This window comes from Pseudomonas sp. NPDC077186, from assembly GCF_044543505.1.
GTDB lineage: Bacteria > Pseudomonadota > Gammaproteobacteria > Pseudomonadales > Pseudomonadaceae > Aquipseudomonas.
In genome coordinates this window covers 460,046-517,334 of the sequence record NZ_JBITWE010000002.1, presented here as the reverse complement: position 1 = coordinate 517,334, position 57,289 = coordinate 460,046, and the positions used below count along the sequence as shown (strand labels likewise).

The window sequence follows — 57,289 nt, the reverse complement described above, 5'->3', positions numbered from 1 at the left end:
CAGGTTGCCCACCAGGTAGGCCAGCGGGTAATTGTCGAAGACGATGCCGCCGGGACCGTCGACGCCGGCGAGCATGCCGACGGCGAGGAAGATCACCAGGATGGGGATGCCGAAACGGGTGCCGAAGGCACTGACCAGGATGCTGGCCGCCACCAGCATGGCGCCGATCAAGAACAGATTGTTGATGGCGCTGGCGTCCAACGGCGTACTCCTGGCCTGGTGGTGAATGCGCCGTCATGCATGGCGCGTGCCAGGGATTCTAACCGCTGCCTTCGCCCCGCTGTCAAAAAGCTTATTACATTTTTCCAGCCCGCCCTGGCCCGCCAGGGCGGGCCGCTGGCGACATCTAGAACCAGGCGTCGTGCATGCCCAGGCAGGTATCGTCGCGCGCCTCGAGGATGGCCAGCTCGTGATGGCAGCCCGGCACTTCCCAGGTCAGGAAGTAGCGCGCGGCCTGCAGCTTGCCGCGATAGAAGTCGGCGTCGCCGCCATCGCCCCTGGCCAGCCCCTGCTCGGCGCGGATCGCCTGCTCCAGCCAGCGCCAGCCGATCACCGTGTGGCCGAACACCTTGAGGTACAGCGCCGAGTTGGCCAGGCCCTGGTTGACCTGGCCGGCCATCAGGTCGCCGAGCAGGGCCAGGGTCACCGCCTGCAGGCGCGCCAGCAGTTGCTCCAGCGGCTGGCGCAGGGCGGTGAGCGACTCGTACTCGGCGGCGCGCTGGCAGGTGCCGTGGATCAGCTTGAGCAACTGCTTGAGTGCGGCGCCGCCGTTCATCGCCACCTTGCGCCCGAGCAGGTCGAGCGACTGGATGCCGTGGGTGCCCTCGTGGATGGGGTTGAGGCGGTTGTCGCGGTAGTACTGCTCCACCGGGTATTCGCGGGTGTAGCCGTGGCCGCCGAGGATCTGGATCGCCAGTTCGTTGGCCTTGAGGCAGAACTCCGAGGGCCAGGACTTGACGATGGGGGTGAGCAGATCGAGCAGCTGCAGCGCCTCGGCGCGCTCCTCGGCGGTTGCCAGGGTGTGGGTGTCGTCGAACAGGCGCGCGGCGTACAGGCCGAGGTCGAAGGCGCCTTCGACGTAGGCCTTCTGCGCCAGCAGCATGCGCCGCACGTCGGTGTGCTCGACGATCGCCACCTGCGGGCTGCTCGGGTCCTTGCCGTCCGGCTGGCGGCCCTGTGGGCGGTTGCGCGCGTAGTCCAGCGAATACAGGTAGCCGGCGTAGCCGAGCATGATCGCGCCCATGCCGACGCCGATGCGCGCCTCGTTCATCATCTGGAACATGTAGGACAGGCCCTGGTGCGGCTGGCCCACCAGATAGCCGACGCACTCGCCGTTATCGCCGAAGTTCAGCGCGGTGGAGGTGGTGCCGCGCCAGCCCATCTTGTGGAACAGGCCGGCCAGGGTGACGTCGTTGCGCGGGCCCAGGCTGCCGTCTTGGTTGACCAGGAACTTCGGCACGATAAACAGGCTGATGCCCTTCACCCCGGGCGGCGCGTCCGGCAGCTTGGCCAGCACCATATGCACGATGTTCTCGGAGATCGGCTGGTCGCCGCCGGAGATGAAGATCTTGTTGCCCTTGATTCGGTAGCTGCCGTCCGCGGCGGGTTCGGCCTTGCTGCGGATATCCGACAGCGACGAGCCGGCATGCGGTTCGGTCAGGCACATGGTGCCGAAGAAGCGGCCGTCGATGATCGGCTGCAGAAAACGGGCCTTCTGATCAAAGCTGCCGAAGGCCTCGATCAGGTTGGCCACGCCCATGGTCAGCATCGAATAGGATGCGGTGGCCGCGTTGGCCGCCTGGAAATGGGCGAAGCAGGCCTGCGACAGCAGGTTGGGCAACTGCATGCCGCCATGCTCGAAGTCGCGGGTGGCGTTGAGGAAACCCGCCTCGTGGAAGGCGCGCAGGGCCGGCTCGACCTCGGGGATCAGCACCGCGGCGCCGTCGACGTACTGCGGCTCGTGCTCGTCGCTCTTGCGGTTGTGCGGGGCGAACAGCTCCTCGGCGATGCTGCGGGCGGTGGCGATGGCGGCGTCGAAGGTCTCGCGGTTGTGCTCGGCGAAGCGTTCGCGCTGGGTCAGGGCTTCGGCGTCGAGCACCTCGTAGAGTTCGAACGCCAGGTTGCGGGAGCTGAGCAGGGTCTCGGACATGGAACGGGCCTCCAGATGATCGACCGAGTCTAGGCAGCCGTCCGCCAAGCTGCCCAGCATCATCATCAACGCTGATAGTGTTCCCGCTATCTCCAGTTAACCGTCGTTCCCGCGCAGGCGGGAACCCAGGAAAGTGGCGGCGCCTGGACTCCCGCCTGCGCGGGAGTGACGGTTCGTCAGATCGAGTGAGCGAAGCCGCGCGCCAGCGCGCGGGTCAGCTCGGCTGCCGGCATGGGCCGGCAGCTGGCGACGTTCTGCCCGGCCCACAGCGGCGAGAAATCGCCGCTGCCCAGGGCTTCGGCCGCCGCGCGCAAGGGCGCGATGGCCGCGGTGGCCAGGGGGAAGGCCGGCGCCCGCGGGCTCAGCGGCCCCTGCTCGCGCATCAGGCGGTTGACGATGCCGCGCGCCGGGCGCCCGCTGAACAGGTTGGTCAGCGCCGTATGGCGCGCCGCCGGGCTCTGCAGCGCGGCGCGGTGCACCGCGCTGGTGCTCGCCTCGGGGCACAGCAGGTAGGCGCTGCCGACCTGCACGCCGGCCGCACCCAGGGCCATGGCCGCGGCCACGCCGCGGGCGTCGCCGATGCCGCCGGCGGCGATCACCGGCACCGACAGCGCATCGACCAGCTGGGGCAGCAGGGCGAAGGTGCCGAGCTGGCGGCTCAGGTCACCGTCGAGAAAGTGGCCGCGATGGCCGCCGGCCTCCAGGCCCTGGGCGATCACCGCATCGACGCCGCGCTCCTGCAGCCACAGCGCCTCGTCCAGGGTGGTGGCGCTGGAGAGGATCTTCGCCCCGCTGCGCCGGACCCGCTGCAGCAGCGCCTCCTCCGGCAGGCCGAAATGAAAGCTGACCACCGCCGGACGGAATTCCTCCACCAGCTCGGCGGTCTCCGCGTTGAACGGCAGACGCCCGGGCCCGCCGACTATGGCGGCCGGGTCCAGGCCCAGCTCGCGGTAATAGGGCGCCAGCGTCTCGCGCCAGGTCGCCTCGCGGGCGGCGTCCGGCGCGGGCGGCAGATGGCTGAAGAAGTTCAGGTTGAACGGGCGCGCGGTCAGGCCGCGCAGCGCCTCCAGCTCCTGGCGTAGGGCGGCGGGCGTGAGCATGGCGCAGGGAAGCGAGCCGAGGCCGCCGGCCTGGCACACGGCCGCGGCCAGGCGATGGTTCTGCGAGCCGGCCATGGGGGCCTGGATCAGGGGCAGCTCGCTGCCAAGCAGGGCGGTGAGAGACATGGGATGGCTCCGTTTCAGCGGGTGGATGGCGCTTCGGCTACGCGCCAGGCCCACAACAGGGCCCAGAGCAGCGCGGCCGCGCCGATGGAAAAGCTGCTGGTGAGGCTATGGCCGGCGGCTGTCCAGTGCTGCACCAGCCAGGGGCCGAGCAGCTGACTGCCGCCATAGAGACTGATCAGCAATGCCGCCAGACGCAAGCCCTGGTCGGGGTTGAGGGCGCGCGCCAGGCGCTGGGTCAGCAGCACGGTGCCGAGGAAGCTGCCGCCCACCAGCAGGGCGCAGGCCAGCACGCCGACGGGGCCGGGCAGCAGGATCGGCATGGCCACGCCGAGCAGTTGCAGCAGGTAGTTGGCCAGCAGGGCGCGGCGGTCGCCCAGCCAGGCACCGGCCTGGTTCCACAGGCTCGCCGAGATCAGGCAGGCGAGCGCCGTCCACCACCAGTTGCCGACCAGCAGCGGATGGCCGGCGGGCAGCTGTTCGCGGGCCAGGGCGGGGAGGAAGGTCAGCGGCAGGATGTAACCCAGGCCGGCGCCCAGGTAAGCCAGCAGCAGCGGCAGGTTGCGGGCATTCAGCAACCGGCTTTCGGGTGTCCCCTGGGAATTGCCCGGCAGGCCGCGGGCCAGGCCGCTCAGCATCGGCGCGCAGAGCAGCGCCAGGGGCAGGGCGCACAGGGCGATCGGCAGCCAGCGCAGCGGCCCTTGCCAGGGCGTGATGGCCACCAGCAGGCCGCACAGCAACATGCCGCCGCCCAGCCCGAGGTAAACCAGGCCGCTGAGCGCCGTGGCCTGGCGCAGGGCCAGCCATTCCAGCACCAGCGCCGGGGCGAGGACGAACACCACGCCGTTGCTGATGCCGTTGCTCAGGCGCAGGGCAGCCAGCAGGGCGATGTCCTGGGTGAAGACCTGGGCCAGGGTCAGGCCGGCATTGATCAGTAGGGCCGCCGGCAGGCCGAGGCGCAAGCCGCGCGGGGTGGCCATGGGCAGCGCGAGCAGGGCGCCGAGCAGGTAGCCGAGGTAATTCCAGGTCGCCAGTTGGGCGCCTTGGCCCAGGTCGAACAGGCCGTCGTCGAGCAGCAGCGGCAGCAGCGGGGTATAGGCGAAGCGGCCGAGCGCGTGCACCACCACCAGCGCCAGGGCGGCGGCGAGTAGGGCGGAGAGGTGGGCGCGGTCGCAGCTGGGCATAGGGCCTCCGGTCGTGCTGCGCACCTTAGTCGTTGTCGCTGACCGATCGTTAGTGAAAAATACTGCTTTCATTTTTCACTTCTGGTGATGTTTATGGGCGCCTGGCAGCGACTCAATCCGCAGTTGTTCCGCTATTTCCTCGCCGTGGCGCGCGAGGGTTCGCTGAGCGCCGCCGGCCTGCGTCTGAGCTGCGTGCCGTCGAACGTCTCGGCGCGCCTGCGCCAGCTGGAGCAGCAACTCGACACCCGGTTGTTCCTGCGTCAGGGCCAGCGCCTGCGTCTGACCCCGGCCGGCGAGCGCCTGCTGCCCCACGCCGAGCATCTGGAACGGCTCTGCCAGACGGCCTGGCGCAGCGTGCAGGAGGATATCTGGAGTGGCGACCTGCGCCTGGGCTCGATGGAAACCACCGCGGCCGTGCGTCTGCCGGAGCTGCTCGCGGCTTTCCACCAGCGGGCGCCGCGGGTCAACCTGCAGCTCAGCACCGGGCCGAGCCGGCGCCTGGTGGAGGGCGTGCTGGCCGGGGAGCTGGACGCCGGATTGATCGGCGGGCCGTTCGAGCATCCGCAGCTCGAGTGCCTGCCGATCTGGCAGGAGGAACTGATGCTGGTGCTGCCGCCGACGCAGGATGCCGACAGTCTGGCGACGCGGCCGCAGACCCTGCTGGGCTTTCCCGAGGGCTGTCACTATCGCGAGCGCCTGGAGCGCTGGGTGGTCGGCCGCGGGTTGCAGGTGGCGGCGCGGCAGAGCTACGGCTCGATCGACGCGATTTTCGCCGGCATCGCCGCCGGCATGGGCATCGGCCTGCTGCCGCGCAGCCTGCTCGAGCGCCACCCGCGTGTGCACCTGGTGCAGTACCAGGCCATCGCCGCGGAGTTCGGCGCGACCACCACGCTGCTGGCGCGCCGCCGCGATGCCGGCGAGCACCCGCCGCTGGCGCTGCTGCTGGAGCTGATGCGCGCGCAAAGCCCGCTCAGCGGGTAAACTTGGCGACCGCTTCGGAGACATCCATGAACTACCGCCACGCCTTCCACGCCGGCAACCACGCCGACGTGCTCAAGCACCTGGTGCTGACCCGCCTGATCGCCCTGCTGTCGCGCAAGGAGGCGCCGTTCGCCTACCTCGACAGCCACGCCGGCATCGGCCTCTACGACCTGCAGGGCGATCAAGCCAGCCGCACCGGCGAATGGCTGGAGGGCGTCGGCCGCCTGTGGCAGGCCGCGCAGCTGCCGGATGCGGTGGAGGCCTACCTGGAAGTGGTGCGGGCGATGAACCCGGACGGCGAGCTGCGCTACTACCCCGGTTCGCCGGAGCTGGCGCGCCTGCTCAGCCGCGAGCAGGATCGCCTGCAGCTGAACGAGAAACACCCGGAAGACGGCCGCCTGCTCAAGGACAACATGCGCGGCGACCGCCGCGTAGCGGTGCACCTGGGCGAGGGCTGGCACGTGCCGCGGGCGCTGCTGCCGACCCGCGAGAAGCGCGTGCTGCTGCTGATCGACCCGCCGTTCGAGCAGGCCGACGAACTGCAGCGCTGCGTCGAGGCCTTGAACGAGGCGCACGGCCGCATGCGCCAGGCCATCGTCGCGATCTGGTATCCGATCAAGGACGAGCGTCAGCTGGCACGTTTCTACCGGGACCTGCAAAAGAGCGCTGCGCCCAAGCTGCTGCGCGCCGAGCTGTACGTGCACGCGCCGGACGATGCCACGCGCCTGACCGGCTCGGGGCTGGTGATCAGCAACCCGCCCTGGGGCCTGGAAGACGAGCTCAGGCAGCTGCTGCCCTGGCTGGCCGATGCGCTCGGCCAGAGCCTGGGCGGCTGGCGCCTGGATTGGCTGATAGAAGAAGCGGCAAGCGGCAAGCCATAAGCTTCAAGCAAGAGCTAAAAGCGGTTGCAACTCCGTAGGGCCGACCGGGACGCCGGCCGCTCGTCGCGCAGCGAACAGTCTGCCGGGCCATGCCCAGCTCGGCACTGCAACGCCCCATCGAAACGCCATTGGCGTACTGCTCCGCGACGACTGCATGGATGCAGGAGGTGGAGCGACGCAGGAAGCCAAAGCCGAGTACGCTCTACCCGCTGGCGTGGCGCGTCGCGTAACCCACGGGGTTCCCGTAGGTTGGCGCTGAGCGCAGCGAAGCCCAACAGGGAGTGCGCAGCACTCCGCCCGACGGCCTACCGCAGCCGTTGGGCTTCGTCGCAGGCTCCTCAACCCAACCTACGGGCTGGCGTGGACGGGATCCCCGTAGGTTGGCGCTGAGCGCAGCGAAGCCCAACAGGGAATGCGCAGCACTCCGCCCGACGGCCTATCGCAGCCGTTGGGCTTCGTCGCAGGCTCCTCAACCCAACCTACGGGCTGGCGTGGACGGGATCCCCGTAGGTTGGCGCTGAGCGCAGCGACGCCCAACAGGGAGTGCGCAGCACTCCGCCCGACCGCCTACCGCACCGTTGGGCTTCGTCGCAGGCTCCTCAACCCAACCTACGGGCTGGTGTGGACGGGATCCCCGTAGGTTGGCGCTGAGCGTAGCGAAGCCCAACAGGGAGTGCGCAGCACTCCGCCCGACGGCCTATCGCAGCCGTTGGGCTTGAAGCTTGTCGCTTGCCGCTGCTTTTAGGGCAGGCATACCCCGGTGCCGCCCAGGCCGCAATAACCGTTCGGGTTCTTCGCCAGGTACTGCTGGTGATAGGCCTCGGCGTAGTAGAACGGCGGCGCCTCGCGGATCTCGGTGGTGATCGCGCCGAGCCCGGCCTTGTCCAGCTCGGCCTGGAAGCGCGCCTGGCTGGCGCGGGCGGCGGCCAGTTGCGCCGCGCCCTGGCAATAGATGGCCGAGCGATACTGGCTGCCGCGGTCGTTGCCCTGGCGCATGCCCTGGGTGGGGTCGTGCGCCTCCCAGAACACCTTGAGCAGGGCCTCGAAGCTGGTCTGCCGCGGGTCGAACACCACCAGCACCGCCTCGGTATGCCCGGTCAGCCCGGAGCAGGTTTCCTCGTAGGTCGGGTTCGGCGTATGGCCGCCGGCGTAGCCCACCGCGGTGCTGTACACCCCGGGCTGTTGCCAGAAACGCCGCTCGGCGCCCCAGAAGCAGCCGAGGCCGAATACCGCCTGCTGCAGGCCGGCGGGGAAGGGCGGCTTGAGCGGGTGGCCGTTGACATGGTGCGCCGCCGGCACCGGCAGGGCCTCGCTGCGGCCGGGCAGGGCCTGCTCGACGCTGGGCAGCTCGAGTTTGTGGGCGAGTATCTGGGAACGCAGAACCATGGCGGTCTCCTGAAAGTGGGCAAGCAGTGGACCAGGCGCGGCGTGGCGCGTTACGTCCGCTGGTCGGATGTGGGTGCCGGCCGGCAGGGGTAGCGGCGCAGGCTGTCGATCAGCTCGCGGCCGGGAATCGGCTTGTCGAACAGGTAGCCCTGGCCGACGTCGCACTGCTGGCGGCGGAGGAAAGCGAGCTGGGCGGCGGTCTCGATGCCTTCGGCGACCACCTTGAGCTTGAGGTTATGGGCCATGGCGATCACCGCCGAGGTGATTTCCATGTCGTCCTGGTTGTCGGGAATGTCCTTGATAAAGCTGCGATCGATCTTGATCACGTCGATGGGGAACTTCTTCAGGTAGCTCAGCGAGGAGTAGCCGGTGCCGAAGTCGTCCATCGCCAGGGTCAGGCCCAGGCTCTTCAGGCGGCCGAGTTGGTGGCGGGTGTCGTCGGTGGCGTCGAGCAGCAGGCTCTCGGTCAGTTCCAGCTCCAGCAGCCGGGGTTCGAGCTGTTCCTCGTGGAGGATGGCGGCGATGGAGCCGACCAGGTCCGGGTCGGAGAACTGCTTGGGCGACAGGTTAATTGCCACCTGCAGCTCGCCCAGGCCGATGGCGCTGAGCTGCTTGCTCATGCGGCAGGCCTGGCGCACCACCCACTTGCCGATGGGGATGATCAGCCCGGTTTCCTCGGCCACGCTGATGAACTGGTCGGGGCGGATCATGCCCTTCTCCGGATGGTGCCAGCGCAGCAGCGCCTCCATGCCCAGCAGCTGGCCGCTCTTGAGGCACAGCTTGGGCTGGTAGAACACCTCCAGCTCGCTCTGGGTCAGGGCGCGGCGCAGGTTGTTCTCGACGAACAGCTTGTAGTTGGCCTCGGCGTTGAGCGCCTCGGTGAACAGCTGCACCTGGTGCTTGCCGTTGGCCTTGGCCTTGTGCAGGGCGAGACCGGCGTGCTTCATCAGGGTCTGCGGGTCGTCGCCGTGCTGCGGCGCCAGGGCCAGGCCGACCGAGCCGGTGATGCTGATCAGCTGGTTGTCGACGAACAGCGGCTTGTCCAGGGTCTGCAGCACCTGCTGGGCGATGCGCTGGGCGGCCTCCTGGTCGCCGCCGTCGAGGAGGATGGCGAACTCGTTGCTGGCGAAGCGCGCCAGGCTGCCCTTGGCGCCGAGGCTGTTGCGCAGGCGCCGGGCCAGGGCCGAGAGCAGCTTGTCGCCGGTCTGGTGGCCGAGGCTGTCGTTGATCCGCTTGAAGTTGTCGATGTCCACCAGCAGCAGCCCCAGCGGCGGCGGCGGGCTGCGCGCGAAGCGCTCCTCGAGGCTGCGGATGAAGGCCAGGCGGTTGCCCAGGTTGGTCAGGTTGTCGGTGTAGGCCAGGCGTTCGATGCGCTGCTGGGCCAGCTTGGCCTCGCTGATGTCCTCGTAGATGCCGATGTAGTGGGTCAGCTCGCCGTCGTCGCCGTACACCTTGGAGATCGAAAGGTGGCCCCAGTAGGGCTCCTGGTTCTTGCGTCGGCTGCGGAACTCGCCCTGCCAGCTGTTGTGCTCGGCCAGGCTGGAGTGGGCGTCGAACAGCAGGTCGCTGAGGTTGGCCAGCGCCGGCAGCTCGGACAGGCGCCGGCCGCAGACCTCGTCGCCGCTGTACAGGGTGATGGCGGTGAAGCTGGGGTTGACGTATTCCACGCGGCCGTCGCGGTCGACCAGCAGGAAGGCGCTGGCGCTCTGTTCCACCGCGCGCTGGAACAGGTGCAGGGCATGGGTGGCGCTGCGCTTCTGCTGGCCGATCAGCACCTGCGCGTACTGGTCGGCCAGCTCGCCGGCGAAGGCGATCTCGTCGGCCTGCCAGGTGCGCGGGCCGCCGCTGTGTTCCAGGCACAGCACGCCGACCACCTCGCCGTCGACGCGCACCCCGGCGTCGAGCATGGCGCCGATGCCCAGCGGCTGCAGGTAGCTGGCGCTCAGCTCGGCGGTGCGCGGGTCGTGCAGGGCGTCGTGGGCGTCGATGGCGCGGCCGCTGTGCAGCGCCTCCAGATAGCGCGGGAAGGCGCGCGCGTCGATATCGGCCAGGCGTTCGTGGCGATCCAGGTCGCGGCGGTACAGGGTCAGCGACTCCAGGCTGTGGCTGCCGAGCTTCCACAGGCCGGCGCGGGCCACGCCGTAGACCTCGCAGGCAGCCTGGGTGATCAGCTCGGCGGCCTCCAGCAGCGGGTCGCTGGAGACGTAGCGCTGGCGCGCCAGGCGCACGATCAGGCGCTGCTGGGTGCGCGAACGCACCAGGTGTTGCAGGTGGTCGTCCTGGGCGCGCTGGTACTGCTGCAGCGAGCTGCGCAGCTGCTGGTTCTGTGCCTGCAGCGCCTGCTCGGGCGGGCTGTACTGGCTCAGGCTCTCGTCCGCCACCAGCAGGTAGCCGCGCAGCAGCTGGCGGTTGCGCTGCTTGAAGGGCTCGCCCACCTCCAGCAGGTTGAGCGCGCCCTGCGGCGTGTGCAGGGTATAGCGCACCAGGTAGTGCGGGCCCTGCAGCAGCTGCTGCTGGATGGCGTCGTGCAGGCGGTAGCGCGCCTCGGGCTCCATCAGGCTGGCGTAGGGGGCATCGACCAGGGCGCACAGGTCGCTGGCGCTGATGCCGAGCTGGCGTTCGCAGGCGGGATCGAGAAACAGCAGGGCCCAGCTCGGCTCGTTCAAGCGCTCGAAACGCAACATGCCGAGCCGCGAGGGCACTGGCAACTGCGTCACAACCTCGGCTGCCGAACGGGTGCCGGCATCGGGATGGCTTTTCATTGGGCGGCGGGCTTCCAGTATGCTGACCAGGCGAGGCATCCGTTCTCGGTACGGGGCCGCCGCTGCCTGGGGCAGTGGCAGTGGCGGTGCGGACGGAGGCTCGGGCTCAGGCCTACTTCACTATAGCGTTCGGCAAGGGTGCATCATGCAATCGATACTGACAAGAAAACTGATGGCCCTGAGCCTGCTGGCCGCGCTGTTCGCTGCCGCGCCGGCGATTGCCGCCGACGCCGAAGCGGCCGCCGGGCTGCAGGGCGCCGAGCAGACGGCCTATCTGGACGGGCTCAAGCGCCTGTACCTGACCACCGACGAGCGCCAGGCACTGCTCGCCCACAGCAATGCGCTGCTCGACACCTATGCGCTGCGCGCCGCCTACCAGGTCGGCCAGGCGCAGCGTCAGGATCTGCTCTACCGCATCGGCATCGGCGCGCCCGGCGAGCTGATCCTGCGCGAGGAGAGTCGCGGCGCCGAGGGCACCGCTATCGCCGTGCGCAACCGGCGCGTGTCGGTGTTCGGCGTCGATCCCTTTATTCGCTACGAATGCCCGGCCGGCGGCATTCGCTGCGTGCTGATCAACCCCGGCGACGGCAGCCCGCTGCTGAGCATCCTGCGCGATCACCAGGGCGCGGCCGAGCTGGCCAAGGCGCTGAGCTTTCTGATTCGCAACGTGCAGAAGGGCTGAACGGCGGCCCGCTCGCCGGTAGGTTGGCGCTGAGCGTAGCGAAGCCCAACCACCCGCGTGCGGCGCGTTGGGCTTCGGCGCTGCGCGCCTCAACCCAACCTACGGTCTGAGCTTTCTGATTCGTAACGTGCAGAGGGGCTGAACGGCAGCGTTGCCGGGCGCGCGCAACGGGAAGCCGCCTGTGTTGCGGCCCTTGTGGCTGGAACATAGTCAAAAAAAACCCCGCCTGAACGGGCGGGGTTGAGGATACGAGCGTGGCGTGCTCGAAAGGTGGTGCGCGGCCTTACAGCAGCATGGTGCGGATATCCGCCAGCAGCTGCGACAGGCGCTGGGTGAAGCGAGCGGCGGCGGCGCCGTTGATCACCCGGTGGTCGTAGGACAGTGACAGCGGCAGCATCAGGCGCGGCTGGAAGGCCTTGCCGTCCCATACCGGCTGCATGCTCGCCTTGCTCACGCCGAGAATCGCCACCTCAGGCGCGTTGACGATCGGCGTGAAGCCGGTGCCGCCGATATGACCGAGGCTGGAGATGGTGAAGCAGGCGCCCTGCATGTCGTCGGCCGACAGCTTCTTGTTGCGCGCCTTCTCCGCCAGGGCGGCGGCTTCGCCAGCAAGCTGCAGCAGGCTCTTCTGGTCGACGTTCTTGATCACCGGCACCAGCAGACCGTCCGGGGTATCCACGGCGAAGCCGATATGCACGTACTTCTTGCGGATGATCGCCTTGCCGCTGGGGGCCAGCGAACTGTTGAAGTCCGGCAGCTCCTTGAGCAGGTGGGCGCAGGCCTTGAGCAGCAGCGGCAGCACGGTGAGCTTGACCCCGGCCTTCTCGGCCACGGCCTTCTGCGCCACGCGGAAGGCTTCCAGCTCGGTGATGTCGGCCGACTCGAACTGGGTCACGTGCGGCACGTTGAGCCAGCTGCGGTGCAGGTTGGCGGCGCCGACCTGCATCAGGCGGGTCATCGCCACTTCCTCGATTTCGCCGAACTTGCTGAAGTCCACCGCCGGGATCGGCGGGATGCCGGCACCGCCGGTGGCGACACCCGCCTCGGGCGCGGCCTTGGCCTTGCTCATCATGGCCTTGACGTAGGCCTGCACGTCTTCCTTGAGGATGCGGCCTTTCGGTCCGGTGCCGGTGATGTCGGCCAGGTCGACGCCGAAGTCGCGCGCGGTCATGCGTACGGCAGGCCCGGCGTGCACCTTGGCGGCGTCGCGCTTGGGTGCATTGGCAACTTCGGCGGCGGCGGCCGACAGCGCGGCGATGGCGCGCACTTCGGCGGCCACTTCCGGTGCGGCGCCTTCCGGCACGCGGTGCACCTCCTGGCTGGCCGGCGCGGCGGCGGGCGCCGCGGCCGGTGCGGCCGGCGCGCTACCGGCCACCTTGAGCTTGATGATCAGGTCGCCGGTGCCGACTTCGGAATCCAGCTTGACCAGCACTTCCTCCACCACGCCGGCGGCCGGCGAGGGGATTTCCATGCTGGCCTTGTCGGACTCGAGGGTGATCAGCGACTGGTCGGCTTCGATGCTGTCGCCGGCCTTGACCAGGACTTCGATGACCTTGACCTTGCCGTCGGTGCCGATGTCCGGCACGTGCACGTCCTGCACGCTGCTGGTGGCAGCGGCGGCCGGCGCCGGAGCAGCGGCCGGAGCGGGTGCGGCGGCAGCCTTGGGGGCCTCGGCCGGGGCGGCTTCGACCTTGGCCGCAGGCGCCGCCTCGGCGCCGCCTTCGACTTCCAGCACCAGCAACTCGTCGCCCTCTTTCAGGCGGTCGCCGAGCTTGACCTTCAGTTCCTTGACCACGCCGGCCTTGGGCGCCGGGATTTCCATGCTGGCCTTGTCCGACTCCAGGGTCAGCAGGCTCTGGTCGGCTTCGATACGGTCGCCGACCTTGACGAACAACTCGATAACTTCACCCTCACCGCTGCCGATGTCGGGTACGCGAATCAATTCACTCATCGCTACGCTCCTTAGCAGTCCAGGGGGTTGGCTTTATCGGGATCGATGCCGAACTTGGCGATGGCGTCGGCCAGCACCTTGGCTTCGATCTCGCCGCGGTCCACCAGGGCTTCCAGGGCGGCCAGGACGACCCAGTGGCGATCCACCTCGAAGAAGTGACGCAGCTTCTTGCGGCTGTCGCTGCGGCCGAAGCCGTCGGTGCCCAGTACCTTGTACTCCTTGCTCGGCACCCACTGGCGCACCTGCTCGGCGAACAGCTTCATGTAGTCGGTGCTGGCCACCACCGGGCCCTTGCGCCCGGACAGGCACTGCTCGATGTAGGCCTGCTTGGGCTTCTGCCCCGGGTGCAGACGGTTGATGCGTTCCACTGCGAGGCCGTCGCGGCGCAGCTCGTTGAAGCTGGTGACGCTCCACACGTCGGCGCCGATGTTGAACTCCTCGCGCAGGATCTTCGCCGCCTCGCGCACTTCGCGCAGGATGGTGCCGCTGCCCAGCAGCTGCACGTGATGGGCGGCCTCCTTCTTGTCTTCCTCGAGCAGGTACATGCCCTTGATGATGCCGGTCTCGACGCCTTCCGGCATGGCCGGCTGCTGGTAGGACTCGTTCATCACGGTGATGTAGTAGAAGACGTTCTGCTGCTCCTCGATCATCTGCCGGGTGCCCTCGCGGATGATCACCGCCAGCTCGTAGCCGTAGGTCGGGTCGTAGGTGCGGCAGTTGGGGATGGTCGCGGCCATCAGGTGGCTGTGGCCGTCCTCGTGCTGCAGGCCCTCGCCGTTGAGCGTGGTACGCCCGGCGGTGCCGCCGATGAGGAAGCCGCGGGTACGGCTGTCGCCGGCCGCCCAGGCCAGGTCGCCGATGCGCTGGAAGCCGAACATCGAGTAGAAGATGTAGAACGGCAGCATCGGCTGGTTGTGGTTGGAGTAGGAGGTACCGGCGGCGATGAAGGAGCTCATGGCGCCGGCCTCGTTGATGCCTTCCTCGAGGATCTGGCCCTTCTTGTCCTCGCGGTAGAACATCACCTGGTCTTTATCCACCGGCTCGTACAGCTGGCCGACCGAGGAGTAGATGCCGAGCTGGCGGAACATGCCTTCCATGCCGAAGGTACGCGCCTCGTCCGGGATGATCGGCACGATGCGCTGACCCAGCTCCTTGTCCTTGACCAACTGCGCGAGGATGCGCACGAAGGCCATGGTGGTGGAGATTTCGCGATCGCCGGAGCCGTCGAGGATGGCCTTGAGGGTATCCAGCGGCGGGGTCGGGATGCTGAAGCTGTTGGGCCGGCGCTGCGGTACGAAACCGCCGAGGGCGGCGCGGCGCTCGTGCAGGTACTTGTACTCGGGGCTGCCCGGCTCCGGCTTGACGAAGGGCAGGTTTTCCAGCTCCTCGTCCTTGACCGGGATGTCGAAGCGGTCGCGGAACTGGCGCAGGCTGTCGACGTCGACCTTCTTGGTGTTGTGCGCGGTGTTCTTCGCTTCACCGGCGCCGGTGCCGTAGCCCTTGATGGTCTTGGCCAGGATCACGGTGGGCTGGCCGCTGTGGTTGACCGCCTGGTGGTAGGCCGCATAGACCTTGTACGGGTCGTGGCCGCCACGGTTGAGCTTCCAGATCTCGTCGTCGGAGAGGTCCTTGACCATCTCCTTGAGTTCCGGGCTGTTGAAGAAGTTGTCGCGCACGTAGGCGCCGTCTTTGGCCTTGTAGTTCTGGTACTCGCCGTCGACCACCTCGTCCATGCGACGCTGCAGGGCGCCGTCCTTGTCCTTGGCGAACAGCGGGTCCCAGAAGCGGCCCCAGACCACCTTGTTGACGTTCCAGCCGCCGCCGCGGAACACGCCTTCGAGTTCCTGGATGATCTTGCCGTTGCCGCGTACCGGGCCGTCGAGGCGCTGCAGGTTGCAGTTGATGACGAAGATCAGGTTGTCCAGCTTCTCGCGGCCGGCCAGGGAGATGGCGCCGAGGGATTCCGGCTCGTCGCACTCGCCGTCGCCCATAAAGCACCAAACTTTTTGTTTCCCCGCGGGGATAAAGCCGCGCGCTTCCAGGTACTTCATGAAGCGCGCCTGGTAGATCGCCTGGATCGGGCCCAGACCCATGGACACGGTGGGGAACTGCCAGAACTCCGGCATCAGCCAGGGGTGCGGGTAGGAGGACAGGCCCTTGCCGTCCACCTCGCGGCGGAAGTTCTGCATCTGCTCTTCGCTGATGCGCCCTTCCATGAAGGCGCGGGCGTAGACGCCGGGGCTGGCGTGGCCCTGATAGAACACCAGGTCGCCGCCGTGTTCGTCGGTCGGGGCCTGGAAGAAGTAGTTGAAGCCGATGTCGTACAGGGTCGCCGAGGAGGCGAAGCTGGAAATGTGGCCGCCCAGATCCGGATCGTCCAGGTTGGTGCGCATTACCATGGCCAGCGCGTTCCAGCGCACCAGCGAGCGGATGCGCCGCTCCATGAACAGATCGCCCGGCATGCGCGCTTCGTGGGTGACCGGGATGGTGTTGCGGTACGGCGTGGTGATCGCGTAGGGCAGTTGCGCACCGCTGCGGGTGGCCAACTCGCCCATACGGGTCATCAGGTAATGGGCACGGTCTTCACCCTCACGGTCGAGGACGGATTCAAGGGCGTCCAGCCATTCCTGGGTTTCGATCGGATCGAGGTCTTGCATGGCTTGCTCCAGGGCGGAAAGGCTTCCAGAATCGGAGGCCAGTTGGGTCTCGCCGGCTTTTTGGGCGGGCGAGTTGAATTCTTGGATTTACCGGGGGTAGGACCGGCCGCTTGTAGTTTTACTACATTTCGACGGCGGATTCAGCCCTCTGGATACAATTCTTTAGTAGTAAAACTACAATCCGCGCCGCTGCCGGCCGTGCGCGCCCCGCAGGAGCGGGGTTCCGGGTGAACCCGCCATGCGTCCGGCAGTCCGCGAAAAGGATAGACCATGAGCCTGCCGTTGCCGGTCGAGTTGCCCCCCTCCCTGATCCCCCTGGCCGAGCGCGCCGAGCAGTCGCTGCAGGCGGTGCTGGCCGAGCATGAGGGCTTGCCCGCGCAGTGGGGCACCTGGCCGGCGCCGCGGCGCGAGGCCTGGCGACGGGTGGCGGCGCTCAGCGATTTCGTCGCCGAGCAGGCGCAGCGCGACCCGGCGATGTTCCTCGCCCTGGGCGAGTCCGGCGAACTGGAGCGCAGCCTGGCGCCGGGCGAGTTGCGCGGGCAGCTGGCCGAGCAGTTGGCCGGGTGTGGCGACGAGGAGGCGCTGGCGCGTTGCCTGCGGCGTTTCCGCAACCGCCAGCAGCTGCGCATCATCTGGCGCGATATCGCTCGCCTGGTGCCGCTGAGCGAGACCTGTCGCGACCTCTCCGACCTGGCCGATGCCTGCATCGACCTGGCCTATTACTGGCTCTATCCGCGCCACTGCGCGCAGTTCGGCACGCCCATTGGCCGGCGCAGCGGCCAGCCGCAGCACATGGTGATCCTCGGCATGGGCAAGCTCGGCGCCCATGAGCTGAACCTGTCCTCGGACATCGACCTGATCTTCGGCTACCCGGAAGGCGGTGAGACCGAGGGGGTCAAGCGGCCGTTGGACAACCAGGAGTTCTTTATCCGCCTCGGGCAAAAACTCATAAAGGCGCTGGACGCCATCACCGTCGACGGCTTCGTGTTCCGCACCGATATGCGCCTGCGCCCTTATGGTTCGAGTGGCGCGCTGGTGTTCAGCTTCAACGCGCTGGAGCAGTACTACCAGGACCAGGGCCGCGACTGGGAGCGCTACGCCATGATCAAGGCGCGCGTGGTCGGCGGCGACCAGGCCGCCGGCGCCGAGCTGCTGGAGATGCTGCGGCCTTTCGTCTACCGCCGTTACCTGGATTTTTCCGCCATCGAGGCGCTACGCGCGATGAAGCTGCTGATCCAGCAGGAGGTGCGACGCAAGGGCATGAGCGAGAACATCAAGCTGGGCGCCGGCGGCATCCGCGAGATCGAGTTCATCGCCCAGGCCTTCCAGCTGATCCACGGCGGGCGCGACCTCAGCTTGCAGCAGCGGCCGCTGCTCAAGGTGCTGGCGACCCTGGAGGGTCAGGGTTACCTGCCACCGGCGGTGGTGGCGGAGATGCGCGAGGGTTACGAGTTCCTGCGCTACACCGAGCATGCCCTGCAGGGCATCGGCGACCGGCAGACGCAGATGCTGCCGGCCGACGCGCGCGACCAGGCGCGGGTGGCGACCATCATGGGCTTCGCCGACTGGGGCGCATTCCACGAGCGCCTGATGCACTGGCGCGGGCGCATCGAGTGGCACTTCCAGCAGGTGATCGCCGACCCCGACGAAGACGAGGCGCAGGGCGGCGAGGCCTGCGTCGGCGCCGAATGGCTGCCGCTGTGGGAGGAGGCGCTGGACGAGGAGGGCGCCTGCCGCCAGCTGCAGGAGGCCGGTTTTGCCGAGCCGGCCACCGCGCTCAAGCGCCTCGGCGACCTGCGCAACGGCCCGCAGGTGCGCGCCATGCAGCGCCTCGGTCGCGAGCGCCTGGATGCCTTCGTGCCGCGCCTGCTGGCGCAGACCGTGGAGCACGAGGCGCCGGACCTGGTGCTGGAACGGGTGCTGCCGCTGGTGGAAAAGGTCGCGCGGCGCTCGGCCTATCTGGTGCTGCTCTCCGAGAACCCCGGCGCATTGCAGCGGCTGATCGCCCTGTGCGCCGCCAGCCCGTGGATCGCCGAGCAGATCGCGCGTTTCCCGCTGCTGCTCGACGAGCTGCTCAACGAGGGTCGGCTGTATCACCCGCCGCTGGCGCCGGAGCTGGCCGCCGAGCTGCGCGAGCGGCTGATCCGCATCCCCGAGGACGACCTGGAGCAGCAGATGGAGGCGCTGCGTCACTTCAAGCTGGCGCACAGCCTGCGCGTGGCGGCCTCGGAGATCGCCGGCACGCTGCCCTTGATGAAGGTCTCGGACTACCTGACCTGGCTGGCCGAGGCCATTCTCGACCAGGTGCTGGCGCTGGCCTGGCAGCACACGGTGCAGCGCCACGGCCGGCCGCGGCGCGCCGACGGCAGCTTCTGCGACCCGGACTTCATCATCGTCGGCTACGGCAAGGTCGGCGGCCTGGAGTTCGGCCATGGTTCCGATCTCGACTTGGTGTTTATCCACGACGGCGACCCGCAGGCCGAGACCGACGGCGCCAAGCCCATCGACGGCGCGCAGTTCTTCACCCGCCTGGGCCAGCGCATCATCCACCTGCTGACCACCCAGACCACCTCCGGCGCGCTGTACGAGGTGGACATGCGCCTGCGCCCGTCGGGGGCGGCGGGGCTGTTGGTCAGCTCGCTCGGCGCTTTCCAGCGCTACCAGGAGAGCGAGGCCTGGACCTGGGAACACCAGGCGCTGGTGCGCGCGCGGGTGCTGGTGGGCTGCCCGCGCCTGGCCGGCGAGTTCGCCCGGGTACGCGGCGAGGTGCTCGGCCGCCGGCGCGATATTGCCGCGCTACGCAGCGAGGTCAGCGAGATGCGGGCGAAGATGCGCGACAACCTCGGCACCCGCGCCACCGCCGCCGGCACCGCGGAAAATGCCTTCGAGGCCACGGCCTCCTTCGATCTGAAGCAGGATGCCGGTGGTATCGTCGATATCGAATTTATGGTGCAATACGCGGCCCTGGCCTGGTCGTGGCAACACCCGCAGCTGTTCGAGTTCACCGACAACATCCGCATTCTGGAAGGGCTGGAGCGGGTCGGACTGATGTCCGCCGAGGATGCCGGTCTGCTGCGCGAGGTCTACAAGAATTACCGCTCGGCCGCCCACCGCCAGGCGCTGCAGAAGCAGCCCGGGGTGGTGCCGGGCGATCAGTTCCAGGCCGAACGCCGCGCCGTGATGCGCCTGTGGCGGCAGCTGGAACTGAGCTGAATAACGGGGGCGATGGCCCCGAGCATGATTGAACCGCGAAGCGAATTGAGGAGCAGGCAAGATGTCGATGTCCGACCGTGATGGCGTGATCTGGTACGACGGCGAGCTGGTGCCGTGGCGCGAAGCCAACACCCATGTGCTGACCCACACCCTGCACTACGGCATGGGCGTGTTCGAGGGCGTGCGCGCCTACAACACCCCGGACGGCACCGCGATCTTCCGCCTGCAGGCACACACCGACCGCCTGTTCGACTCGGCGCACATCTTCAACATGCAGATCCCCTTCTCCAAGGAAGAGATCAACCAGGCGCAGCGCGCCGCGGTGCGCGAGAACGGCCTGGAAAGCGCCTACCTGCGCCCGATGGTGTTCTTCGGCAGCGAAGGCATGGGCCTGCGCGCCTCCGGCCTCAAGGTGCATGTGATAGTCGCCGCCTGGCATTGGGGCGCCTATATGGGCGAAGAGGCGCTGCAGAGCGGGATCAAGGTGCGCACCAGCTCCTTCACCCGCCACCACGTCAATATCTCCATGACCCGCGCCAAGGCCAACGGCAACTACATCAACTCGATGCTGGCCCTGCAGGAGGCCATCTCCGGCGGCGCCGACGAGGCCATGCTGCTGGATCCGGAAGGCTACGTGGCCGAGGGTTCGGGCGAGAACATCTTCCTGGTCAAGGACGGCGTGGTGTACACCCCGGAAGTCACCTCCTGCCTCAATGGCATCACCCGCAGCACCATCCTGACCCTGGCCGGCGAGCTGGGCATCAAGGTGGTGGAGAAGCGCATCACCCGCGACGAGGTGTATATCGCCGACGAGGCCTTCTTCACCGGCACCGCCGCCGAAGTCACGCCGATCCGCGAAGTCGACGGCCGGCAGATCGGCATCGGCCGCCGCGGCCCGGTCACCGAGAAGCTGCAGAAAGCCTACTTCGACCTGGTCACCGGCAAGACCAGTGCTCACGCCGAGTGGCGCACGCTGGTGAAGTGACCCGTAGGTTGGGCCGAGCGCAGCGAAGCCCAACATGGCGCCGACCCAGGCCATGCCCGTTGGGCTTCGTCGCTTCGCTCCTCAACCCAACCTACCGATATTGCCCGTATGAAAATTCTGATTGTCGGCCCCAGTTGGGTCGGTGACATGGTAATGGCGCAGACCCTGTTCCAGTGTCTGAAACGGCGCCATCCCGACTGCGAGATCGACGTGCTGGCGCCCGACTGGAGCCGGCCGATTCTTGAGCGCATGCCCGAGGTGCGCGCCGCGCTGAGCCTGCCGCTCGGCCATGGCGTGCTCGAGCTGGCCACCCGCCGGCGCATCGGCAAGTCGCTGGGCGGCCAGTACGACCAGGCGATCCTGCTGCCCAACTCGCTGAAATCCGCGCTGGTGCCCTGGTTCGCCGGCATCCCCCAGCGCACCGGCTGGAAGGGCGAGCTGCGCTACGGCCTGCTCAACGATATCCGCACGCTGGACAAAGACCGCTATCCGCTGATGATCGAGCGCTTTATGGCGCTGGCCTATGACGATGGCGCCGAGATTCCTCGGCCCTATCCGCAGCCGCGCCTGCAAATCGATGAAGGCAGTCGCCAGGCGGCGCTGGCCAAGTTCGGTCTGCAGCTGGATCGCCCGGTGCTGGCGCTGTGCCCCGGCGCCGAGTTCGGCGAGGCCAAGCGCTGGCCGGCCGAGCACTACGCCAAGGTGGCCGAGATCAAGATCCGCGCCGGCTGGCAGGTGTGGCTGTTCGGCTCGAAGAACGACCACGCCGGCGGCGAGGATATCCGCATGCGCCTGATTCCCGGGCTGCGCGAGGAGGTGGTCAACCTCTCCGGACAGACCAGCCTGGCCGAGGCCATCGACCTGATGTCGGCGGCCGGCGCGGTGGTATCCAACGATTCCGGGCTGATGCACGTGGCGGCGGCGCTCAACCGGCCGCTGGTGGCGGTCTACGGCTCCACCTCGCCGCAGTTCACCCCGCCCTTGGCCGACCAGGTCGAGATCGTCCGCCTGGGCCTGGAGTGCAGCCCCTGCTTCGACCGCACCTGCCGCTTCGGCCACTACAACTGCCTGCGCGAACTCAAGCCGCGGCCGGTGATCGAGGCCCTCGATCGCCTGGTGGGCGACCCGGTCGAGGTCGAGTAGTGCGGGTACTGATCGTCAAGACCTCGTCGCTGGGCGACGTGGTGCATACCCTGCCGGCGCTGACCGATGCGGCGCGGGCGATTCCCGGCATCCGCTTCGACTGGGTGGTGGAGGAGGGCTTCGCCGAGATCCCCGCCTGGCACCCGGCCGTGGCCCAGGTGATCCCGGTGGCCATTCGCCGCTGGCGCCAGCATCCGTTGCGCACCTGGCGCAGCGGCGAGTGGAAGCGCTGCAAGCAGCGCCTGGGCGAGACCCGCTACGACCTGGTGATCGACGCCCAGGGCCTGCTGAAAAGCGCCTGGCTGACCCGTTACGTCAAGGCGCCGGTGGCCGGGCTGGATCGCAATTCGGCGCGCGAGCCGCTGGCCAGCCGCTTCTACGACCGCCGTTACGCGGTGGCCAAGGATCAGCACGCGCTGGAGCGGGTGCGCCAGCTGTTCGCCCAGGCGCTGGATTACCCGCTGCCGACCGGCACCGGCGACTACGGGCTGAACCGCGCGGCGATGGCGGACGGCGCCGCGCAGCCCTATCTGCTGTTCCTGCACGGCACCACCTGGGCCAGCAAGCACTGGCCGGAGGCCGACTGGCGCGCCCTGGCCGAGCGCATGGATGCCCTCGGCTGGGCGGTGCGCCTGCCCTGGGGCAACGAGACGGAGAAGGCGCGCGCCGAGCGCATCGTCGCCGGCCTGACCCATGCCGCCGTGCTGCCGAAGCTGAACCTGGCCGGGGTGGCCAAGGTGATCGCCGGCGCCAGCGCCTGCGTGGCGGTGGACACCGGCCTCGGCCACCTGGCCGCGGCGCTGGATGTGCCGAGCATCTCGCTGTACGGCCCGACCCTGCCGGGCAAGGTCGGCGCCTACGGGCGCAGCCAGGTTCACCTGTGCGCCAGCGGCCCCGGCGCCGGCAGCGGCGATCGCCATACGCCCTGTTTCGACGGCCTGGACGCCGAGCGCGTGGGCACCGAACTGGAGGCGCTGTTGCTGGCGCCGGAGACCCTCTGATGCCGTTATGCAATTCTGGCAAGCGTAGGCAGGGGCTGAGCTTGCGAAGCCCAGCAGCAGACCGAGTTGGGCTTCGCTGCGCTCAGCGCCAACCTACTTTCAGGGAACATCACTGATGCAACTGGCCTTCGTCCTCTACAAGTACTTCCCGTTTGGGGGCTTACAGCGCGACTTTATGCGCATCGCCCTGGAGTGCCAGTCGCGCGGCCACGCCATCCGCGTCTACACGCCGATCTGGGAAGGCGACAACCCGGGCGGCTTCGACGTGCGCGTGGCGCCGGTCAAGGCGCTGTTCAACCACCGCCGCAACGAGAAGTTCAGCGCCTGGCTGCAGGCCGATCTGAAACGCGACCCGGTCGACCGGGTGATCGGCTTCAACAAGATGCCGGGGCTGGACGTCTACTACGCCGCCGACGGCTGCTTCGAGGACAAGGCGCAGACCCTGCGCAACCCGCTCTACCGGCGCTGGGGGCGCTACAGGCACTTCGCCGACTACGAGCGTGCGGTGTTCGCGCCGGAGTCCAGGACCGAGATCCTGATGATCTCCGAGGTGCAGCAGCCGCTGTTCGTCAAGCACTACAAGACCCCGCTGCAGCGCTTCCACCTGCTGCCGCCGGGCATCGCCCAGGATCGTCGTGCGCCGGCCAATGCCGCCGAGATCCGCGCCGAGTTCCGCCGCGAGTTCGAGCTGGCCGACGACGAGCTGCTGCTGGTGCAGATCGGTTCCGGCTTCAAGACCAAGGGCCTGGATCGCAGCCTCAAGGCGCTGGCCGCGCTGCCGCGCGAACTGAGGCAGCGCACCCGGCTGATCGCCATCGGCCAGGACGACCCCAAGCCCTTCCTGCTGCAGATCAAGGCGCTGGGCCTCTCCGATCGGGTGCAGATCCTCAAGGGGCGCAGCGATATCCCGCGCTTTCTGCTCGGCGCCGACCTGCTGATCCACCCGGCCTACAACGAGAACACCGGCACCGTGCTGCTGGAGGCGCTGGTGTCCGGCCTGCCGGTGCTGGTCAGCGAGGTCTGCGGCTACGCCCACTACATCGCCGACGCCGACTGCGGCCGGGTGCTGTCCAGCCCGTTCCGTCAGGAGCAGCTCAACCAGACCCTCGCCGACATGCTCGCCGACCCCGAGCGCCGCGCGTTCTGGGGGCGCAACGGCCTGGCCTACGCCGACAGCGCCGACCTCTACTCCATGCCGCAGAAGGCCGCCGACGTGATCCTGGCGGAGCGCCGCGCGTGAAGCTGATCCTCGCCGAGCCGTTCAAGCGCCTGTGGGCCGGGCAGGACGCCTTCGCCGCGGTCGAGGCGCTGCAGGGGCAGGTCTACCGCGAGCTGGAGGGGCGCCGCACGCTGCGCACCGAGGTCGCCGGAAGCGGCTATTTCGTCAAGATCCACCGCGGCGTCGGCTGGGGCGAGATCGCCAAGAACCTGCTCAGCGCCAAGGCCCCGGTGCTCGGCGCCGGCCAGGAGTGGCGGGCGATCCAGCGGCTGACCGAGGCCGGCGTGGCGACCATGACCGCGGTGGCCTATGGCGAGCGCGGCGCCAACCCGGCCAGGCAGCACTCCTTTATCGTCACCGAGGAACTGGCGCCGACCGTCGACCTGGAGCAGTTCAGCCTGCACTGGCGCGAGCAGCCGCCGGCGCCGCGGCTGAAATGGGCGCTGATCCGCGAGGTGGCGCAGATGACCGGCCGCATGCACCGTGCCGGGGTCAATCACCGCGACTGCTATATCTGCCATTTCCTGCTGCATACCGACCGGCCGCCGACGGCCGACGACCTGCGCCTGTCGCTGATCGACCTGCACCGTGCCCAGGTGCGCACCGCCACGCCGCGGCGCTGGCGCGACAAGGACCTGGCCGGGCTGTATTTCTCGGCCCTGGACATCGGCCTGAGCCGCCGCGACAAGCTGCGTTTCCTGCGCGGCTACTTCCAGCGGCCGCTGCGCCAGGTGCTGCAGGAGGAGGCGCGCCTGCTCGCCTGGCTGGAGGGCAAGGCGCAGCGCCTGCGTGGCCGCTATGAGCGCAAGTACGCGGCGGGGGCCGGGCAATGAGCGAATGGCGCCTGGCGGACGACCTGCCCGCTGCCCTGGCCGTGGAGTTCGCCAGCCTGCACGCGGTGTTCGCCCTCGAAGGCGAGCGCCTGACCAGGGATCCGCTGTCCGAGGTGATCCGCCTCGAGCGCGGCGGCGTGCGCTACTACGTCAAGCGCTACTGGGGTGCCGGCAAGGGCCTGCGCCGCTTCGTCGGCCGGCCGCGGGTCAAGGCCGAGTGGCAGAACCTCAAGCACTTCGCCAAGTGGGGCATCCCCACCGCGCCCATCGTCGCCCATGGCCTGGAACGCAAGGCCGGCGCCTTCGTCCGCGGCGCGTTGATCACCCGCGAACTGCCAGGCACCCTGGACCTGGCTGCGCTGGCCCATGCCCAGGATGCGCGCCTGCGCGACCCGGCCTGGGTCGACGGCATCAGCCGGCAGCTGGCCCGCGCCACCCGCCTGATGCACGATCACCACTTCACCCACAACGACCTGAAGTGGCGCAACCTGTTGGTCAACCAGGCCGGCGAACTGTTCTTCATCGACTGCCCCACCGGCAGTTTCTGGTGGGGGCCGCTGCTGCGCTATCGCATCGTCAAGGACCTGGCCTGCCTGGACAAGGTGGCCAAGTATCAGCTGTCGCGCACCCAGCGGCTGCGTTTCTACCTGCAGTATCGTGGCCGCACGCGGCTGACGCCCGGCGACAAGCGGCGTCTGCGGCAGATACTGGCGTTTTTCGAGGGCAGGGAATGAAGGACTTTATCGCCGCGCAGGAGCGCGCCTTGTTGGAGCAACACGGCCTGGCCAGTTTCGAGGCGCTGTGGACGCTCAAACTGGAGGCGGTGGACGAGCCCAACACCGAGCGCGGCGGCTGGAGCAGCGTCTACCGCCTGGAGCTGGGCGACTCGGCGTTCTACCTCAAGCGGCAGAGCAATCACCTGAGCCGCAGCCTGCGCCATCCGCTGGGCGAGCCCACCTTCGCCCGCGAGTTTCGCAATATCCGCCGCTATGGCGAACTGGGCATCCCCGCGCTGCAGGCGGCGTTCTTCGCCCAGCGCCGTGTGCCCGGCGAGCAGCGCGCGGTGCTGCTGACCCGCGCCCTGGACGGCTGGCAGGACCTGGAACAGTGGCTGGCGCGCTGGCCCGAGCTGGACGCCGCGCGCCGCGCCGGCATCCTCCAGGCCTGCGGCGAGCTGGCCCGCTGCCTGCACCAGGCCGGCCAGCTGCACGGCTGCTTCTACCCCAAACACATCTTCCTGCGCGAGGGCGCGAAGGGCTTCGCCGCGCAGCTGATCGACCTGGAGAAGACCCGCCCGCTGCTGCTCGGCCGGCGCGACCGGATCAAGGACCTCGAGCCGCTGCTGCGCCGCGCCAACGCCTGGGGCGAGGCGGAGATGCGCAAGCTGCTGGCCGCCTATCTGGGCGGCGAGGCCGACCTCGAACGCTGGTTCGCCCGCCTGGGCGCCCGTCGCCTGCACAAGGAATCGCGCTGATGCAACTGCAGCAACTGGTCGGTAGCGGTCGTGCGCCGGCCCTGCCGCTGAACCTGACGCTGGCGGGCGCCGAGCTGCGTGTCGAACGCTGGCTGCGCGTGCTGCCGGGGCAGCGTTACGTCGGCCTGGCGCAGTGGCAAGGGCGGGCGGTGCTGGCCAAGTTGCTGGTCGGCGGCAAGGCCGAGCGGCATTTCCGCCGCGAGCGGGACGGCGCCCGTCTGCTGGCCGAGCAGGCCTTGCTCACCCCCGAGCTGCTGGCCGAGGGCTTTGCCCAGGGCCAGGGTGGTTGGCTGCTGTTCGACTACCTCGATGGCGCCGAGAGCCTCTGGGATGCCTGGCGCGCGGTGGCGCGCGAGGCGCCGCTGTCCGCCGTCCAGCAGGCGGTGCTGGGCGAGGCCCTGACGGCCATCGCGCAGATGCACGGCAAGGGCCTGTGGCAGGCCGACCTGCACCTGGACAACCTGCTGCGGCACGACGGCCGCCTGTATCTGATCGACGGCGGCGGGGTCCGGGTCGAGACCCCGGGGCAGCCGTTGTCGCGAGCCAGGGTGCTGGAGAACCTCGGGGTGTTCTTCGCCCAGCTGCCGGCCGAGCTTGCGCCTTTCACCGAGGAGCTGCTGATCCACTACCTGCTGGCCAACGGCGAGCACGCGCTGCCACTGGAGGCGCTGCTCAAGGAAGTGGAGAAGGTGCGACGCTGGCGCCTGCGCGACTACCTGCGCAAGGTCGGCCGCGACTGCAGCCTGTTCGCCGCGCAGGTCGGCGCCTTCGGCCTGCGCGTGGTGCGCCGCGCGTGCGCCGCCGAGCTGCAGCCCCTGCTCGATGCCCCGGATGCGGTGCTGGCGGACGGCCAGGCGCTCAAGCGCGGCGGCAGCGCCACTGTCGCGCGGATCGAACTGGGCGACCGCGCCCTGGTGGTCAAGCGCTACAACCTCAAGGGGCTGGGGCACTGGCTGCGGCGTTTCTGGCGGCCCAGCCGGGCCTGGCACAGCTGGCGCGAAGGCCATCGCCTGGAGCTGCTCGGCATCGCCACGCCGCGTCCGCTGGCGGTGCTCGAAAGGCGCTGGTGCTGGCTGCGCGGGCGCGCCTACCTGATTACCGAATATTGCGGCGGGCAGGATATAATCGCGCGTTTTCAGGCGCATCTGCAGGGATCGCCCCCGGAAACCGAGCTGTTGGCGCTCGATCGCCTGTTCGCCGCCTTGCTGCGCGAACGCATCAGTCATGGCGATTTCAAGGGGCACAACCTGCTTTGGATTGAAGAGCGGGAGGATGCGCCGGGGCACTGGTCGCTGATCGACCTGGACGCCATGCAGCAGCATCGCAGTGCGCGCGGCTTCGCCCGGGCCTATGCCCGCGACCGCGCCCGTTTTCTGCGCAACTGGCCGGCGGACTCCGCCCTGCACCGGTTGCTCGACCAACGTTTACCGCAGGTGCCCGGCACCTGCCCGAAATAGAGGCTCAAATCTGTGGCACTGACCATTCTCGGCCTGTCCGGCGCCCTCAGTCACGATCCGTCCGCCGCGCTGTACATCGACGGCAAGCTGATCGCGGCGGTGGAAGAGGAGCGCTTCGTGCGCGACAAGCACGCGAAGAACCGCATGCCCTACGAATCGGCCAAGTTCTGCCTGGAGCAGGCCGGGATCAAACCGTCCGACGTCGACGTGGTGGCCATTCCCTTCGCCCCCATCAGCCTGTTCGGCAAGGCCCGCTGGCACTACGCCAAGCGCTACTGGTACGCCCCGGATCGCGCCCTCGACGCATTGCTGATGGGCAACCGCCGTTACAAGCGCTACCGCAAGAAGATCGTCTGGTGTCTTGAGCAGCTGGGCTTCGATCCGAAGAAGGTCAAGATCGAGCCGGTCGAGCACCACCTGGCCCACGCCGCCAGCGCCTACCACTGCTCGGGCTTCAAGGAGAAGACCGCGATCCTCGGCATCGACGGCAAGGGCGAGTACGCCACCACCTTCTTTGGCTACGGCGAGAACGGCAAGATCCACAAGATCAAGGAGTTCTACGACCCGGATTCGCTCGGCGGCCTGTACGGCGCGATCACCGAGTTCCTCGGCTTCGAGATGCTCGACGGCGAGTTCAAGGTCATGGGCATGGCGCCCTACGGCGATGCCGGCAAGTACGATTTCTCCCGTCTGGCCAAGTTCGAGAACGGCGAGCTGGTGATCAACACCGACTACGCCAACGTCATCGGCCTGCGTCGCTACAAGGAAAACGGCAAGGGCTACTACTTCTCGCCCAAGCTGATCGAGTGGCTGGGGCCCAAGCGCCAGGGCGACATCGCCGACGACCCCTATATCCACTACGCCGCCAGCATGCAGGCGCTGTTCGAGAAGCTGGCGCTGCAGATGATGGAGCACTACCTCGGCGACATCCTCAAGGAAACCGGCAAGATCGCCTTCGCCGGCGGCTGCGCGCTGAACGTCAAGCTCAATCAGAAGATCATCGCCCGCGACGACGTCAAGGAGCTGTTCGTCCAGCCGGCCTCCGGCGACGCCGGCACCGCGGTCGGCGCCGCCGCCTACGTCTCGCATAAGCGCGGCGTGCCGGTGGAGAAGATGGAGCACGTCTACCTCGGCCCGGCCTACTCCAACGAGGACGTGATCGCCGCCTGCGCGCGGCATCCGAGCAAGCCGGTATTCAAACGCATCGACAACACCCCCGAGCGCATCGCCAGGATCATGGTCGACGGCAACCCGGTGGCCTGGTTCCAGGGCCGCATGGAGTTTGGCCCGCGCGCCCTCGGCGGTCGCTCGATCATCGGTTGCCCGAGCGTGCCGGGGGTGGCCGACCGCATCAACGAACAGATCAAGTTCCGCGAGCGCTGGCGCCCCTTCTGCCCGTCGATGCTCGACACGGTGGCGGCGCAGATGCTCAAGGTCGACCATCCGAGCCCGTTCATGACCTTCACCTTCGAGGTCAACGAGGGCTGGAAGGAGCGCGTCGGCGAAGTGGTGCATGAGGACGGCACCTCGCGCGCCCAGGTGCTCAAGCGCGAGTACAACCCGCGCTGGTACGACCTGATGCTGCAGCTGGAGCAGCTCACCGGCAACGGCGTGTCGCTGAACACCTCGCTCAACCGCCGCGGCGAACCGATGATCTGTTCGCCCACCGACGCGCTGAACATGTTCTACGGCTCGGACCTGCAGTACCTGATCATGGAAGACATCTTGGTGGTCAAGGATGGCAAGGACTGGTACGACAATGTCGGCTGAGCCGCTGCTTAGCGTCGTCATCCCCAGTTACAACTATGCCGGCGTGCTGTCGCGCGCCGTCGACTCGGTGCTGTCCCAGGCCACCCCCGAGGTCGAACTCTGGGTGGTGGACGATGGCTCCAGCGACGACACGCCGGCGCTGTTCGCCAGCCTGAGCCAGCGTCACGGCGCCGCCTTCCAGGGCGTGCGCCAGGACAACGCCGGCCCCTCCGCGGCCCGCAACAAGGGCGTGCAACTGGCGCGGGGGCGCCATGTGCTGCTGCTCGACGCCGACGACGAGCTGGCGCCCGGGGTGCTGCCCGGCCTCTGCGAACGCCTGCGCGCCCAGCCCGAGGTGGATCTGTGGCTGGCCGGGCATGTGGCGGTGCAGCCCGATGGCCGCGAGCGCGAACATCCCGCCAGTGGCGTTCCCGCCGACGTCCTGCAGCGTCTCAAGGGCTATCTGCTGGACAAGCGTATCGCCCTCAGCCACGGCGCCTGCCTGTTCCGCCGCGAGTTGCTGCTGCAGCGGCCCTACCCCGAGCACCTGCGGCACAGCGAGGACATCCCGGTGTTCGCCTACTGCCTGAGCCAGCCCCGCGTGGCGGTGCTCGATCTGCTGCTGGCGCGTATCCACAAGCATCCCGACAGCCTGCGGCATAACGCCGAGGCGGCGCGCCGGGTCGGCCTGGATCTGGTGGACGAGGTCTTCCGTCAACTGCCGGCCGACCTGCAAGCGCTCAAGCCCGCCTACCGCGCCCAGCGTTGCCTGTCGCTGTTTCGCACCTGCCTGCTGGCCGGCGACCGCGAGCAGGCGCGCGGCTACTACCGCGAGGCGCTGCGCACGGATTGGCGGGCGGCGTTGAAGTGGTCCTACACCCGCAAGGCCATCCGCCTGTGGTTGAGCCGAACTCCATGAAGGTGCTGGCGCTCAGCAGTGCGGGGCGCGAGCCGGATCTGTCCTGCGTCCATGAGCGGCTCGGGCAGCTGGTCGACCTCGACCTGCGCATCCTCGGCAAGGACGAGCAGCGCAACCTGCGCCGCTATCTGCGCGGCCTCGATCTGAGTCGTTACGAGCGCGTGCTGCTGGATCTGCACTTCAAGAACATCCGCCGCCAGACCGCCTTCCTGCGGCAGATCCCCGGGCTGCTGATCTACGAGGAAGACGCCTGCCAGAACTACCTGGCCGCCTCCCGTTGGCGCGGACGCTTCAGCCGCTTCTACCGCGCCCTGCCCAACGCCCGCATCGTGGTGACCGGCGCCAGCGTCGCCGAACGCCTGCGCGGCGAGGGGTTCAACGTGCATTTCCTCGCCAAGGGCTACGATCCGCGCACCCTCTATTGCGAGGGGCGCGCGCGGGATATCGAGCTGGGTTTCGTCGGCCGTATCGCCAGCGCCGCCTACGGCGGGCGCAAGGAACTGCTGGAGCGGCTGGCGGCGCAAGAGCCGCTGCAGCTGCTGCGCACCGCGCCGGGCCAGCCCTATCGCGAGATGCTCAACCGCATCCGCTACTTCGTCAGCGCCGATGTCGGGCTCGGCGAATACATGGCCAAGAATTTCGAGGCGATGGCCTGCGGCTGCGTGCTCCTGGCCTGGCGCCAGGGGAGCGAGGAGGCGGCCATCGGCCTGCAGGAGGGCGTCCACCTGCTGCTGTATGCCGACCTCGACGAGTTGCGTGGGCACCTCGCCGAGCTGCGCGGCGATCCGGCGCGGGCCGAGACGATCGCCGAGCGGGGGCGCCGCTTCGTCGAGGCGCATATGAGCCATGTGCGCCTGGCCGAGCGCCTGTTCGACCTGTTGCAGCAGGCCTGGCCCGAGGCGGGCAAAGTCTCCGCCTGGCAGGCCTTGCGCGCGCGCTTCAATTTCTTTTGAGTAGCCACCATGACGTCCACGAGTGATTCCTCGCAGCCGCTGGTCAGCGTGATCATCGCCTCGTACAACCACGCCCCCTATATCGAGGCGAGCATCGAGAGCGTGCTGCAGCAGAGCTACCCGAACCTCGAGCTGCTGGTGGTGGACGACGGCTCCCGCGACGACAGCGTGGCGCGCATCGAGGCGCTGCAGAAGGTGCATGGCTTCGACTTTCGCGTGCAGGCCAACAAGGGCCTCTCGTACACCCTGAACGAGACCATCGAGCGGGCCAGGGGCAGCCTGATCGCCCCCTTCGGCTCCGACGACATCATGTTGCCGCAGCGTATCGCCACCCAGGTGGCCTATATGGCCGACAAGCCCGAGGTGGGCATTTGCGCCGGCGCCATCCAGACCATCGACGCCGACGGCAAGCCCGGCGCCAAGCCGCGCGCGCTGCCGTTGCGGCGGCTGGACTTCGACGATGTGTTTATGGACCGCAAGCCGGGCGCGCCGGCGCCCACCTTGCTGTTCCGTCGCGAGGCGCTGGAGCGGGTCGGCGGCTTCGAGCCCGAGGTGCGTCTCGAGGATCTGATGATCGAGCTGAAGATCACCCATGCCGGCTACTTCATCGATATTCTCGGCGAGCCCCTGGCGCTCTACCGGGTGCATGACAGCAACACCTACAAGAACTACCGCTTCATGGTCGACAACGTACTGAAGACCTATGCCCGTTTCAGCGACCATCCGGCCTACCCGGAGGTTTGCGCGCGTTTTCGCAACTCGATGCTGCTCAAGTGCGCGCGCAGCGACCGCGCCCTGGCCTGGGCCCTGTTGCGCGAGATTCCGCCGCGCTTCTGGCGCTGGAAAACGCTGCGTGGCCTGGCGCGGATGCTGCTACCTACTCATTGACGGGAGCGGGCATAAGCGAGGAAACCCTGTATGTCGCTGCTGCAAAGTTTTTCGACAGTTTGTCTTATTTCTGCTTCGGGCCAGTCCCACCACGCGCTATCGAGTAGTTCGTTTCGGGTTTTCTCATCGAAGCGCCAGCGCACGTGCCTGGCTGGATTGCCTGCGACTACAGAGTAGGGCGGAACATCGCGGCTTACGACAGCACCGCTGGCGACCACCGCCCCGTGGCCTACTGTAACGCCTGAGAGAATCGTAGAGTTCGCGCAAAGCCAGACGTCGCTGCCGATAATCACGTCGCCGCGGGTGCCGCCGTACTCGGTAATATGGGCGGCTTCCGGAAGATAGGCCGGAAATGGGTAACAACTGACCCAGTCGATGCGGTGGTGGCCACCGAGGAAGATCTGTACGTTGTCGGCAATTGAGCAAAAATTGCCGATCTTGAGTGTGCTGCCTTCGTCCCAGTCGTGAACCAGTGGCAGGCCATAGCTGCCGAGGCCTATCTGATATTTGGGGTAGCGCAGGCGAAAACGAATTTGCGGTCGGTAGAATCGGGGTTGCTCAGGGCCTTTCCGCCAGCGTTTCCAGGCTTTCCTGATGCGTTGCTCAAGCTCCTTCCATTTCACGGGCTCCTTACCTTTGCAGATGAACCAGGTGGCAGTCAGTAGAGCCATGGGGATCCAGATTAGGAACCAATGCTCCTTGGGGCGCGAGAGAAAGGCGCCGCCCTCGGTCATGCTGGCTGCCAAACCAAACACCAATAGCCCTGAGCAGATCATCACCGAGTGCTCCTTGCGGTTGCGCCAGGCAAATATAAAAGCGACTGCATACAGTGAGAGCCAGAGTGCCAAACCCACCGCCCCGCTATAGTAGAGGACGGCCAGCAGCATGTTGTGCGGATCCGCCATCGCGTAGTTGTGCGCCGTGATCCAGATGCTCAGGGGGGCGTCATAACCGTGTCCTAGCCAGGGGGCTTCGAGGATTTGCAGCCAGGCCTTGCCCCATATTTCCGGGCGAGACGATAGCCCTCTGCTGGTGAGTTCGTCGGGGTAGAGATTGATGAGCAGGATGCCGACCACTGCGACGGCGGCCAGTGCAATAAGGCTGCGCCTGTTCCAGTGGGCGATGACTAGCCATAGCAGGCAAGCAGTCAGGGCCATGATTGGGGTTCGCGATCCCGTCTCCAGAAGCAAGACCGCTAATATGCTTAGCGAGATCAGTGCCGGTGGGTTGAACACACTCTTGCCGTTGAACCAGTAACCGACCCAGAGGGCAGCGAAGAAGCCATAGACGTGCGAACTGAGCAAGGGATTGTATAGGGCACCATAGCCAGACAGGCGTCCTGCCCCACCGTTATACAGATGGAAGCCTAGGGTTGCTGCGCCGGCCAGACTAGCGAAAATGGCGCTGGCTTTGAGGCTGAAAAGCAGTCGCTGCGGCGCTTGTTGTGCCAGAAGGGCTGCAGAGAAGAACAGGAACAGCACGTATATGGGTCTTTTGACAAGTGAGCCGAAGGCGTCGTCGGTGCTGGACCAGGCAAGACTAATGGCTGTGTACAGGCCGAATAGAAAGAATGCGGCGATCAGCGGGGACGTGAACAGATCCTTGATATCTCGGGGGCGGCCGAGCAGGGCGAGCAGCGTTGGGGCGGCCAGCAGGAGGTAATACAACTTGTGGTAGAGCGCCCTGTCCCCTATCCAGAACATTCCGGTGAGCAGCGCGAACCAGCCAGTGGGCAGAATGTATTGAACCAGCCAGGTAGAGGTCTTGGTCAGCCGATTGCCAAAAGCGAGGAGTGCAGTCACGGAGTTCTCAGGTCAAAGCGTTTTTAGTTGGTTGGCCAAGGCCAGCGCTGCCGGGTGTGTGCTGGCGGCAATATAGGCATTCCAAAAAGCCTGCCCGGCATCATTCAGTAACCAGCGTCGATCTTCGGTGTAGCGCAGCATGTGGCGAAAATTCCTCAGGCGTTTGTGTCGACCCAAGGGCGTTGTTTGGCCTTTCAGGTCGGAGATGTCAATCAAACCCAGAGTGTTGTCAGGGGTCAGCACGATATTGCCAAGGTGCAGGGAACGAAAGTAAATCCCCCGGTCGTGCAGAGTGGCGATAAAGGCTCCCAGCTGTTCCTTGAGGTGTCGGTCGGCGCTGTCGGGGCGATGCCGGTAGAGCTGACGCAAGGTTTCCCCGGGGAGCGGTTGGTAATGCACGACATCTCGCGCCAGGGCACTGACCCGATAAACTGTAAGCACCTTGGGGCAGGGGATGTCATGTGTTTGCAGTAGCTTGGCGTTATCAGCGAAGCGTTGGGCGTAGGGATAATACAGGGCCGAGGAAAGCAGGCGCTTACGGCGAAACAGCTTAAGAAAGTTGCCATCGGCGAGGCGCAGTACCTTGTCACCGTAGCGGTCGGCCTCCAGGACTTTGGCGTCAGCGCTCAATCTAAGGTAAGCGTCGTGATCCAGGGCTTGCATCAATCAATGGGTCTCGTGTGAAGGCCGCGTATATTAACTCAGTCATCCTGTTGAAAGAGGAAAAAAGGCCCTGTGTTACACTCCCGCCCCCCTTTTAGAGCGCAGAGCCTATGAGCCGCAACGATCAGTCCGAGCCCTCCAGCCTGAAGGTCTACTTCCGTCTGCTGGGTTATGTGAAGCCCTATATCGGCTTCTTCATGCTCAGCATCGTCGGCTTCGTCATCTTCGCCTCGACCCAGCCCATGCTGGGTTACGTCCTCAAATACTTCGTCGACGGCCTGTCGAATCCCGAGGCCAGCTTCTTCGCCAGCGTCCCCTACCTGTCGGAGATTCCCTTCCTCGCCCACTTGAAGCTGCTGCAGACGGTGCCGTTGCTGATCGTGCTGATCGCGCTGTGGCAGGGCATCGGCTCCTACCTGGGCAACTATTTCCTGGCCAAGGTCTCCCTGGGGTTGGTGCACGACCTGCGCGTGGAGTTGTTCGACAAGTTGCTGGTGCTGCCCAACCGCTACTTCGACAATCACAACTCCGGGCATTTGATCTCGCGCATCACCTTCAACGTGACCATGGTCACCGGCGCCGCCACCGACGCGATCAAGGTGGTGATCCGCGAAGGCATGACGGTGGTGTTCCTGTTCACCACCCTGCTGCTGATGAACTGGAAGCTGACCCTGGTGATGCTGGCGATCCTGCCGGTGATCGGCCTGATGGTCAGCAGCGCCAGCAAGAAATTTCGCAAGCAGAGCAAGAAGATCCAGGTGGCCATGGGCGACGTCACTCACGTCGCCTCCGAGACCATCCAGGGTTATCGCGTGGTGCGCAGCTTCGGTGGCGAGCCCTACGAGTCGCAGCGCTTCCGCTTCGCCTCCAGCGACAACACCCGCAAGCAGCTGCGCATGACCAAGACCGGCGCCATCTACACGCCGATGCTGCAACTGGTGATCTACAGCGCCATGGCGGTGCTGATGTTCCTGGTGCTGTTCATGCGCGGCGATGCCTCGGCCGGCGATCTGGTGGCCTATATCACCCTGGCTGGCCTGCTGCCCAAGCCGATCCGTCAGCTCTCGGAGGTCAGCTCGACCATCCAGAAGGGCCTGGCCGGCGCCGAGAGCATCTTCCAGCAGCTCGACGAGGCCGCCGAGGTGGATCGCGGCAGCGTCGAGCGCGAGCGGGTCGGCGGTCGTCTCGAGGTACGCAACCTGAGCTTCAGCTACCCCGGCAGCGAAAAGGCCGTGCTCGCCGACGTCAGTTTCACCGCCGAACCGGGGCAGATGATCGCCCTGGTCGGGCGCTCCGGCAGCGGCAAGTCGACCCTGGCCAACCTGATTCCGCGCTTCTACCACCACGAGCAGGGGCAGATCCTCCTCGACGGGGTCGATGTCGAGGACTACAGCCTGCGCAATCTGCGCCGGCACATCGCCCTGGTGACCCAGCACGTCACCCTGTTCAACGACACGGTGCGCAACAACATCGCCTATGGCGACCTGGCCGGCGCGCCGCTGGAGGCGGTCAAGCAGGCCGCCGCCGATGCCTACGCCGCCGAGTTCATCGAGAAGATGCCGCAGGGCTACGACACCCTGGTCGGCGAGAACGGCGTGCTGCTGTCCGGCGGTCAGCGCCAGCGCCTGGCCATCGCCCGCGCCTTGCTCAAGGACGCGCCGCTGCTGGTGCTCGACGAGGCCACCTCGGCACTCGACACCGAGTCCGAGCGGCATATCCAGGCCGCGCTGGATCAGGTGATGCGCGGCCGCACCACCCTGGTGATCGCCCACCGTCTGTCCACCATCGAGAAGGCCGACCTGATCCTGGTGATGGACCAGGGGCAGATCGTCGAGCGCGGCAGCCACGCCGAGCTGCTGGCGCGCAATGGCTACTATGCGCGCCTGCACGCCCGGCAGTTCGAGGAGGGGGGCGAGGCCGTCGCCGCCGAACAGGACGCCTGATGCTCAACCATGTGCGCAGCTGGCGCGAGCGCGGCTGGACGCCCATCGATGCGGCCGGCTATGCCGAGGCCTGGGCCCGTTTCGGCGGCAGCGTCATCACCCAGCCGCAGGTCGTCGCCCGCCTGGCCGGGCTGGCGGGCGTGCCGGTGCGCTACCTCGGGCATTGCGTCGACGGTGAGCTCAGGGCGGCGATCCCCACCTGGGGGCGGCACCTGGCGCTATCGCGGCGGGTGTTGAAGCGCCGGGGGCTGCGCAATCTCTTCGACCTGGGCAATGCCGAGGTGATCCTGCCGGTCGCTCCGAACGCGGGGGTGCCGTTGCGGCATGAGGTCGCCTACCTTTCCGAGTTGAACCGGCATGGCTTCAGTGGCCTGCGGCCGCAGCAGGAGCAGCTGGCCATGGCGCGCGCACCGGAGGAGTGGTCGAAGAAGTTCCGCTACAACCAGCGGCGCGAATTGCGCCTGTTCGAGGAGGCGGGCGGCGTGGTGCGGGCGGTGGCGGAGTTCACCCCGGCCGAGCTGGCGGCCATCTACGGCGAGCTGTTCGAGCGCCGCTGGGGCTTCGAGGTGCCGGGCAAGCCGAGGCTGGCCGAGGTCTTCGGCCTGCTGCGGGAATTCCTCCAGGGCTCGCTGCTGATGCTGGACGGTTTTCCGGTGGCCGTTCAGGTGCTGTACAGGGTCGAATCGGCAGACTGGATCAGCTACGAGTACATCAATGGCGGTGTCGACCCCCGGGCTCAGCACCTCAGTCCCGGCAGCGTCCTCAGCTTCATCAACACCCAGGCCGCCTGGGCTGACGCGCGGGCGCGGGGCAAGGTATTGCGTTACTCGTTCGGCCGGGCCGATCGGGATTACAAGGATCGTTGGTGCAACAGGGTTGCCACCTTTAGGGTGTGAGTGAATGGATACACGCAAACAACAACTGCTGCGCCGTCACCGGCGCGGCAAGCGCCTGTTCATGGTCGTGGCGCTGCTGGTGCTGGTGGCGCTGGACTGGTTTGCCGGCTGGAACAGCCTGCCGGTGTTCCTGGTGCTGGCCTGGATCGCCCACGAGGCCTGGTTCGCCGACCACCTCTTCTATTCGCCGCGCGAGGACTATCGCTACGCCTTCCCCGACGCGGCGCCGCAGTTGGCCGGCCGTCTGGAAAAGGGGCGGCTGCAGCTGGACGTCGACCAGCTGCCGGCCGAGGCCGACACCCTGATCCTCGCGGTGCAGGTGCGCAGCACCTGGCTGGGGCGCTGGCTGGATCCGCATGTGCTGATTCGCGACGGCCAGCCCGGCGATCGTCAGGACTTCGAGCGCGGCGTCCACGGTCGCCGCTACCTCAACCTGTCCGGTCTGCTGCCGGCTCTCCGGGAGGGGCGCGTGCAGTTGCGCGGACGCTTCTGCCGACTGGGCGCCGAGGTCAGCCTGTATGCCTTCAGCAATCCGGACTATGCCGCGCGTCGCCTGATGATCGTCGCCCCCCATGCCGACGATGCCGAGCTCGCCGCCTTCGGTCTCTACAGCCGCAGTGCGGAGGTCAGCATCGTCACCCTCACCCAGGGCGAGATCGAGGCCCAGCACTACCGCCGCATGGGGCTCGACAAGGCGGCAGCGGCGCGCCTCAAGGGCCGTCTGCGCAGCTGGAGCAGCCTCAGCGTGCCGCTCTGGGGCGGCGTGCCGGCGAGCCGCTGCATGCAGCTGGGGTATTACTGCCTGCAGCTGACGGCCATGCGCGCCGAGCCGCACCGGGCCTTCCCGTCGCTGGAGTCCGGCGAGTCGGACATCCGCAGCGTGCGCCGCTTCAATCCCCTGGCGCTGCCGGGCGATGTCGACGGTATACCCAGCTGGCACAACCTGGTGGGCGACCTCGCCGCGTTGCTCAAGCGCTTTCGCCCCGAGGTGGTGGTGCTGCCCCACCCGGAGCTGGATCCCCATCCCGACCATATCCAGGCCAGCCGGGCGCTGGACGAGGCCGTCGCGCTCGCCGGCTGGTGTCCCGAGGTGCGCCTGCTGTACGCCAATCACCTCTATGACAACGATCGCTGGCCCATGGGCCCGGTTGGCGCCGGCGTGGCGCTGCCGCCGCGTCAGCAACCCCTGCCGGCGGACGGCCTGTGGAGCCCGCTGCTGGATGCGGGGGCACGGCGGGACAAGACCCAGGCCCTGGCCATGCAGCACGACCTGCAGACCCCCCTGCCGCTGAAGAAGCGCCTGCGCCGGCTCATCCAGTGGTTGCTGGTCGGGCGGCGCTGGCCGGAGGTGGGCCAGGACGATTTCTTCCGCAAGGCGGTGCGCCGTCACGAGCTGTTCTGGGTGCGCCGCGCCGGCGTGCGGGAGTCGCGGGCCGACTGAGCGGCTATGTTATGATCCGCGGCGTTTTCGACGCTCCGGAGCCACCATGAAGCTGACCCTGCCCCGTTACGATCAAGCCCCCGTCCTGGTGGTGGGCGACGTCATGCTCGACCGCTACTGGCATGGCGGCACCTCGCGCATCTCGCCGGAGGCGCCGGTGCCGGTGGTGCGCGTGGAGCAGATCGAGGATCGCCCGGGCGGCGCGGCCAACGTCGCGCTGAACATCGCCGCGCTCGGCGCGCCGGCGCTGCTGGTCGGCGTCACCGGCGAGGACGAGGCGGCCGACAGCCTGGCCGACAGCCTGGCCGCCGCCGGCGTCGAGGCACACTTCCAGCGCCGCGACGAGCAGCCGACCATCGTCAAGCTGCGCGTCATGAGCCGCCACCAGCAGCTGCTGCGCATGGACTTCGAAGAACCCTTCGCCACCGACACCCAGGCCCTGGCGCGCCAGGTCGAGGCGCTGCTCGCCGGGGTCAAGGTGCTGGTGCTGTCCGATTACGGCAAGGGCGCGCTGCAGAACCACCAGGTGCTGATCCAGGCCGCGCGCGCCAGGGGCATCCCGGTGCTGGCCGACCCCAAGGGCAAGGACTTCTCCATCTACCGCGGCGCCAGCCTGATCACCCCCAATCTGCACGAGTTCGAGGCCATAGTCGGCGGCTGCAAGGACGAGGCCGAGCTGGTCGGCAAGGGCGCCAAACTGATGCGCGAGCTGGAGCTGGGCGCGCTGCTGGTGACCCGCGGCGAGCACGGCATGACCCTGCTGCGCCCGGAGCACGCGCCGCTGCACCTACCGGCGCGGGCGCGCGAGGTGTTCGACGTCACCGGCGCCGGCGACACGGTGATCTCCACCCTGGCCGCCTCCATCGCCGCCGGCGAGGAGCTGCCGCAGGCCGTGGCCCTGGCCAACCTGGCCGCCGGCATCGTGGTCGGCAAGCTCGGCACCGCGGCCATCAGCGCCCCCGAGCTGCGCCGTGCGGTGCAGCGCGAGGAAGGCTCCGAACGCGGTGTGTTGAGCCTCGACCAGCTGCTGGTGGCGATCGAGGACGCCCGCGCCCACGGCGAGAAGATCGTCTTCACCAACGGCTGCTTCGACATCCTCCATGCCGGCCACGTGACCTACCTGGAGCAGGCGCGCGCCCAGGGCGACCGCCTGATCGTGGCGATCAACGACGACGCCTCGGTCAGCCGCCTCAAGGGCCCGGGCCGGCCGATCAACGCGGTGGACCGGCGCATGGCGGTGCTCGCCGGCCTCGGTGCGGTGGACTGGGTGGTGAGCTTCGCCGAAGACACCCCCGAGCGCCTGCTCAAGCAGGTGCAGCCGGACGTGCTGGTCAAGGGCGGCGACTACGGCATCGACCAGGTGGTCGGCGCCGATATCGTCCAGGCCTACGGCGGCGAGGTGCGCGTGCTCGGCCTGGTGGAGAACAGCTCGACCACCGCCATAGTCGAGAAGATCCGCAACAAGTAGGGCGGACAAGGCGCCAGCCTTGTCCAGCGCTGGCGCCGCAATGGTGGACAAGCCTTCGGCATGTCCACCCTACAATTTCGTCCGCAGTGACGGCTTGACCCGATTGCCGCGACGCCGCGGCTTGAGGGTCATAGGCGCTCGCCAGTCGGCGGCGCATCATCGACGGCATCCCCCAAGTGGAGCGAGATGTCATGACCGTCGATGTGCAGGGCCAGGCCCTGAGCGTACTGAGTAAGCTGGCCCAGGCCGACTGGCCGGATCGCCTCAAGCTGCGCAAACCCTTCGAAAGACTCGTCTATAGCGGCAGCCGCGCCAGCTTTCGCCTGGCCGCCGGCAAGACGCGCGCGCCGCGTCCGGCGGCGGCCGACGAGCTGTTCGACCTGTCGCTGTCCGACGAGCAGCAGATGCTGGTGGAGATGCTCCAGGGCTTCGCCTTGGACGTGCTGCGCCCTGCTGCGCACGAGGCCGACGCCCAGGCGCGGGTGCCGGCGGCGCTGCGCAGCCAGGCCCATGAGCTGGGCCTGGCCCACTATGGCGTCGGCGAGGCGCAGGGCGGCCTGGCCGGGGCGCGCACCGTACTGAACAACGCGCTGATCGGCGAGAGCCTGGCCAGGGGCGACTTCTCCCTGGCCGCCGCGCTGCTGCTGCCGCTGTCGGCGGCCAACTGCATCCGCCGTTGGGGCTCGCCGGCACAGCAGGCGGCCTGGCTGCCGGCCTTCGTCAGCGAGGCGGGGGCGCCACCCTTCGCCCTGGCGGTGGGCGAGCCGGGCGTGCTGAGCGACCCGCGCGTGCCCGCCACGCGCGCGCGCAAACGCGGCAAAGCCTATCTGCTCGACGGCGAGAAGGCCCTGGTGCTGGGCGGGCTGGAGGCCAGTCGGCTGATCGTCAGCGCCCAGGCCGGCGACGGCCCGGCGCTGTTTATCGTCGATGCCGCGAGCAAGGGCATCGGCCGCCGCGCCGAGCCGGCCATGGGCCTCAGGGCCTGCGGCCTGGCGCGTATTCAGCTGAAAGGCGTCAAGGTGCCGGGCGAGTGCCGGCTGGCTGGCGCTGGTTTCGATTTTCAGGCCTTTCTCGATCATTCCGCGCTGGCCTTCTGCGCCCTTGCCGTCGGCACGGCGCAGGCGGCGCTGGACTATGTCACCGGCTACTGCAACGAGCGCCAGGCCTTCGGCGAACCGATCAGCCATCGCCAGGGCGTGGCCTTTATGGTCGCCGACATCGCCATCGAACTGGATGCCATGCGCCTGCTGCTGTGGCGCGCCAGCGCCCGCGCCGAGGCCGGCCTGCCGTTTCGGCGCGAGGCCTACCTGGCGCGGCTGCTGTGCGCGGAGAAGGCGATGAAGATCGGCAGCGACGCGGTGCAACTGCTCGGCGGTCATGGTTTCACCCAGGAGCACCCGGTCGAGCGCTGGTACCGCGATCTGCGCTGCGTGGTCGTGCTGGCCGGTGGCCTTCATCTCTGAACAGGTGACAACGATGAATCTGGAAACCCCGAAGAAATTCCGCGGCCTGCAGCAGCAGGCGCAGCAGGTGGCCAAGCACTATTTCCGGCCGATCTCGCGCAAGTACGACCAGGCCGAGCACGCCTATCCCAAGGAACTGGACCTGCTCGCCGCGCTGCTCGACGGCATGAACGAGGGCTCGCCCGACGCCGTCGGCGCCGGCTCGGCGAGCAAGCGCGGCGCCGCCCGCGAACAGCAGGAGGGGGTCAAGAACGGCGGCAACCTGGCCGCGCTGCTCGGCGTGATGGAGCTGTGTTGGGGCGACGTCGGCCTGCTCCTGGCCATGCCGCGCCAGGGCCTGGGCAACGCCGCCATCGCCGCGGTGGCCAACGACGAGCAGCTGGCGCGCTTCGGCAGGACCTGGGCGGCCATGGCCATCACCGAACCGGGCTGCGGCTCGGACTCGGCGGCGATCCGCACCACGGCGGTCAAGGACGGCGAGCACTACGTGCTCAACGGCGAGAAGATCTTCGTCACCTCTGGCGAGCGCGCCGATGCCGTGGTGGTCTGGGCCACCCTGGACAAGAGCCTGGGGCGCGCGGCGATCAAGTCCTTCGTGGTCGAGAAGGGTACGCCGGGCATGAGCGTGACGCGCCTGGAGAAGAAGCTCGGGATCAAGGCCTCGGACACCGCCTCGATCAGCTTCAGCGACTGCCGGGTGCCGGCGGCCAATCTGCTGGGCAACGCCGAGATCGACGTGCAGAAGGGCTTCGCCGGGGTCATGGAAACCTTCGACAATACCCGTCCGCTGGTCGCCGGTATGGCGGTCGGGGTGGCTCGGGCGGCGCTGGAACGCACCCGCGAGCTGCTGGTCAAGGCCGGCTGCCGCTTCGATTACGCCAAACCGCTGTTAAGCGTCACCCATGCCGAGGCCACCCTGTATCGGCTGGAGGCCGAGTGGGAGGCCGCGCGTCTGCTTACGCTCAAGGCCGCCTGGATGGCCGACAACAAGCTGCCCAACTCCAAGGAGGCGTCCATCGCCAAGGCCAAGGCCGGGCGGGTGGCCAGCGAGGTGACGCTGAAATGCGTCGAGCTGGCCGGCGCCCTGGGTTACGGCGAGGACGAACTGCTGGAGAAGTGGGCGCGCGACTCGAAGATTCTCGACATCTTCGAAGGCACCCAGCAGATCCAGCTGCTGATCGTCGCCCGGCGCCTGCTGGGCAAGAGTTCCAGCGAACTCAAATAGGGCAGCGCTTGGCAGCGCCGTAGGTTGGCGCTGAGCGCAGCGAAGCCCAACGGGGAGCACGCAGTGCTCCGCCCGACGATCTGTTGGGCTTCGCCGCTACGCGCCTCAACCCAACCTACCGGCTGGCGGTGCGCCTGGCGTTCAGCCTAGGATGGCAGGTCACAAAAAAGCCCGCATCTGCGGGCTTTTGCTTAGAAGCGGAAGACTTCGGTGTCGATCTTGATGGGTTCTGCCACCGGAATCTTCGGCCCGGGCTCCTGCGGTTTGGCCTTGGCCACCGGGGCCTTCTTGCGCGGTGGCTCGGCCGGGGCCTCCTCGGCCACGGCAATCGGCTGGATGGCCACCGCCAGCTCGGCGGCCAGGCGTTGCAGCAGCAGGCTCTGCGCCTTGACCTGCTCGGCCACGGCGCCGTTGTGGCCCTCCTCCAGGCGCACCAGGCGGCTGTCGCGCAGCTGGCCGCGGCGATCCAGCAGGCGCCACTGCGCTTCCAGCACCGCCGGCACCAGCGGGCCGGAGTCGAGGCGGGTGATGGTCAGCATCACCTGGGCGTCGGCGCTGAAACCGGGGGCGGCCGGCGCCAGGGCCAGGCGCTGGCTGTCCAGGCGCCAGGCCAGTTGGCGCAGCAACTGCTGGTCGATGTCGTTGGCCAGGCCGCTGGCCCAGCGGGCATCGCGGGCGGCCACCAGGCTGCCGTCGGCCTGACGCTGCAGCAGGTGTTCCTGGCGCAGGTAGTCGGCGATGCTGACCGGGCCGACCAGCACCGCCATGCCGCTGTCCTTGGCCGGGGCGACGGCACTGCCGCTGTCGAGTTGGTAGAGTGGCACCGGCTTCTGTTGCAGCAGGCTGCAACCGCTGAGGGTCAGCAGGGTGGTCAGAAGCAGGGCCAGAGGGCGTACTACAGTCATCATTCGTTCCCGGCAGCCGCTGCGGGCGGCTGCGCATCAATCCCATGTCATGCCGGCGGGTCGTCATCCTGACGACCCGGGTCGCGTATCATCCGTCAAACCGCGCCGCGACTCCAGCCTTGCCCGCCTGTCGGTAGGAGGTTAGGCAGCCACAAGCCACAAGCCACAAGCCACAAGCCACAAGCCACAAGCCACAAGCGTGCCGGCTTTTGCTTCTACCTGCAGCTTATTGCTTGAAGCTTGCAACTGCTCCTATTCCACCAGCAACTGGTCGACGCGCTGGAAGCCGCGCGGCAGCTTGTTGCCGCGGCGGCCGCGTTCGCCCTTGTAGTGCTCCAGATCGTCGGCCTTGAGGGTCAGGGTACGCTTGCCGGCCTGCAACACCAGCGAGCTGCCGGCGGGCAGCACGGCCAGGTCGGTGAGGTATTCCTCGCGGCTGGCCACCCGTTCGCCGGGGATGCCGATGATCTTGTTGCCCTTGCCTTTACCCAGTTGCGGCAGGTCGGCGACCTTGAACAGCAGCAGGCGGCCTTCGGTGGTCACCGCCGCCAGCCAGTCGTTCTCGACGCTGGCCACCGGCTTGGGCGCCACCACCCGGGCGCCGTTGGGCAGGCTGAGCAGGGCCTTGCCGGCCTTGTTCTTGGCCTGCAGGTCCTCGCCCTTGACCACGAAGCCGTAGCCGGCGTCCGAAGCGATCACGTACAGCGCGCTGTCCTCCGGCAGCAGCACGCAGTCGAAGGTCGCCCCCGGCGGCGGGGTCAGACGACCGGTCAGCGGCTCGCCCTGACCGCGCGCCGACGGCAGGCTGTGAGCGGCCAGCGAATAGCTGCGTCCGGTGGAATCGATAAACACCGCGTACTGGTTGGATCGGCCCGGCGCGGCGGCCTTGAAGCCGTCGCCGGCCTTGTAGGAAAGCCCCGTCGCGTCGATATCGTGGCCCTTGGCGCAGCGCACCCAGCCTTTTTCCGAGAGCACCACGGTGACCGGTTCGGTCGGCATCAGCTCGGTTTCCGACAGGGCGCGGGCTTCGGCGCGGGCGACGATCGGCGAGCGACGGTCGTCGCCGTACTTCTCGGCGTCCTCGAGGATTTCCTTGCGCACCAATTTTTTGAGCTTGGCTTCGCTGCCGAGCAGGGCCAGCAGCTTCTCGCGCTCCTTGGCCAGCTCGTCCTGCTCGCCACGGATCTTCATCTCTTCCAGGCGGGCCAGTTGACGCAGGCGGGTGTCGAGGATGTAGTCGGCCTGTACATCGGTCAGGCCGAAGCGCTCCATCAGCACCGGCTTCGGTTGATCTTCCGTGCGGATAATGCGAATGACTTCGTCGAGGTTGAGGAAGGCGATCAGCAGGCCTTCCAACAGGTGCAGGCGCTTCTCCACCTTATCCAGGCGGAACTGCAGGCGACGGCGCACGGTGCCGACGCGGTACTGCAGCCACTCGGTCAGCAGGGTGCGCAGGTCTTTCACCGACGGCTTGCCGTCGAGGCCGATGACGTTGGTGTTGACCCGGTAGCTGGACTCCAGCTCGGTGGTGGCGAACAGGTGGGTCATCAGCTCGTCGGTATCCACACGGTTGGAGCGCGGGATGATGACGATACGGGTCGGGTGTTCGTGGTCGGATTCGTCGCGCAGGTCGGCGACCATCGGCAGTTTCTTGGCCTGCATCTGCGCGGCGATCTGCTCCAGCACCTTGGCCCCGGAGACCTGGTGCGGCAGGGCGGTGACGACGATATCGCCATCTTCCACCCGATAAACCGCACGCATGCGCACCGAGCCGCGACCCGTTTCGTAGATCTTCAGCAGATCGGCCTTGGGCGTGATGACCTCGGCCTCGGTGGGAAAATCCGGGCCCTGGATATGCTCGCAGAGCTGTTCGACCGTGGCGCCCGGCTCGTCCAGCAGACGTACGCAGGCGGCGGCGACTTCGCGCAGGTTGTGCGGCGGCACGTCGGTAGCCATGCCGACCGCAATACCCGTCGTGCCGTTAAGCAGCAGGTTGGGCAGGCGTGCCGGCAGGGTCGCCGGCTCGTTCATCGTGCCGTCGAAGTTCGGCACCCAGTCGACGGTGCCCTGGCCCAGCTCCCTCAGCAGCACCTCGGAATAGCGCGACAGGCGCGCCTCGGTGTAGCGCATGGCGGCGAAGGACTTGGGATCGTCCGGCGCGCCCCAGTTGCCCTGGCCGTCGACCAGGGTGTAGCGGTAGCTGAACGGCTGCGCCATCAGCACCATGGCCTCGTAGCAGGCGCTGTCGCCGTGCGGGTGGAACTTGCCGAGCACGTCGCCGACGGTGCGCGCCGACTTCTTGTGCTTGGAGTCCGCGTCCAGGCCCAGCTCGCTCATGGCGTAGACGATGCGCCGCTGCACGGGCTTGAGACCATCGCCGATATGCGGCAGGGCGCGGTCCATGATCACGTACATGGAGTAGTTGAGATAGGCCTGCTCGGTGAAGTCGGCCAGCGACCGACGTTCCACGCCTTCCAGGCTCAAATCGAGGGATTCGCTCATGCGGGCCTCATTGCAAAGTTAGTGAAGCGAAACATTAGTGACGCGAAGGAGTAGCTTGGCGCAGCACCAGGGTGCCGCCCTTTTGACTGAATTCGAGTTGTTGCAGCGCGCTCATGCCCAGCAGCACCTCGTCGCCGTCCATGCCCGGGGCGATCAGCGCGGCGACGTCGCGCAGTTCGATATCGCCCAGGCGCAGGCTGGCCAGGCGCGTGCGATGCCCAGTGGCGCGGCCGTTGGCGGTGCTGATGACGATGGGCGCGCCGCGCGCCAGGCCGAGGCGCTCGGCCACGGCGCTGGGCACCGCCACCTGGGTGGCGCCGGTGTCGAGCAGGAAGGTCACGTCCTGGCCGTCGATCTGCCCGTTGACCAGGTAATGGCCCTGGCGGCTGCTGGCCAGGCGCACCTCGACGAACCCCTCGCCCTGCACCGATTGCGGCACCTGGTTGGGGTTGCGCTGCTGGTCTTCCCAGTTGCCGAAGAAATGCGTGGCCAGCAGCAGGCCGGCGCCCCAGGCGAGCACCCACATCACCCGTCCGGCGCGGCGGCCGGGCGGTGGTGTGGAATCATTGGAAATGGTCATGGGCTGGAGGAACCATTCATGCTTCTTCCTGAAGGAGTTCGGCCTCAAGGTGCCGTATTGCTGCAATCAGATGGAAAAAGCTCAGCGAGCGAGTGTTGTCGAGCTGCAGGTGTTTGCCGATGGCGCGAGAGCCAGCGATCTTTTCGTAGCGATCATTCGTCAGGACTTTCAATTCTCGACTGGGGCTACCCAGCCTATCCGGTGCCCGGAATTTCCTGTTTTGCTGATGTCGCACCAAGCCCTTCATCCCCAAGGCATGTTCGACGGCCTCTAAGTCCGCCAGGTAGAAAGTTTCTAGCTCTTTGCAGGCGATTCGTACCAGGCATTGCGGCGCTTTGCCGGATGTCTCGCACAATTCAAGGAGTTTGTGTTTGATTGCATTGCAATCCGGATGACTGTCTTGGTCGCGTAGTACGATAAAGCGGGCTTGTTCGTTTTGGTATGCCCGAATCTTGCGAACTATCTGTTTTTCCAAGTCTTGCTTGCCTTCGAACGGAATACAGCGAAATTGTATTTCCGTGCTCAATATCCGTGGTAGCAGGGTTTCTAGCATGGCTTCGGCGGAGCGCTCTTCGAGCAGAAATACAAGCTCCCTCATTGTGGATCGACTCCGCCGAAGAAGCCCTGCTTCCACAGATACCCCAACTGATCCCCTTCTGCCATGTAAGCGGCAATCTGTGTGTCGTCCCGGGCGCGCCGGATTTCGGTGCAGCCATGCTGTTTTACCAGCCAGCAGACCTCGTCGAGCTCAAGTGCGTTTAGGAAATCTGGAGAATGGGTCGACACGAATACCTGTCCTCCGCGTTTCGCGTAACTGCGAAATTCCTCGGCGAGTTCGGACATGAGCTGTGGGTAGAGCTGATTTTCCGGCTCCTCTACGCACAGCAACGGGTGAGGCTTGGGATCGTGTAGCAACACCAGATAGGCAAACATCTTGATGGTGCCATCGGACACATAACGATCCAGAAAAGGCGTCTTGAACGAGCCATCTTGGAAGCGCAGTGTCAGATAACCGTCGTCCATGAGTTTGGGCTCGACCGATGACACACCGGGTACGCGACTGGCCATAGTGGTGAGAATCTTGTGGAAAATTTCGCCGTGCTGCTCATGTAAATAGCGCGCCACCAAGGGCAGATTGTCACCGGATTCTGATAGGTGTTCCGTTTCACCTGCCGCATCCTTGCGCCCGCGCGCGGCACTTATGTGGAAGTCCGATACGTGCCAGTTTTCAATTAAACTACGGAACGCATTCGCTGCTTTGAAGCGTTCGAACTGTCCCAGCCCTTTGATAGCCAGAGTGTCCGGCGCTACCCGTTGGGATTCGCGCTCTAGTTCTTCGTCGGATTTGCTGAAGTCTTCCTCGTTAGTAATTGCATACCCTTCACCTTTTACGAAATTAAGAAAGTGATAAGGGCTCCCATAGCGTCCGCGTTTGTAGCGAAGCAGTTCCCTTTGAACAACAGGTGAGCCGTTGCGTTCGCCAATTTCCAGGGAGTACGTCACCAGACGTTCGACACCAGTGATTTCCATGCGGTACTGCAACTCGATGAGAATCAGGTCTTTTTTCGGGTCGCACCCACGGCTCAGCACTTCGATAAAACGACCTCGCTTGTCCAGAGCCTGGCGGACGTTGCCTCTCAAGCAGTCATGCAGGAAGCCGAACACGTCGAATAGGGTTGATTTGCCAGAACCGTTCGCACCGACAACGACCAAGAACGGAGGAATGTCCTTCAGGCGCACATCGCGGAATGCCTTAAAGTTCTTGAGACGGATTGATTCAATTTTCATGCTTATACCTGTGCGCGTCGGTTAGGTGCTGCACTCACACTGAGGTGTTTTCCTGGCTCATGCATTGATAGCAGCGTCTGCTCGTTCACGGACGACGGCTCCAGCCGCCCTTGGGCGCATTGAAGCGCCAGACCAGGGGGCGTTGCTCGCCGTCGGCGCGGGTCTGGCTGCCGTTGTCGACGCCGACCCAGGCGCCGTCCTGGTCGATCCACAGGGCCTCGGCCATGCCGTACTTCGGCGGGTAGCGGCGCGCCTCGGCCAGCGCCTCGCCGGCGAACGACCAGCACAGCTCCGCCTCGCCGTTGCTCAGGGTGCGGCGGCAGATGCGATGAGCCTGGCGCTCGAGGGTGAACAGCTTCTCGCCGAAGTAGGCCAGGCCGGCGAAGTCGCGCGGCGCGGCATGGCCGCCGAGCGCGGCGGGCGAGGGCTCTTCGCCGCTCTCGCTGATCAGCACGCAGCCGCCGGTGCAGCGCCAGGTGCTGTTCTGCCGGTGCAGCACGGTGAGGCCGCGGCGGCGCTGTTCGGCGGCCAGCCACAGGCGCTCGCCGCTGGGGTCGACGGCGATGCCCTCGAAGCCCTGGTTGAAGTGCAGCAGCATGCCGCTGGCACGCGCCTGGCGCACCAGGCCGCTGGGCAGGTTGAGCCACTGCGCGCTGCCGCTGGGCGCCACCTGCAGCACCGCGGCGCGCGTCTCGCTGACCAGGTAGCGGTTGCCCTGGGCATCGCAGGACAGCCCCTCGAAATCCAGCTTGCCGCCGCGTACCAGGCTGGCGGCCCAGTTGCGCATGCGCAGGCCCCAGGGCAGGGCGCTGGCGGGCGGCTCGGGGACGACTAAGGCTTCGCCCTCGGCGCGCAGCAGGCCGTCTTCCCGGTGCAACTGGTAGAGGGTCGCGTCGTCGCGGTCGGACACCGCCCACAGCGCCTCGCCGCACTGGGCCAGGCCGGACAGGTTGCCGCCGGCCATTTCGCTCACCGGGTATTCGGCCTGCAGCTGCAGTTCTTCCAGCGCCGCGGGCTCGGCGTGGGCGCCGCCGGCCAGCAGGCCGAGTGCCAGCAACAGCCTGCGCATCAGGCCAGTACCTCGGCCAGGTTGCCCTTGCTTTCCAGCCAGCTCTTGCGGTCGCCGGCGCGTTTCTTCGCCAGCAGCATGTCCATCACCTCGCGGGTGCCCTCGAAATCGTCCAGGGTCAGCTGCACCAGGCGCCGGGTGTTGGGGTCCATGGTGGTTTCGCGCAGCTGCGGCGGGTTCATCTCGCCGAGGCCCTTGAAGCGGGTCACCTGCGGCTTGCCGCGGCGCTTCTCGGCCACCAGGCGGTCGAGGATGCCGTCGCGCTCGGCGTCGTCCAGGGCGTAGAAGATCTCCTTGCCCAGGTCGATGCGGTACAGCGGCGGCATGGCCACGTAGACGTGGCCGGCGTCGACCAGGGCGCGGAAGTGGCGGACGAACAGGGCGCAGAGCAGGGTGGCGATGTGCAGGCCGTCGGAGTCGGCGTCGGCGAGGATGCAGATCTTGCCGTAGCGCAGCCCGGAGAGATCGCTGGAGCCGGGGTCGATGCCGATGGCCACGGCGATGTCGTGTACTTCTTGCGAGGCCAGCACCTCGCTGCCGTCGACTTCCCAGGTGTTCAAAATCTTGCCGCGCAGCGGCATGATCGCCTGGAATTCCTTGTCGCGCGCCTGCTTGGCGCTGCCGCCGGCGGAATCGCCCTCGACCAGGAACAGCTCGCAGCGCAGCGGGTTCTGCCCGGCGCAGTCGGCCAGCTTGCCGGGCAGCGCCGGGCCCTGGGTGATCTTCTTGCGCTCGACCTTCTTGCCCGCCTTGAGGCGCCGGCCGGCGTTGCTGATGGCCAGCTCGGCCAGCGCCAGGCCGGTTTCCGGGTGGGCGTTGAGCCACAGGCTAAAGGCGTCCTTGACCACGCCGGAGACGAAGGCGGCGGCCTCGCGCGAGGACAGGCGCTCCTTGGTCTGCCCGGAGAACTGCGCGTCCTGCATCTTCATCGAGAGGACGAAGGCGATGCGCTCCCAGACGTCTTCCGGCGCCAGTTTCACCCCGCGCGGCAGCAGGTTGCGGAATTCGCAGAACTCGCGCATGGCGTCCAGCAGGCCCTGGCGCAGGCCGTTGACGTGGGTGCCGCCCTGGGCGGTGGGGATCAGGTTGACGTAGCTTTCCTGCACCGCGTCGCCGCCCTCGGGCAGCCACAGCAGGGCCCAGTCCACCGCCTCCTTGTTGCCGGCCAGGCTGCCGACGAAGGGCTCGGCGGGCAGGCGCTCGAACTCGCTGACGGCATCGACCAGGTAGGAGCGCAGGCCGTCTTGGTACAGCCACTCGACCTGCTCGCCGCTGGCTTTGTCGGTGAAGCTGACCGAGAGCCCCGGGCACAGCACGGCCTTGGCCTTGAGCACGTGCTTGAGGCGACTGACCGAGAACTTGAAGGAGTCGAAATACTTGGCGTCCGGCCAGAAGTGCACGCTGGTGCCGGTGTTGCGCTTGCCCACCGTGCCGACCACCTCCAGCTCGCTGGCCTTGAAGCCGTCGGCGAAGCTCATCTGGTATTCGTTGCCGTCGCGCTTGACGGTCACCACCACGCGGGTCGACAGGGCGTTGACCACGCTGATGCCGACGCCGTGCAGGCCGCCGGAGAACTGGTAGTTCTTGTTGGAAAACTTGCCGCCGGCATGCAGCTTGGTGAGGATCAGCTCGACGCCCGGCACGCCCTCTTCCGGGTGGATGTCCACCGGCATGCCGCGGCCGTCGTCGAGCACTTCCAGCGAGTTGTCCTCGTGGAGGATCACCTGGATCGACTTGGCATGCCCGGCCAGCGCCTCGTCGACGCTGTTGTCGATGACTTCCTGGGCCAGGTGGTTGGGCCGCGTGGTGTCGGTGTACATGCCCGGGCGCTTGCGCACCGGGTCGAGGCCGGAAAGGACTTCGATGGCGTCGGCGTTATAGGCGTTCTGCTGGGCCATGGGCTCTCTTGTTCGTCAAATGAGTGCGGAAAAGTCGGTATCGCGCCAGAGTGTGGCGTCGATCCCGGCGAAAGCGAAGAGCATCGGCAGGTCGCCGGCGAAGCCCTGGAAACCGTGGTCGCCGCCGGCCTGGATGCGCAGGGCGCAGGCCCGGTAGTAGCGCTCGGCGTCGCGGTAGTCGAGGGTCTCGTCGCCGGTCTGCAGCCATACCCGGTAGCGCGTGGCATCGCGCGGCGGCGGCACCTCCAGCTCGGCCAGGGCCTGGATGTGATCTTCGGTCAGTTCCCAGGTCTCGTCGCTGTAGTAATTCTGCTGCGGGCCGAGGTAGCCGTCGAAACGCAGGTGCGGGCGTACCGCGGGATTGATCAGCAGCGCCTTGAGGCCATGGCGCTCGGCCAGATGGGTGGCGTAATAGCCGCCCAGCGAGCTGCCCACCAGCACGGGTTGGCCGAGTTCTGCCACCAGGGTTTCGAGCTGCGCCATGGCCTGGCGCGGATGATGATGCAGCGCCGGCACCCGCAACCGGGCATCGAGGCCCAGGCTGCGCATGGCGCGGCTCAGCTGGCTGGCCTTGTGCGAGGCCGGCGAGCTGTTGAGGCCGTGGATATAGAGGATGGATGCGGTCATGGGGCGGGAGGCTACTACAAAAAGCAGCTATAAGCTGCAAGCTCCAAGCTACAAGAAAAGACGGGGCGGTGTCTGTTGGGGCTACGCGTTTTACTTGCGGCTTGTAGCTTGAAGCTTGCCGCTACTTCAGTAGCCCTTGACGCTGTAATCCACCTCGAAATGGATGCCGGTGACGCGCGATACGCCGGTGTCCAGGCGGCCGTCGGCATGCAGGCGCAGCCAGCGGTAGCCGGGCGCCTCGCTGCCGACCTGGAATTCCTCGCTGCCGGGGGCGAACTGCACGCAGGTCGACGGCGAGGCGAGCAGGCGCAGATCGCCGCGCTGCTGGTCGAATTCCTGGTGGATATGGCCCCAGAGCAGGGCCTTGGCCTGCGGGTGGCGGGCCAGCACGGCGAACAGGGCGTCCGGGTTGCGCAGGCCGATGGGTTCCATCCATTTGCAGCCGATGGACACCGGGTGGTGGTGCAGGCAGATCAGCTGGTGACGCTGCGGCGCCTCGCGCAGTGCCCGCTCCAACAACTCGAGCTGGCCGCCTTCGAGAAAGCCGGGCACCGCGCCGGGGATCGAGGAATCGAGCATGACGATGCGCCAGGCACCGAGGTCGATCACCGGCTCCAGCAGCGCGCTGCCGTTGCAGGCGGCCTGCATCGGCGGCACTTCGTCGTGGTTGCCGGCCAGCCAGCGCGCCGGCGCGCCGAGGGCGGCGGTGAGCTGGCGGAAACGTTGGTAGGAGGCCTGGCTGCCGTCCTGCGACAGGTCGCCGGTGGCCAGGATCAGGTCGATCTGCGGCTGTTCCTGCTGCACCCGCTCGATCACCCGCTGCAGGCTGTCGCAGGTGTCCATGCCCAGCAGCTTGCCGTCCGCTTCGGCGAACAGGTGGCTGTCGGACAGCTGCACCAGCAGGACCGAGGACTCAGCGGAAGGGGTGGGCAGGCTCGGCAAGACCGTCTCCTAGGGCACAATCGGGTGAATTATGGTGGTTGCCGCGCTAAAGGGAAAACCCGCGAAGCGGACGCAGATCACAGAAAAATAGCGTGGTGCCGCGCTATCGGCCGGGCGGTGCGAAGCTTGACGGTTCAGATGACCGGCTGAGGTTCGTGGCCACAGGCCAGGCAGTGGCTGAGCCATTCGCCGAGAAACAGGTTGAGCTGGCTCTTTTCGTCCGGCTGGTGCATGGCGGCATTGGGATAAGGGTAGCGGCTGTGCAGGCGGCGGGCATTCTCGGCACCGACCACTTCGGCCATGCGCGCGTCGTGATAGACCCGCACCTCCAGCTGCGGCACCGGCAGCCAGGGCAGGCTGTGCTCCTGGCGGGCGCGCAGGGTGGTGGTGTAGGGGCAGGCTTCGACCACTTCCAGGCTGAGCACGCCGAGCAGGCGGTCGCCCTGGCTCAGGGCCACGCGCCGCGCCTGGGGTTCGCTGCGCATGTCCGGCAGCAGGCGCATCAGGCGAGCGTAGTTGGCCTCGCAGGCGGCCTGCAGTTCGACCAGGTCGACCCGGTAGCGCTCGCGCACCAGGTTCACGACCACATCCCCCGCACTTCGTCGCGATTGAGCGCCAGCCATTGCAGGGCGATGATGCTGGCGGCGTTGTCGATGCGGCCATCCTTCACCGCCTGCAGGGCATCGGCCAGCGGCCAGACGTGCACGCGGATGTCCTCGCCTTCCTCGGCCAGGCCATGCACGCCGCCGGCGCCCTCGCTGCTGCAGCGCCCGACGAACAGGTGCACGCGCTCGTCGGAGCCGCCGGGCGAGGGGTAGTACTGGGTGATCGGCCACAGCGCCGTCAGCTGCAGGTTGGCTTCCTCGACCGCCTCGCGGCGGGCGACCTCCTCGGGTTCTTCGTCCTTGTCGATCAGGCCGGCCACCAGCTCCAGCAGCCAGGGGTTGGCGCTCTTGTCCATGGCGCCGACGCGGAACTGCTCGATCAGCACCACCTCGTCGCGTTGCGCGTCGTAGGGCAGCACGCACACGGCGTCGTGGCGCACGAAAAGCTCGCGACTGAGCTGCGGGCCCATGCCGCCGGCGAACTGGCGATGGCGCAGGCGCACCCGGTCGAGCTGGTAGAAGCCGCGGAAGCAGGCCTCGCGCTCGATGATGTCGATGTCGTCTTTGCCCATAGGCATCCCCCAACCGTAGGGTGGACATGCCGAAGGCTTGTCCACCATGGCACAGGCGGTGGTGGACAAGGCTGCGCCATGTCCACCCTACCTGGCCCGTTACCGATCACACTAGCGAGCTTAGCGCTGCCAGATCAAGCTTGCGTGACCAGAGGGCTACACCTTCTGGTACAGCTGGCTGCCCTGGGCCTTGAACTCCTCGGCCTTGGCCTGCATGCCCTGTTCGGCGTCCAGGTCGAGGGTGTCGATGCGCTGTTCCTTAGCATAGTCGCGCACTTCCTGAGTGATCTTCATCGAGCAGAACTTCGGCCCGCACATGGAGCAGAAATGCGCCACCTTGGCCGAATCCTTGGGCAGCGTCTCGTCGTGGAAGGCGCGCGCGGTGTCGGGGTCGAGGCCGAGGTTGAACTGGTCTTCCCAGCGGAACTCGAAGCGCGCCTTGCTCAATGCGTTGTCGCGGATCTGCGCGCCGGGGTGGCCCTTGGCCAGGTCGGCGGCGTGCGCGGCGATCTTGTAGGTGATGATGCCGGTCTTGACGTCGTCCTTGTTCGGCAGGCCCAGGTGCTCCTTGGGCGTGACGTAGCAGAGCATGGCGCAGCCGAACCAGCCGATCATCGCCGCGCCGATGCCGCTGGTGATGTGGTCGTAGCCGGGGGCGATGTCGGTGGTCAGCGGGCCGAGGGTGTAGAAGGGCGCCTCGTCGCAGCATTCCAGCTGCTTGTCCATGTTCTCCTTGATCAGCTGCATCGGCACGTGGCCGGGGCCCTCGATCATGCACTGCACGTCGTGCTTCCAGGCGATCTTGGTCAGCTCGCCGAGGGTTTCCAGCTCGCCGAACTGCGCGGCGTCGTTGGCATCGGCGATGGAGCCGGGGCGCAGGCCGTCACCCAGCGAGAAGGACACGTCGTAGGCCTTCATGATTTCGCAGATGTCGTCGAAATGGGTGTAGAGGAAGTTTTCCTTGTGGTGCGCCAGGCACCACTTGGCCATGATCGAGCCGCCGCGGGAAACGATACCGGTCACGCGTTTCGCCGTGAGCGGTACATAGCGCAGCAACACGCCGGCGTGGATGGTGAAGTAGTCCACGCCCTGCTCGGCCTGCTCGATCAGGGTGTCGCGGAACAGCTCCCAGGTCAGGTCCTCGGCGACGCCGCCGACCTTCTCCAGCGCCTGGTAGATCGGCACGGTGCCAATCGGCACCGGCGAGTTGCGGATGATCCACTCGCGGGTTTCGTGGATATGCTTGCCGGTGGACAGGTCCATCACCGTGTCCGAGCCCCAGCGGATGCCCCAGGTCAGCTTGGCCACTTCTTCTTCAATCGAAGAGCCGAGCGCCGAGTTGCCGATATTGCCGTTGATCTTCACCAGGAAGTTGCGGCCGATGATCATCGGCTCCAGCTCCACGTGGTTGATGTTGGCCGGGATGATGGCGCGGCCGCGGGCGACTTCGCTGCGGACGAACTCGGCGGTGATTTCCTTCGGAATCGAGGCGCCGAAGCTATGGCCGGCATGCTGCTCGTTCAACAGGCCTGATTCCCGCGCTTCCGCCAGCTTCATATTTTCGCGGATGGCGACGTATTCCATCTCCGGGGTGATGATGCCCTGCTTGGCGTAGTGCATCTGGCTGACGTTCTTGCCGGCCTTGGCCCGGCGCGGGTTGCGCACATGGGCGAAGCGCATGGCGGTCAGCTCGGCGTCGTTGAGACGGCGCTGGCCGAACTCGGAGGAAAGGCCCGGCAGTTTTTCGGTGTCGCCGCGATCCTCGATCCAGGCGCTGCGCACGTCGGCCAGGCCCTTGCGCACGTCGATGGTGACGTTCGGGTCGGTGTAGGGGCCGGAGGTGTCGTAGACGGTGACCGGGGCGTTGATCTCGCCACCGAAGTCAGTCGGCGTCACGTCCAGGCTGATCTCGCGCATCGGCACGCGGATGTCCGGGCGCGAACCCTGGACATAGACCTTCTGCGAACGGGGGAAGGGTTGCACCGACTGCTGGTCGACCTGGGCGCTTTCGCTCAGGTGTTTTTGTTGTTGTGCACTCATCAAGGCTCTCTCCGGGGATGGTTGTCGGAGCAGAACCTGAGAGAGGAGGGGCGAAGGCGCACCATGGGGCGGTGCCGAGAAGACTCGCCGGGCGGCGAGGACATCTTGTTCCCTACGCAGGCCTTAACCTGATCAGGTTCAACGGGATCCGGCAGCTGCCAATCTCAGCCCCGCATATGGGGCACCCCGACAAGAACCCGGGCAGTCTAATCAAGCTTGAGCGATAAAACCAACCCGAGGGTCAGAAAAGGTCGACCCGTGCGTCGGAAAACGACCAGTCGCGCCGCACGCCGGGCATTGTTCCCGGCGAGCAACATAGCTTGCCGCCAGCTAGACTGATGCCGTCCATGGTGCGCTTGACCCCTGCCCGCGGCGCCCCGTAGCCTTGCCGATCATCGCCCATTCAAGGATTGACCTCCATGTTGCGCAGACTTTCCCTGGCCGTCGCCATTGCCGCCGTCGCCGCGGGCCTGGCCCAGGCCGAAGAGGCCCCGCTGTCGAGCAAGACCGACCTGGTCACCGTGTACCAGGAAGCGGCGAAGAACAATGCCGATATCGCCGCCGCGCGCGCCGATTACCAGGCGCGCCGGGAAGTGGTGCCGCAGGCCCGCGCCGGGCTGCTGCCCAACCTGTCGGCGGGCGCCACCTACGGCGACACCCGCACCGAGATCGACTCGCCGAGCAACAGCGCCTCGCGCAGCGGCACCACCTACCAGGCCAACCTCAGCCAGCCGTTGTTCCGCGCCGACCGCTGGTTCCAGCTGCAGGCCGCCGAGGCCACCAGCGAGCAGGCCGCGCTGGAGCTGTCGGCCACCGAGCAGAACCTGATCCTGCAGAGCGCCGAGACCTACTTCGCCGTGCTCCGCGCGCAGGACACCCTGGCCTCGACCAAGGCCGAGGAAGCGGCGTTCAAGCGCCAGCTGGATCAGGCCAACGAGCGCTTCGACGTCGGCCTGTCGGACAAGACCGATGTGCTCGAGGCGCAGGCCGGCTTCGACACCGCCCGCGCCAACCGCATCCTCGCCGAACGCGCGGTGGAGGACGCCTTCGAGGCCCTGGTGACCCTGACCAACCGCGACTACGCGGCGGTCGAAGGCATCGTCCATACCCTGCCGGTGCTGGCGCCGACGCCGAACGACGCCAAGTCCTGGGTCGACACCGCCGCCGCGC

General features: G+C 67.3%; 45 protein-coding genes, 1 pseudogene and 1 riboswitch (2 of these 47 cut by a window edge). Of the genes and pseudogenes, 23 read left to right on the top strand and 23 right to left on the bottom strand.

Annotated features, from left to right (window positions below; translation table 11 throughout):
- The 4 genes from ACIGKL_RS10970 to ACIGKL_RS10955 all read right to left on the bottom strand — a co-directional run.
- Window positions 1-201 carry the 5' end (the start) of a potassium/proton antiporter gene (locus tag ACIGKL_RS10970; protein WP_397486663.1) on the bottom strand. The gene continues 1,545 nt to the left of window position 1, outside the view, so 201 of the gene's 1,746 nt are visible here — the first part of the coding sequence; its start codon is at window positions 199-201; the stop codon falls past the left edge of the window.
- Between the two features lie 145 nt (window positions 202-346).
- Window positions 347-2,149, bottom strand: coding sequence for an acyl-CoA dehydrogenase (locus ACIGKL_RS10965; protein ID WP_397486662.1), 1,803 nt, complete (start codon window positions 2,147-2,149; stop codon window positions 347-349).
- Between the two features lie 176 nt (window positions 2,150-2,325).
- The gene (locus tag ACIGKL_RS10960; RefSeq protein WP_397486661.1) at window positions 2,326-3,375 is read right to left on the bottom strand and encodes an NAD(P)H-dependent flavin oxidoreductase; all 1,050 of its coding nucleotides are present in this window, start codon (window positions 3,373-3,375) and stop codon (window positions 2,326-2,328) included.
- Between the two features lie 14 nt (window positions 3,376-3,389).
- Window positions 3,390-4,556 (bottom strand): YbfB/YjiJ family MFS transporter, encoded by a 1,167-nt coding sequence (locus tag ACIGKL_RS10955; RefSeq protein ID WP_397486660.1) that lies wholly within the window; start codon window positions 4,554-4,556, stop codon window positions 3,390-3,392.
- A gap of 93 nt (window positions 4,557-4,649) precedes the next feature.
- Here ACIGKL_RS10955 and ACIGKL_RS10950 point away from each other — a divergent pair, with 93 nt between their 5' ends.
- Complete coding sequence (locus ACIGKL_RS10950) at window positions 4,650-5,537, top strand: LysR substrate-binding domain-containing protein (protein ID WP_397486659.1); 888 nt, start codon at window positions 4,650-4,652, stop codon at window positions 5,535-5,537.
- Window positions 5,538-5,563: 26 nt separating this feature from the next.
- Window positions 5,564-6,418 (top strand): 23S rRNA (adenine(2030)-N(6))-methyltransferase RlmJ, encoded by an 855-nt coding sequence (locus ACIGKL_RS10945; RefSeq protein ID WP_397486658.1) that lies wholly within the window; start codon window positions 5,564-5,566, stop codon window positions 6,416-6,418.
- A gap of 741 nt (window positions 6,419-7,159) precedes the next feature.
- Here the strand turns inward: ACIGKL_RS10945 and msrA are convergent.
- Window positions 7,160-7,804: a peptide-methionine (S)-S-oxide reductase MsrA gene (gene msrA / locus ACIGKL_RS10940; protein WP_397486657.1), complete on the bottom strand. Its 645-nt coding sequence runs from the start codon at window positions 7,802-7,804 to the stop codon at window positions 7,160-7,162.
- Between the two features lie 50 nt (window positions 7,805-7,854).
- On the bottom strand, window positions 7,855-10,566 hold the full coding sequence (locus tag ACIGKL_RS10935) for a putative bifunctional diguanylate cyclase/phosphodiesterase (RefSeq protein WP_397486656.1): 2,712 nt from the start codon (window positions 10,564-10,566) through the stop codon (window positions 7,855-7,857).
- Window positions 10,567-10,738: 172 nt separating this feature from the next.
- Here ACIGKL_RS10935 and ACIGKL_RS10930 point away from each other — a divergent pair, with 172 nt between their 5' ends.
- The gene (locus ACIGKL_RS10930) at window positions 10,739-11,248 is read left to right on the top strand and encodes a hypothetical protein (RefSeq protein WP_397486655.1); all 510 of its coding nucleotides are present in this window, start codon (window positions 10,739-10,741) and stop codon (window positions 11,246-11,248) included.
- A 283-nt stretch (window positions 11,249-11,531) separates the two neighbouring features.
- Here the strand turns inward: ACIGKL_RS10930 and aceF are convergent, their stop codons facing one another.
- Both aceF and aceE read right to left on the bottom strand, forming a co-directional pair.
- The gene (gene aceF, locus ACIGKL_RS10925; RefSeq protein ID WP_397486654.1) at window positions 11,532-13,199 is read right to left on the bottom strand and encodes a dihydrolipoyllysine-residue acetyltransferase; all 1,668 of its coding nucleotides are present in this window, start codon (window positions 13,197-13,199) and stop codon (window positions 11,532-11,534) included.
- Window positions 13,200-13,210: 11 nt separating this feature from the next.
- On the bottom strand, window positions 13,211-15,856 hold the full coding sequence (gene aceE, locus ACIGKL_RS10920) for a pyruvate dehydrogenase (acetyl-transferring), homodimeric type (protein WP_397486653.1): 2,646 nt from the start codon (window positions 15,854-15,856) through the stop codon (window positions 13,211-13,213).
- Window positions 15,857-16,126: 270 nt separating this feature from the next.
- Between aceE and glnE the strand changes: the two genes are divergently transcribed.
- The 13 genes from glnE (at window position 16,127) to ACIGKL_RS10855 (ending at window position 31,690) form a co-directional block, all read left to right on the top strand.
- Complete coding sequence (gene glnE / locus ACIGKL_RS10915) at window positions 16,127-19,069, top strand: bifunctional [glutamate--ammonia ligase]-adenylyl-L-tyrosine phosphorylase/[glutamate--ammonia-ligase] adenylyltransferase (protein ID WP_397486652.1); 2,943 nt, start codon at window positions 16,127-16,129, stop codon at window positions 19,067-19,069.
- 61 nt (window positions 19,070-19,130) lie between these two features.
- Complete coding sequence (locus tag ACIGKL_RS10910; RefSeq protein ID WP_397486651.1) at window positions 19,131-20,054, top strand: branched-chain amino acid transaminase; 924 nt, start codon at window positions 19,131-19,133, stop codon at window positions 20,052-20,054.
- Between the two features lie 108 nt (window positions 20,055-20,162).
- Window positions 20,163-21,197, top strand: coding sequence for a lipopolysaccharide heptosyltransferase II (waaF, locus tag ACIGKL_RS10905; protein ID WP_397486650.1), 1,035 nt, complete (start codon window positions 20,163-20,165; stop codon window positions 21,195-21,197).
- Window positions 21,197-22,198 carry a lipopolysaccharide heptosyltransferase I gene (gene waaC / locus ACIGKL_RS10900; RefSeq protein ID WP_397486649.1) on the top strand — a complete coding sequence of 334 codons (1,002 nt, stop codon included), beginning with the start codon at window positions 21,197-21,199 and terminating at the stop codon, window positions 22,196-22,198. The genes waaF and waaC overlap by 1 nt, the downstream gene beginning before the upstream one ends.
- 115 nt (window positions 22,199-22,313) lie before the next feature.
- The gene (locus ACIGKL_RS10895) at window positions 22,314-23,438 is read left to right on the top strand and encodes a glycosyltransferase family 4 protein (protein ID WP_397486648.1); all 1,125 of its coding nucleotides are present in this window, start codon (window positions 22,314-22,316) and stop codon (window positions 23,436-23,438) included.
- Window positions 23,435-24,250 (top strand): lipopolysaccharide core heptose(I) kinase RfaP, encoded by an 816-nt coding sequence (rfaP, locus tag ACIGKL_RS10890; protein ID WP_397486647.1) that lies wholly within the window; start codon window positions 23,435-23,437, stop codon window positions 24,248-24,250. Before ACIGKL_RS10895 ends, rfaP begins: the two co-directional genes overlap by 4 nt.
- On the top strand, window positions 24,247-24,984 hold the full coding sequence (locus tag ACIGKL_RS10885; protein ID WP_397486646.1) for a lipopolysaccharide kinase InaA family protein: 738 nt from the start codon (window positions 24,247-24,249) through the stop codon (window positions 24,982-24,984). The genes rfaP and ACIGKL_RS10885 overlap by 4 nt, the downstream gene beginning before the upstream one ends.
- The gene (locus ACIGKL_RS10880) at window positions 24,981-25,724 is read left to right on the top strand and encodes a lipopolysaccharide kinase InaA family protein (protein WP_397486645.1); all 744 of its coding nucleotides are present in this window, start codon (window positions 24,981-24,983) and stop codon (window positions 25,722-25,724) included. The genes ACIGKL_RS10885 and ACIGKL_RS10880 overlap by 4 nt, the downstream gene beginning before the upstream one ends.
- On the top strand, window positions 25,724-27,181 hold the full coding sequence (locus ACIGKL_RS10875; RefSeq protein ID WP_397486644.1) for a lipopolysaccharide kinase InaA family protein: 1,458 nt from the start codon (window positions 25,724-25,726) through the stop codon (window positions 27,179-27,181). Before ACIGKL_RS10880 ends, ACIGKL_RS10875 begins: the two co-directional genes overlap by 1 nt.
- 12 nt (window positions 27,182-27,193) lie before the next feature.
- Entirely contained in the window at window positions 27,194-28,951 is a 1,758-nt protein-coding gene (locus tag ACIGKL_RS10870) for a carbamoyltransferase (RefSeq protein ID WP_397486643.1), read from the top strand.
- Window positions 28,941-29,849: a glycosyltransferase family 2 protein gene (locus ACIGKL_RS10865; protein ID WP_397486642.1), complete on the top strand. Its 909-nt coding sequence runs from the start codon at window positions 28,941-28,943 to the stop codon at window positions 29,847-29,849. Before ACIGKL_RS10870 ends, ACIGKL_RS10865 begins: the two co-directional genes overlap by 11 nt.
- Window positions 29,846-30,802 carry a glycosyltransferase gene (locus ACIGKL_RS10860; protein ID WP_397486641.1) on the top strand — a complete coding sequence of 319 codons (957 nt, stop codon included), beginning with the start codon at window positions 29,846-29,848 and terminating at the stop codon, window positions 30,800-30,802. Before ACIGKL_RS10865 ends, ACIGKL_RS10860 begins: the two co-directional genes overlap by 4 nt.
- Before the next feature lie 9 nt (window positions 30,803-30,811).
- Complete coding sequence (locus ACIGKL_RS10855; RefSeq protein ID WP_397486640.1) at window positions 30,812-31,690, top strand: glycosyltransferase; 879 nt, start codon at window positions 30,812-30,814, stop codon at window positions 31,688-31,690.
- Here ACIGKL_RS10855 and ACIGKL_RS10850 read toward each other — a convergent pair.
- The 3 genes and pseudogenes from ACIGKL_RS10850 to ACIGKL_RS10840 all read right to left on the bottom strand — a co-directional run bounded on the left by ACIGKL_RS10850 (window position 31,684) and on the right by ACIGKL_RS10840 (window position 34,155).
- On the bottom strand, window positions 31,684-32,286 hold the full coding sequence (locus ACIGKL_RS10850) for a CatB-related O-acetyltransferase (protein WP_397486859.1): 603 nt from the start codon (window positions 32,284-32,286) through the stop codon (window positions 31,684-31,686). The two genes, ACIGKL_RS10855 and ACIGKL_RS10850, sit on opposite strands and share 7 nt — an antisense overlap.
- A 249-nt stretch (window positions 32,287-32,535) precedes the next feature.
- A pseudogene (locus tag ACIGKL_RS10845) lies at window positions 32,536-33,393 on the bottom strand (O-antigen ligase family protein); the annotation flags it as partial.
- 111 nt (window positions 33,394-33,504) lie between these two features.
- Window positions 33,505-34,155 carry a lipopolysaccharide kinase InaA family protein gene (locus ACIGKL_RS10840; RefSeq protein WP_397486639.1) on the bottom strand — a complete coding sequence of 217 codons (651 nt, stop codon included), beginning with the start codon at window positions 34,153-34,155 and terminating at the stop codon, window positions 33,505-33,507.
- Window positions 34,156-34,265: 110 nt separating this feature from the next.
- Here ACIGKL_RS10840 and msbA point away from each other — a divergent pair, with 110 nt between their 5' ends.
- The 6 genes from msbA to ACIGKL_RS10810 all read left to right on the top strand — a co-directional run bounded on the left by msbA (window position 34,266) and on the right by ACIGKL_RS10810 (window position 42,591).
- Window positions 34,266-36,098 carry a lipid A export permease/ATP-binding protein MsbA gene (gene msbA / locus ACIGKL_RS10835; RefSeq protein WP_397486638.1) on the top strand — a complete coding sequence of 611 codons (1,833 nt, stop codon included), beginning with the start codon at window positions 34,266-34,268 and terminating at the stop codon, window positions 36,096-36,098.
- The gene (locus tag ACIGKL_RS10830; RefSeq protein ID WP_397486637.1) at window positions 36,098-36,994 is read left to right on the top strand and encodes a GNAT family N-acetyltransferase; all 897 of its coding nucleotides are present in this window, start codon (window positions 36,098-36,100) and stop codon (window positions 36,992-36,994) included. The genes msbA and ACIGKL_RS10830 overlap by 1 nt, the downstream gene beginning before the upstream one ends.
- A 4-nt stretch (window positions 36,995-36,998) precedes the next feature.
- Complete coding sequence (locus tag ACIGKL_RS10825) at window positions 36,999-38,435, top strand: PIG-L deacetylase family protein (RefSeq protein WP_397486636.1); 1,437 nt, start codon at window positions 36,999-37,001, stop codon at window positions 38,433-38,435.
- Window positions 38,436-38,481: 46 nt separating this feature from the next.
- Window positions 38,482-39,903, top strand: a complete 1,422-nt coding sequence (gene hldE, locus ACIGKL_RS10820; RefSeq protein ID WP_397486635.1) for a bifunctional D-glycero-beta-D-manno-heptose-7-phosphate kinase/D-glycero-beta-D-manno-heptose 1-phosphate adenylyltransferase HldE — start codon at window positions 38,482-38,484, stop codon at window positions 39,901-39,903.
- Between the two features lie 191 nt (window positions 39,904-40,094).
- Complete coding sequence (locus ACIGKL_RS10815; RefSeq protein WP_397486634.1) at window positions 40,095-41,366, top strand: acyl-CoA dehydrogenase family protein; 1,272 nt, start codon at window positions 40,095-40,097, stop codon at window positions 41,364-41,366.
- 13 nt (window positions 41,367-41,379) lie between these two features.
- A complete protein-coding gene (locus ACIGKL_RS10810) occupies window positions 41,380-42,591 on the top strand; it encodes an acyl-CoA dehydrogenase family protein (RefSeq protein ID WP_397486633.1) in 1,212 nt (403 codons plus the stop codon).
- Window positions 42,592-42,782: 191 nt separating this feature from the next.
- Here ACIGKL_RS10810 and ACIGKL_RS10805 read toward each other — a convergent pair whose 3' ends face one another.
- The 12 genes from ACIGKL_RS10805 to thiC form a co-directional block, all read right to left on the bottom strand.
- Window positions 42,783-43,499: a membrane integrity-associated transporter subunit PqiC gene (locus ACIGKL_RS10805; RefSeq protein ID WP_397486632.1), complete on the bottom strand. Its 717-nt coding sequence runs from the start codon at window positions 43,497-43,499 to the stop codon at window positions 42,783-42,785.
- A gap of 249 nt (window positions 43,500-43,748) precedes the next feature.
- Complete coding sequence (gene parC / locus ACIGKL_RS10800) at window positions 43,749-45,998, bottom strand: DNA topoisomerase IV subunit A (RefSeq protein ID WP_397486631.1); 2,250 nt, start codon at window positions 45,996-45,998, stop codon at window positions 43,749-43,751.
- Window positions 45,999-46,032: 34 nt separating this feature from the next.
- A complete protein-coding gene (locus tag ACIGKL_RS10795; RefSeq protein ID WP_397486630.1) occupies window positions 46,033-46,578 on the bottom strand; it encodes a TIGR02281 family clan AA aspartic protease in 546 nt (181 codons plus the stop codon).
- Between the two features lie 16 nt (window positions 46,579-46,594).
- Window positions 46,595-47,176, bottom strand: coding sequence for a DUF4276 family protein (locus tag ACIGKL_RS10790; RefSeq protein WP_397486629.1), 582 nt, complete (start codon window positions 47,174-47,176; stop codon window positions 46,595-46,597).
- The gene (locus tag ACIGKL_RS10785; RefSeq protein ID WP_397486628.1) at window positions 47,173-48,366 is read right to left on the bottom strand and encodes an AAA family ATPase; all 1,194 of its coding nucleotides are present in this window, start codon (window positions 48,364-48,366) and stop codon (window positions 47,173-47,175) included. Before ACIGKL_RS10785 ends, ACIGKL_RS10790 begins: the two co-directional genes overlap by 4 nt.
- An 85-nt stretch (window positions 48,367-48,451) precedes the next feature.
- A complete protein-coding gene (locus ACIGKL_RS10780) occupies window positions 48,452-49,435 on the bottom strand; it encodes an esterase-like activity of phytase family protein (protein WP_397486627.1) in 984 nt (327 codons plus the stop codon).
- On the bottom strand, window positions 49,435-51,333 hold the full coding sequence (gene parE, locus ACIGKL_RS10775) for a DNA topoisomerase IV subunit B (RefSeq protein WP_397486626.1): 1,899 nt from the start codon (window positions 51,331-51,333) through the stop codon (window positions 49,435-49,437). Before parE ends, ACIGKL_RS10780 begins: the two co-directional genes overlap by 1 nt.
- Before the next feature lie 15 nt (window positions 51,334-51,348).
- Window positions 51,349-51,960, bottom strand: a complete 612-nt coding sequence (locus ACIGKL_RS10770; protein WP_397486625.1) for a YqiA/YcfP family alpha/beta fold hydrolase — start codon at window positions 51,958-51,960, stop codon at window positions 51,349-51,351.
- Window positions 51,961-52,086: 126 nt separating this feature from the next.
- Window positions 52,087-52,902 (bottom strand): 3',5'-cyclic-AMP phosphodiesterase, encoded by an 816-nt coding sequence (cpdA, locus tag ACIGKL_RS10765; RefSeq protein WP_397486624.1) that lies wholly within the window; start codon window positions 52,900-52,902, stop codon window positions 52,087-52,089.
- Window positions 52,903-53,036: 134 nt separating this feature from the next.
- Window positions 53,037-53,489: a DUF1249 domain-containing protein gene (locus ACIGKL_RS10760; protein ID WP_021441927.1), complete on the bottom strand. Its 453-nt coding sequence runs from the start codon at window positions 53,487-53,489 to the stop codon at window positions 53,037-53,039.
- Window positions 53,480-54,079, bottom strand: a complete 600-nt coding sequence (locus ACIGKL_RS10755) for an NUDIX domain-containing protein (protein ID WP_021441926.1) — start codon at window positions 54,077-54,079, stop codon at window positions 53,480-53,482. Before ACIGKL_RS10755 ends, ACIGKL_RS10760 begins: the two co-directional genes overlap by 10 nt.
- 156 nt (window positions 54,080-54,235) lie before the next feature.
- Window positions 54,236-56,119 carry a phosphomethylpyrimidine synthase ThiC gene (gene thiC, locus ACIGKL_RS10750; RefSeq protein WP_397486623.1) on the bottom strand — a complete coding sequence of 628 codons (1,884 nt, stop codon included), beginning with the start codon at window positions 56,117-56,119 and terminating at the stop codon, window positions 54,236-54,238.
- A gap of 92 nt (window positions 56,120-56,211) precedes the next feature.
- A riboswitch (TPP riboswitch) is annotated at window positions 56,212-56,318 on the bottom strand.
- Between the two features lie 220 nt (window positions 56,319-56,538).
- On the opposite strand from thiC, the gene ACIGKL_RS10745 reads away from it, so the two are divergent.
- Window positions 56,539-57,289 carry the 5' portion of a TolC family outer membrane protein gene (locus tag ACIGKL_RS10745; RefSeq protein ID WP_397486622.1) on the top strand. Its footprint extends 686 nt past the window's final position, so the window shows 751 of its 1,437 coding nt (coding positions 1-751); it begins with the start codon at window positions 56,539-56,541; the stop codon falls past the right edge of the window.

Coding starts and splice junctions, on each gene's coding strand:
- ACIGKL_RS10965 (WP_397486662.1), bottom strand. CDS start 2,149: ATGTCCGAGACCCTGCTCAGCTCCCGCAACCTGGCGTTCGAACTCTAC.
- ACIGKL_RS10960 (WP_397486661.1), bottom strand. CDS start 3,375: ATGTCTCTCACCGCCCTGCTTGGCAGCGAGCTGCCCCTGATCCAGGCC.
- ACIGKL_RS10955 (WP_397486660.1), bottom strand. CDS start 4,556: ATGCCCAGCTGCGACCGCGCCCACCTCTCCGCCCTACTCGCCGCCGCC.
- ACIGKL_RS10950 (WP_397486659.1), top strand. CDS start 4,650: ATGGGCGCCTGGCAGCGACTCAATCCGCAGTTGTTCCGCTATTTCCTC.
- ACIGKL_RS10945 (WP_397486658.1), top strand. CDS start 5,564: ATGAACTACCGCCACGCCTTCCACGCCGGCAACCACGCCGACGTGCTC.
- msrA (WP_397486657.1), bottom strand. CDS start 7,804: ATGGTTCTGCGTTCCCAGATACTCGCCCACAAACTCGAGCTGCCCAGC.
- ACIGKL_RS10935 (WP_397486656.1), bottom strand. CDS start 10,566: ATGAAAAGCCATCCCGATGCCGGCACCCGTTCGGCAGCCGAGGTTGTG.
- ACIGKL_RS10930 (WP_397486655.1), top strand. CDS start 10,739: ATGGCCCTGAGCCTGCTGGCCGCGCTGTTCGCTGCCGCGCCGGCGATT.
- aceF (WP_397486654.1), bottom strand. CDS start 13,199: ATGAGTGAATTGATTCGCGTACCCGACATCGGCAGCGGTGAGGGTGAA.
- aceE (WP_397486653.1), bottom strand. CDS start 15,856: ATGCAAGACCTCGATCCGATCGAAACCCAGGAATGGCTGGACGCCCTT.
- glnE (WP_397486652.1), top strand. CDS start 16,127: ATGAGCCTGCCGTTGCCGGTCGAGTTGCCCCCCTCCCTGATCCCCCTG.
- ACIGKL_RS10910 (WP_397486651.1), top strand. CDS start 19,131: ATGTCGATGTCCGACCGTGATGGCGTGATCTGGTACGACGGCGAGCTG.
- waaF (WP_397486650.1), top strand. CDS start 20,163: ATGAAAATTCTGATTGTCGGCCCCAGTTGGGTCGGTGACATGGTAATG.
- ACIGKL_RS10895 (WP_397486648.1), top strand. CDS start 22,314: ATGCAACTGGCCTTCGTCCTCTACAAGTACTTCCCGTTTGGGGGCTTA.
- ACIGKL_RS10885 (WP_397486646.1), top strand. CDS start 24,247: ATGAGCGAATGGCGCCTGGCGGACGACCTGCCCGCTGCCCTGGCCGTG.
- ACIGKL_RS10880 (WP_397486645.1), top strand. CDS start 24,981: ATGAAGGACTTTATCGCCGCGCAGGAGCGCGCCTTGTTGGAGCAACAC.
- ACIGKL_RS10875 (WP_397486644.1), top strand. CDS start 25,724: ATGCAACTGCAGCAACTGGTCGGTAGCGGTCGTGCGCCGGCCCTGCCG.
- ACIGKL_RS10865 (WP_397486642.1), top strand. CDS start 28,941: ATGTCGGCTGAGCCGCTGCTTAGCGTCGTCATCCCCAGTTACAACTAT.
- ACIGKL_RS10860 (WP_397486641.1), top strand. CDS start 29,846: ATGAAGGTGCTGGCGCTCAGCAGTGCGGGGCGCGAGCCGGATCTGTCC.
- ACIGKL_RS10855 (WP_397486640.1), top strand. CDS start 30,812: ATGACGTCCACGAGTGATTCCTCGCAGCCGCTGGTCAGCGTGATCATC.
- ACIGKL_RS10840 (WP_397486639.1), bottom strand. CDS start 34,155: ATGCAAGCCCTGGATCACGACGCTTACCTTAGATTGAGCGCTGACGCC.
- msbA (WP_397486638.1), top strand. CDS start 34,266: ATGAGCCGCAACGATCAGTCCGAGCCCTCCAGCCTGAAGGTCTACTTC.
- ACIGKL_RS10830 (WP_397486637.1), top strand. CDS start 36,098: ATGCTCAACCATGTGCGCAGCTGGCGCGAGCGCGGCTGGACGCCCATC.
- ACIGKL_RS10825 (WP_397486636.1), top strand. CDS start 36,999: ATGGATACACGCAAACAACAACTGCTGCGCCGTCACCGGCGCGGCAAG.
- hldE (WP_397486635.1), top strand. CDS start 38,482: ATGAAGCTGACCCTGCCCCGTTACGATCAAGCCCCCGTCCTGGTGGTG.
- ACIGKL_RS10815 (WP_397486634.1), top strand. CDS start 40,095: ATGACCGTCGATGTGCAGGGCCAGGCCCTGAGCGTACTGAGTAAGCTG.
- ACIGKL_RS10810 (WP_397486633.1), top strand. CDS start 41,380: ATGAATCTGGAAACCCCGAAGAAATTCCGCGGCCTGCAGCAGCAGGCG.
- ACIGKL_RS10805 (WP_397486632.1), bottom strand. CDS start 43,499: ATGATGACTGTAGTACGCCCTCTGGCCCTGCTTCTGACCACCCTGCTG.
- parC (WP_397486631.1), bottom strand. CDS start 45,998: ATGAGCGAATCCCTCGATTTGAGCCTGGAAGGCGTGGAACGTCGGTCG.
- ACIGKL_RS10795 (WP_397486630.1), bottom strand. CDS start 46,578: ATGACCATTTCCAATGATTCCACACCACCGCCCGGCCGCCGCGCCGGA.
- ACIGKL_RS10790 (WP_397486629.1), bottom strand. CDS start 47,176: ATGAGGGAGCTTGTATTTCTGCTCGAAGAGCGCTCCGCCGAAGCCATG.
- ACIGKL_RS10785 (WP_397486628.1), bottom strand. CDS start 48,366: ATGAAAATTGAATCAATCCGTCTCAAGAACTTTAAGGCATTCCGCGAT.
- ACIGKL_RS10780 (WP_397486627.1), bottom strand. CDS start 49,435: ATGCGCAGGCTGTTGCTGGCACTCGGCCTGCTGGCCGGCGGCGCCCAC.
- parE (WP_397486626.1), bottom strand. CDS start 51,333: ATGGCCCAGCAGAACGCCTATAACGCCGACGCCATCGAAGTCCTTTCC.
- ACIGKL_RS10770 (WP_397486625.1), bottom strand. CDS start 51,960: ATGACCGCATCCATCCTCTATATCCACGGCCTCAACAGCTCGCCGGCC.
- ACIGKL_RS10755 (WP_021441926.1), bottom strand. CDS start 54,079: ATGGGCAAAGACGACATCGACATCATCGAGCGCGAGGCCTGCTTCCGC.
- thiC (WP_397486623.1), bottom strand. CDS start 56,119: ATGAGTGCACAACAACAAAAACACCTGAGCGAAAGCGCCCAGGTCGAC.